62 protein-coding genes and 1 other RNA gene (2 of these 63 cut by a window edge) are annotated in these 57,671 nt (G+C 44.8%); 6 read left to right on the top strand and 57 right to left on the bottom strand.

Annotation, left to right across the window (positions count from 1 at the left end):
• The 7 genes from D891_RS0101800 to argB all read right to left on the bottom strand — a co-directional run.
• A protein-coding gene (locus tag D891_RS0101800) for an amino acid ABC transporter permease (protein ID WP_025209336.1) crosses the window boundary here: on the bottom strand, positions 1-762 show its 5' portion. 180 nt of this gene lie to the left of the window's left edge; 762 of the gene's 942 nt are visible here — the first part of the coding sequence; its start codon is at positions 760-762; its stop codon lies beyond the left edge, outside the window.
• Between the two features lie 2 nt (positions 763-764).
• On the bottom strand, positions 765-1,592 hold the full coding sequence (locus tag D891_RS0101795; RefSeq protein ID WP_025209335.1) for a transporter substrate-binding domain-containing protein: 828 nt from the start codon (positions 1,590-1,592) through the stop codon (positions 765-767).
• 12 nt (positions 1,593-1,604) lie between these two features.
• Complete coding sequence (locus tag D891_RS09900) at positions 1,605-1,760, bottom strand: hypothetical protein (RefSeq protein ID WP_198014766.1); 156 nt, start codon at positions 1,758-1,760, stop codon at positions 1,605-1,607.
• A 172-nt stretch (positions 1,761-1,932) separates the two neighbouring features.
• Positions 1,933-2,118: a ferredoxin gene (locus tag D891_RS0101785; RefSeq protein WP_025209334.1), complete on the bottom strand. Its 186-nt coding sequence runs from the start codon at positions 2,116-2,118 to the stop codon at positions 1,933-1,935.
• An 80-nt stretch (positions 2,119-2,198) separates the two neighbouring features.
• On the bottom strand, positions 2,199-2,558 hold the full coding sequence (locus D891_RS0101780; RefSeq protein WP_025209333.1) for a response regulator: 360 nt from the start codon (positions 2,556-2,558) through the stop codon (positions 2,199-2,201).
• Positions 2,548-3,840, bottom strand: a complete 1,293-nt coding sequence (locus tag D891_RS0101775; protein WP_156919049.1) for a sensor histidine kinase — start codon at positions 3,838-3,840, stop codon at positions 2,548-2,550. The genes D891_RS0101780 and D891_RS0101775 overlap by 11 nt, the downstream gene beginning before the upstream one ends.
• Positions 3,800-4,657 (bottom strand): acetylglutamate kinase, encoded by an 858-nt coding sequence (gene argB, locus D891_RS0101770; protein ID WP_025209331.1) that lies wholly within the window; start codon positions 4,655-4,657, stop codon positions 3,800-3,802. The genes D891_RS0101775 and argB overlap by 41 nt, the downstream gene beginning before the upstream one ends.
• Positions 4,658-4,767: 110 nt before the next feature.
• Here argB and D891_RS09380 point away from each other — a divergent pair, with 110 nt between their 5' ends.
• Both D891_RS09380 and D891_RS0101760 read left to right on the top strand, forming a co-directional pair.
• Positions 4,768-6,156 carry a GGDEF domain-containing protein gene (locus D891_RS09380; RefSeq protein WP_025209330.1) on the top strand — a complete coding sequence of 463 codons (1,389 nt, stop codon included), beginning with the start codon at positions 4,768-4,770 and terminating at the stop codon, positions 6,154-6,156.
• Positions 6,153-7,736, top strand: a complete 1,584-nt coding sequence (locus D891_RS0101760; protein ID WP_025209329.1) for an aspartate:alanine exchanger family transporter — start codon at positions 6,153-6,155, stop codon at positions 7,734-7,736. The genes D891_RS09380 and D891_RS0101760 overlap by 4 nt, the downstream gene beginning before the upstream one ends.
• Here the strand turns inward: D891_RS0101760 and D891_RS0101755 are convergent.
• From D891_RS0101755 to gmhA, 4 genes are read right to left on the bottom strand one after another with little or no spacing between them, the layout of a single operon-like run.
• Complete coding sequence (locus tag D891_RS0101755; RefSeq protein ID WP_025209328.1) at positions 7,729-8,925, bottom strand: MFS transporter; 1,197 nt, start codon at positions 8,923-8,925, stop codon at positions 7,729-7,731. The two genes, D891_RS0101760 and D891_RS0101755, sit on opposite strands and share 8 nt — an antisense overlap.
• A complete protein-coding gene (gene xerA, locus D891_RS0101750) occupies positions 8,918-9,748 on the bottom strand; it encodes a site-specific tyrosine recombinase/integron integrase (RefSeq protein WP_025209327.1) in 831 nt (276 codons plus the stop codon). Before xerA ends, D891_RS0101755 begins: the two co-directional genes overlap by 8 nt.
• Complete coding sequence (gene rfaE2 / locus D891_RS0101745; protein WP_025209326.1) at positions 9,729-10,220, bottom strand: D-glycero-beta-D-manno-heptose 1-phosphate adenylyltransferase; 492 nt, start codon at positions 10,218-10,220, stop codon at positions 9,729-9,731. Before rfaE2 ends, xerA begins: the two co-directional genes overlap by 20 nt.
• Complete coding sequence (gene gmhA / locus D891_RS0101740; protein WP_025209325.1) at positions 10,204-10,767, bottom strand: D-sedoheptulose 7-phosphate isomerase; 564 nt, start codon at positions 10,765-10,767, stop codon at positions 10,204-10,206. Before gmhA ends, rfaE2 begins: the two co-directional genes overlap by 17 nt.
• A 12-nt stretch (positions 10,768-10,779) precedes the next feature.
• Here gmhA and D891_RS0101735 point away from each other — a divergent pair, with 12 nt between their 5' ends.
• Genes D891_RS0101735 through prmC form a run of 4 tightly spaced genes read left to right on the top strand, consistent with a single transcriptional unit; the run spans position 10,780 to position 14,411 of the window.
• Positions 10,780-11,799, top strand: coding sequence for an amino acid--tRNA ligase-related protein (locus D891_RS0101735; RefSeq protein WP_025209324.1), 1,020 nt, complete (start codon positions 10,780-10,782; stop codon positions 11,797-11,799).
• On the top strand, positions 11,793-12,692 hold the full coding sequence (locus tag D891_RS0101730; protein WP_025209323.1) for a lysylphosphatidylglycerol synthase transmembrane domain-containing protein: 900 nt from the start codon (positions 11,793-11,795) through the stop codon (positions 12,690-12,692). The genes D891_RS0101735 and D891_RS0101730 overlap by 7 nt, the downstream gene beginning before the upstream one ends.
• A complete protein-coding gene (tilS, locus tag D891_RS0101725; protein WP_025209322.1) occupies positions 12,646-13,614 on the top strand; it encodes a tRNA lysidine(34) synthetase TilS in 969 nt (322 codons plus the stop codon). The genes D891_RS0101730 and tilS overlap by 47 nt, the downstream gene beginning before the upstream one ends.
• Positions 13,611-14,411 (top strand): peptide chain release factor N(5)-glutamine methyltransferase, encoded by an 801-nt coding sequence (gene prmC / locus D891_RS0101720; RefSeq protein WP_025209321.1) that lies wholly within the window; start codon positions 13,611-13,613, stop codon positions 14,409-14,411. The genes tilS and prmC overlap by 4 nt, the downstream gene beginning before the upstream one ends.
• Here prmC and D891_RS0101715 read toward each other — a convergent pair.
• The 46 genes from D891_RS0101715 to D891_RS0101500 form a co-directional block, all read right to left on the bottom strand.
• Entirely contained in the window at positions 14,401-15,189 is a 789-nt protein-coding gene (locus D891_RS0101715; protein ID WP_029951903.1) for a TIGR00282 family metallophosphoesterase, read from the bottom strand. The two genes, prmC and D891_RS0101715, sit on opposite strands and share 11 nt — an antisense overlap.
• The gene (gene rny, locus D891_RS0101710; protein ID WP_025209319.1) at positions 15,179-16,741 is read right to left on the bottom strand and encodes a ribonuclease Y; all 1,563 of its coding nucleotides are present in this window, start codon (positions 16,739-16,741) and stop codon (positions 15,179-15,181) included. Before rny ends, D891_RS0101715 begins: the two co-directional genes overlap by 11 nt.
• A 4-nt stretch (positions 16,742-16,745) precedes the next feature.
• On the bottom strand, positions 16,746-17,285 hold the full coding sequence (locus tag D891_RS09375; RefSeq protein WP_025209318.1) for a 5-formyltetrahydrofolate cyclo-ligase: 540 nt from the start codon (positions 17,283-17,285) through the stop codon (positions 16,746-16,748).
• Positions 17,286-17,310: 25 nt separating this feature from the next.
• A non-coding RNA gene (gene ssrS / locus D891_RS09685) (6S RNA) lies at positions 17,311-17,491 on the bottom strand.
• 7 nt (positions 17,492-17,498) lie between these two features.
• Positions 17,499-18,245: a hypothetical protein gene (locus D891_RS0101700; RefSeq protein WP_025209317.1), complete on the bottom strand. Its 747-nt coding sequence runs from the start codon at positions 18,243-18,245 to the stop codon at positions 17,499-17,501.
• Positions 18,238-19,365: a class II glutamine amidotransferase gene (locus D891_RS0101695; RefSeq protein ID WP_035556378.1), complete on the bottom strand. Its 1,128-nt coding sequence runs from the start codon at positions 19,363-19,365 to the stop codon at positions 18,238-18,240. The genes D891_RS0101700 and D891_RS0101695 overlap by 8 nt, the downstream gene beginning before the upstream one ends.
• A gap of 12 nt (positions 19,366-19,377) precedes the next feature.
• Entirely contained in the window at positions 19,378-20,637 is a 1,260-nt protein-coding gene (locus D891_RS0101690) for an NAD(P)/FAD-dependent oxidoreductase (protein WP_025209315.1), read from the bottom strand.
• Between the two features lie 11 nt (positions 20,638-20,648).
• On the bottom strand, positions 20,649-21,089 hold the full coding sequence (locus D891_RS0101685) for a 4Fe-4S dicluster domain-containing protein (protein ID WP_025209314.1): 441 nt from the start codon (positions 21,087-21,089) through the stop codon (positions 20,649-20,651).
• An 11-nt stretch (positions 21,090-21,100) separates the two neighbouring features.
• On the bottom strand, positions 21,101-22,606 hold the full coding sequence (locus tag D891_RS0101680; protein ID WP_025209313.1) for a glutamate synthase-related protein: 1,506 nt from the start codon (positions 22,604-22,606) through the stop codon (positions 21,101-21,103).
• Between the two features lie 116 nt (positions 22,607-22,722).
• Positions 22,723-23,178 (bottom strand): N-acetyltransferase, encoded by a 456-nt coding sequence (locus D891_RS0101675; RefSeq protein ID WP_025209312.1) that lies wholly within the window; start codon positions 23,176-23,178, stop codon positions 22,723-22,725.
• Entirely contained in the window at positions 23,165-24,448 is a 1,284-nt protein-coding gene (hisD, locus tag D891_RS0101670) for a histidinol dehydrogenase (RefSeq protein WP_025209311.1), read from the bottom strand. Before hisD ends, D891_RS0101675 begins: the two co-directional genes overlap by 14 nt.
• Entirely contained in the window at positions 24,445-25,650 is a 1,206-nt protein-coding gene (coaBC, locus tag D891_RS0101665; RefSeq protein ID WP_025209310.1) for a bifunctional phosphopantothenoylcysteine decarboxylase/phosphopantothenate--cysteine ligase CoaBC, read from the bottom strand. The genes hisD and coaBC overlap by 4 nt, the downstream gene beginning before the upstream one ends.
• A complete protein-coding gene (kdsB, locus tag D891_RS0101660) occupies positions 25,637-26,362 on the bottom strand; it encodes a 3-deoxy-manno-octulosonate cytidylyltransferase (RefSeq protein ID WP_025209309.1) in 726 nt (241 codons plus the stop codon). Before kdsB ends, coaBC begins: the two co-directional genes overlap by 14 nt.
• Positions 26,359-27,294 (bottom strand): D-glycero-beta-D-manno-heptose-7-phosphate kinase, encoded by a 936-nt coding sequence (gene rfaE1 / locus D891_RS09090; protein ID WP_035556374.1) that lies wholly within the window; start codon positions 27,292-27,294, stop codon positions 26,359-26,361. Before rfaE1 ends, kdsB begins: the two co-directional genes overlap by 4 nt.
• The gene (locus D891_RS09085; RefSeq protein WP_035556371.1) at positions 27,295-27,978 is read right to left on the bottom strand and encodes a flagellar brake protein; all 684 of its coding nucleotides are present in this window, start codon (positions 27,976-27,978) and stop codon (positions 27,295-27,297) included. It abuts the gene before it with no gap.
• On the bottom strand, positions 27,975-30,509 hold the full coding sequence (locus D891_RS0101650; protein ID WP_025209308.1) for a bifunctional uridylyltransferase/uridylyl-removing protein GlnD: 2,535 nt from the start codon (positions 30,507-30,509) through the stop codon (positions 27,975-27,977). The genes D891_RS09085 and D891_RS0101650 overlap by 4 nt, the downstream gene beginning before the upstream one ends.
• A 6-nt stretch (positions 30,510-30,515) precedes the next feature.
• Positions 30,516-30,854, bottom strand: coding sequence for a P-II family nitrogen regulator (locus tag D891_RS0101645; protein ID WP_025209307.1), 339 nt, complete (start codon positions 30,852-30,854; stop codon positions 30,516-30,518).
• A complete protein-coding gene (locus D891_RS0101640) occupies positions 30,855-31,262 on the bottom strand; it encodes a helix-turn-helix domain-containing protein (protein ID WP_025209306.1) in 408 nt (135 codons plus the stop codon).
• Positions 31,252-31,800, bottom strand: coding sequence for a PilZ domain-containing protein (locus tag D891_RS0101635; protein WP_025209305.1), 549 nt, complete (start codon positions 31,798-31,800; stop codon positions 31,252-31,254). The genes D891_RS0101640 and D891_RS0101635 overlap by 11 nt, the downstream gene beginning before the upstream one ends.
• On the bottom strand, positions 31,793-32,620 hold the full coding sequence (locus tag D891_RS0101630; protein WP_232227876.1) for a 4-hydroxybenzoate octaprenyltransferase: 828 nt from the start codon (positions 32,618-32,620) through the stop codon (positions 31,793-31,795). Before D891_RS0101630 ends, D891_RS0101635 begins: the two co-directional genes overlap by 8 nt.
• A gap of 13 nt (positions 32,621-32,633) precedes the next feature.
• Positions 32,634-33,152 carry a CDP-diacylglycerol--glycerol-3-phosphate 3-phosphatidyltransferase gene (gene pgsA / locus D891_RS0101625; protein ID WP_025209303.1) on the bottom strand — a complete coding sequence of 173 codons (519 nt, stop codon included), beginning with the start codon at positions 33,150-33,152 and terminating at the stop codon, positions 32,634-32,636.
• A complete protein-coding gene (locus D891_RS0101620; RefSeq protein ID WP_025209302.1) occupies positions 33,146-33,757 on the bottom strand; it encodes a lytic transglycosylase domain-containing protein in 612 nt (203 codons plus the stop codon). The genes pgsA and D891_RS0101620 overlap by 7 nt, the downstream gene beginning before the upstream one ends.
• Before the next feature lie 5 nt (positions 33,758-33,762).
• Positions 33,763-35,400: a tetratricopeptide repeat protein gene (locus D891_RS0101615; RefSeq protein WP_025209301.1), complete on the bottom strand. Its 1,638-nt coding sequence runs from the start codon at positions 35,398-35,400 to the stop codon at positions 33,763-33,765.
• Entirely contained in the window at positions 35,384-36,457 is a 1,074-nt protein-coding gene (gene ispG / locus D891_RS0101610; protein WP_029951899.1) for a flavodoxin-dependent (E)-4-hydroxy-3-methylbut-2-enyl-diphosphate synthase, read from the bottom strand. Before ispG ends, D891_RS0101615 begins: the two co-directional genes overlap by 17 nt.
• Complete coding sequence (gene rseP / locus D891_RS0101605) at positions 36,454-37,539, bottom strand: RIP metalloprotease RseP (protein WP_025209299.1); 1,086 nt, start codon at positions 37,537-37,539, stop codon at positions 36,454-36,456. Before rseP ends, ispG begins: the two co-directional genes overlap by 4 nt.
• Entirely contained in the window at positions 37,536-38,690 is a 1,155-nt protein-coding gene (dxr, locus tag D891_RS0101600) for a 1-deoxy-D-xylulose-5-phosphate reductoisomerase (RefSeq protein WP_025209298.1), read from the bottom strand. Before dxr ends, rseP begins: the two co-directional genes overlap by 4 nt.
• A complete protein-coding gene (locus tag D891_RS0101595) occupies positions 38,669-39,451 on the bottom strand; it encodes a phosphatidate cytidylyltransferase (RefSeq protein ID WP_025209297.1) in 783 nt (260 codons plus the stop codon). The genes dxr and D891_RS0101595 overlap by 22 nt, the downstream gene beginning before the upstream one ends.
• Complete coding sequence (locus D891_RS0101590) at positions 39,448-40,152, bottom strand: isoprenyl transferase (protein WP_025209296.1); 705 nt, start codon at positions 40,150-40,152, stop codon at positions 39,448-39,450. The genes D891_RS0101595 and D891_RS0101590 overlap by 4 nt, the downstream gene beginning before the upstream one ends.
• The gene (gene frr, locus D891_RS0101585) at positions 40,152-40,718 is read right to left on the bottom strand and encodes a ribosome recycling factor (RefSeq protein ID WP_025209295.1); all 567 of its coding nucleotides are present in this window, start codon (positions 40,716-40,718) and stop codon (positions 40,152-40,154) included. Before frr ends, D891_RS0101590 begins: the two co-directional genes overlap by 1 nt.
• An 11-nt stretch (positions 40,719-40,729) precedes the next feature.
• Positions 40,730-41,443, bottom strand: coding sequence for a UMP kinase (gene pyrH, locus D891_RS0101580; RefSeq protein WP_025209294.1), 714 nt, complete (start codon positions 41,441-41,443; stop codon positions 40,730-40,732).
• A gap of 3 nt (positions 41,444-41,446) precedes the next feature.
• Entirely contained in the window at positions 41,447-42,043 is a 597-nt protein-coding gene (gene tsf, locus D891_RS0101575; RefSeq protein WP_029951897.1) for a translation elongation factor Ts, read from the bottom strand.
• A complete protein-coding gene (gene rpsB / locus D891_RS0101570) occupies positions 42,043-42,816 on the bottom strand; it encodes a 30S ribosomal protein S2 (RefSeq protein ID WP_029951896.1) in 774 nt (257 codons plus the stop codon). The genes tsf and rpsB overlap by 1 nt, the downstream gene beginning before the upstream one ends.
• 118 nt (positions 42,817-42,934) lie before the next feature.
• A complete protein-coding gene (locus tag D891_RS0101565; RefSeq protein WP_025209291.1) occupies positions 42,935-44,932 on the bottom strand; it encodes an STT3 domain-containing protein in 1,998 nt (665 codons plus the stop codon).
• Positions 44,929-45,543, bottom strand: a complete 615-nt coding sequence (locus tag D891_RS0101560) for a fumarylacetoacetate hydrolase family protein (protein WP_025209290.1) — start codon at positions 45,541-45,543, stop codon at positions 44,929-44,931. Before D891_RS0101560 ends, D891_RS0101565 begins: the two co-directional genes overlap by 4 nt.
• Before the next feature lies 1 nt (position 45,544).
• Positions 45,545-46,372, bottom strand: coding sequence for an MBL fold metallo-hydrolase (locus tag D891_RS0101555; RefSeq protein ID WP_025209289.1), 828 nt, complete (start codon positions 46,370-46,372; stop codon positions 45,545-45,547).
• A complete protein-coding gene (gene hisA, locus D891_RS0101550; RefSeq protein WP_025209288.1) occupies positions 46,365-47,093 on the bottom strand; it encodes a 1-(5-phosphoribosyl)-5-[(5-phosphoribosylamino)methylideneamino]imidazole-4-carboxamide isomerase in 729 nt (242 codons plus the stop codon). Before hisA ends, D891_RS0101555 begins: the two co-directional genes overlap by 8 nt.
• Positions 47,090-47,710 (bottom strand): imidazole glycerol phosphate synthase subunit HisH, encoded by a 621-nt coding sequence (gene hisH, locus D891_RS0101545; RefSeq protein ID WP_029951894.1) that lies wholly within the window; start codon positions 47,708-47,710, stop codon positions 47,090-47,092. Before hisH ends, hisA begins: the two co-directional genes overlap by 4 nt.
• Positions 47,711-47,713: 3 nt before the next feature.
• Positions 47,714-48,460, bottom strand: coding sequence for a glutamate racemase (gene murI / locus D891_RS0101540; RefSeq protein WP_232227890.1), 747 nt, complete (start codon positions 48,458-48,460; stop codon positions 47,714-47,716).
• On the bottom strand, positions 48,453-49,091 hold the full coding sequence (locus D891_RS0101535; protein ID WP_025209285.1) for a histidine phosphatase family protein: 639 nt from the start codon (positions 49,089-49,091) through the stop codon (positions 48,453-48,455). The genes murI and D891_RS0101535 overlap by 8 nt, the downstream gene beginning before the upstream one ends.
• The gene (locus tag D891_RS0101530) at positions 49,075-50,169 is read right to left on the bottom strand and encodes an FtsW/RodA/SpoVE family cell cycle protein (protein WP_025209284.1); all 1,095 of its coding nucleotides are present in this window, start codon (positions 50,167-50,169) and stop codon (positions 49,075-49,077) included. The genes D891_RS0101535 and D891_RS0101530 overlap by 17 nt, the downstream gene beginning before the upstream one ends.
• Positions 50,147-51,454: a UDP-N-acetylmuramoyl-L-alanine--D-glutamate ligase gene (murD, locus tag D891_RS0101525; RefSeq protein WP_025209283.1), complete on the bottom strand. Its 1,308-nt coding sequence runs from the start codon at positions 51,452-51,454 to the stop codon at positions 50,147-50,149. The genes D891_RS0101530 and murD overlap by 23 nt, the downstream gene beginning before the upstream one ends.
• Before the next feature lie 2 nt (positions 51,455-51,456).
• Complete coding sequence (mraY, locus tag D891_RS0101520; RefSeq protein WP_025209282.1) at positions 51,457-52,548, bottom strand: phospho-N-acetylmuramoyl-pentapeptide-transferase; 1,092 nt, start codon at positions 52,546-52,548, stop codon at positions 51,457-51,459.
• Positions 52,549-53,838: a UDP-N-acetylmuramoyl-tripeptide--D-alanyl-D-alanine ligase gene (locus tag D891_RS0101515; RefSeq protein ID WP_025209281.1), complete on the bottom strand. Its 1,290-nt coding sequence runs from the start codon at positions 53,836-53,838 to the stop codon at positions 52,549-52,551.
• Positions 53,823-55,202, bottom strand: a complete 1,380-nt coding sequence (locus D891_RS0101510) for a UDP-N-acetylmuramoyl-L-alanyl-D-glutamate--2,6-diaminopimelate ligase (protein ID WP_156919048.1) — start codon at positions 55,200-55,202, stop codon at positions 53,823-53,825. Before D891_RS0101510 ends, D891_RS0101515 begins: the two co-directional genes overlap by 16 nt.
• Positions 55,203-55,329: 127 nt before the next feature.
• Positions 55,330-57,024, bottom strand: coding sequence for an AMP-binding protein (locus D891_RS0101505; RefSeq protein ID WP_025209279.1), 1,695 nt, complete (start codon positions 57,022-57,024; stop codon positions 55,330-55,332).
• A gap of 9 nt (positions 57,025-57,033) precedes the next feature.
• Positions 57,034-57,671, bottom strand: partial view of an acyl-CoA synthetase gene (locus tag D891_RS0101500; RefSeq protein WP_025209278.1) — the final stretch only. 1,042 nt of this gene lie beyond the right edge of the window; the window shows 638 of its 1,680 coding nt (coding positions 1,043-1,680); its start codon lies beyond the right edge, outside the window; the stop codon is at positions 57,034-57,036.

Genomic DNA, 57,671 nt, shown 5'->3' with positions numbered 1-57,671 from the left:
ATCCTTTATTAATGATATAAACTGACCGGCTAAAGCAGGCAAAACCCTCTTTATGGCCTGTGGCATAATGATGTATCTCATCACCTGATAGTAATTCATACCCAAGGCCACGGCTGCCTCTGTCTGTCCACGAGGAATGGATTGTATACCAGCCCTTATTATTTCGGCTATATAGGCACCCTCAAAAACAGCCAAGGCAAAGGCGCCGGCAAAAAACCTCGTCATACTGAATATCGTGCCTATAAAGAAATAGACTATAAATATCTGAACCAAAAGAGGCGTTCCCCTGACAAGCTCTATGTACAAAATTGAGAGGTTTCTAAGCAGGGGGTTGTCTGAAATCCTCATAAGACCCGCTATAAAACCTATAACCAAAGCCATAATAATGGAAGCAATGGAGACCTTTATGGTCATGTAAAGACCCATCAAAAGAGGGCCGGCCTTATAGCTTGAGTTATAGCCCACCTCATCTCCAACAGAGACAACAGCCCCTTTAGAGACCGTGGGATGGTCGGCTTTTATCTTGTAAACCTTGCCGTCTGTGGATTTTACAACAACGGCTCCAGACTCATACCCCTCAACAAAACCGTTAACAGGGGAGTCTATCTCCACCTGATCCTTATAAACAAGATAGGAGGGCACAGCCCTCCAATTCCATGAATAGTTCACCCTCAATGAGGCCTTGTAGATAGAAAAACCTATACCCACAACGACAAGCACAAAGACTATATTCCATATCAGGGTATTCTTTTTCTTTTTCATGCCTATTGAACCTTATCCTTCCAGGCTTTTACATCAACAAACCACTTCTTGTAAATCTTATCATAAGTGCCGTCGTGTTTGATCTGCCTTAAGAAGTTGTTTAGCCAGTTCAAAAAGTCTGGATCGCCCTTGTTTATTGCCCATCCCAGAGGCTCATATGTAAACGGCTTATCCAAAAAGATCAACTTACCCTTGCCCTTTGTGGAGTAAAAGATGCTGTTGTAAGGCTTATCGTAAACAAACGCATCGGCCCTTCCCTGTATAACCTGCATAACGGCCTCTTCCTCTGTCTGGAACTCCTGAATCTTGGCCTTAGGCATGAACTTCTTAGCGGCAAAATCGCCCGTTGTTCCCAACATAACGGTAATGGTGAACTTGGGGCTATTGAGGTCTTTATAGCTTTTCACTTTACCGGCCCACTTCTTATTCAAAAGTATCGTCTGGCCAACAACGATGTATGGATCGGCAAAGTTAACCTTAAGATTCCTCTTCTGCGTTATGGTCATACCGCTCATGATGATATCAAATTTGTTTGTCATAAGAGCCGGTATTATACCATCCCAATCGGTGTTGACTATCTTAAGCTTAACACCCATGGCCTTTGCCATAAGCTTTGCCAAATCAACATCAAAACCTATGATCTTACCTGTTTTGCTCCTCATCTCAAACGGCATATAGCCAGCGTTCAAACCGACCCTCAGAACACCCTTCTTTTGAATCTTGTAAAGCGTTGAATTGTGCCACAGGTTGATATCGGATGCCTTAGAGGTAAAAGACATCAACATGAAAACCGAGACCAAGAAAGCAACCAAACCAAAAAACCTTCTCATAGCAAACCTCCCTTAATAATATTTACCCTCATCCAGCAACTCACTGATAACCATCTGCGTTCCGCACCTGGGGCATTTGGGAATCTCCTCTTTGGGCATGTATATTATCATGGTATAACCACACTTCGGACACCTAACCTCAACGGCCTCAACCTTTTGCTCTTCCATCCCGCACCCCCTTGAATAATAAACAATAAATTTTATTATTGCAAACCAAAAGCTCCACTCCTGTTTAGCTTTATACTAAATTTCTATAAAAAAATAAATCAAAAATTGGAAAATTAAAAAGGAGGGGAAATAAAAAAAGGGGCGCACATAAGGCGCCCTCTTTAGTTCTTAATTACTCTTCAACCTTAATGGACTCTGTTGGGCAAGCCTCAGCAACCTCTTTGATCTCGTCCAAAGAAGCACCCTCAGCATTTACAACTACAGCCTTACCATCTTTCATCTGGAAAACATCTGGCAACTCATCAACACAAGCCTCACAACCAATGCAGCTTGCCTCATCAACCCAAACCTTAGCCATGGATACACCTCCTACAAAATTCCTTTCTCAAACTTTACCGTTGCTTTTCTATTAAATTTAAAGCTATATGTCAAGAAAATTCACCCCAAAAGTTGTGCCACCTTCTCCTTGAGTTCTGTCAAATCGGGCGATTTAACAATATAAGCATCGGCCACATAGGTGTAAAAATCATTCTTATAATGGGAGTATGCGGTGGACATGATAACAGGAGTATTGGGTGATTTTTCCTTGATCTTTGCCAGAACATCCAACCCACTCATACCGGGCATCGCTATGTCCAATATAACAAGATCCGGTTTTTCCTCATCAAAGCGCTCGAGGGCCTCATCGCCGCTTGCGCACGATATCACCTCATAACCCTCATCCTCAAATTCCTCCTCATACAGCAACCTTATGGCATCCTCATCGTCCACAACCATAATCTTCTTCTTATCGACCATCCTTTTTACCTCCTTTTAAGGGGAGCCGTATAACACACTCAAGCCCTCCCTCCACATTGCTAAAAAACAACTCACCGTCATGGTTATCAATTATACCCTTCACAATAGACAAACCCAGCCCCGTTCCGTAAGATTTTGTTGTAAAAAATGGCTTAAGCATGTTCTTAAGCGTCTCCTGATCCACACCGCCACTGTTGTCCTTTATCCTTATAACCACCCTGCCGTCTTCGATCTTTGCGGAGACATCTATTCTTATCCTTTTTTTGTCCTTTGCCGCCTCTATGGAGTTCTTAAACAGATTCAAAAACACCTGCTCAAGCTGGCTTTTATCTGCAAATACCCTGTCTATATTCTCATCTATGGAAACAGAGAAGGAGACATCATTGGCAAAGGCCGAAACCATTTCTATGGAGTTATCGATAACATCCTCAAGGTCAACAAAGCTGAAATCCCTGGGCTTGGTGATTTTGGAAAACTTGTTTATATCGAGCGTAAAATCGTAAAGCTTTTTAAGCTCCTTATCTATTATCTGGTAATATTTAACGGCCTTCTGATCGCCTTCAATCTTATCCTTTAGCTTGCCAAACAGGCCGATTATGCCAACCAGAGAATTCTTCATCTCATGGGCAATGGTCAGGGCTGTCTTGCCTATCTGACATATGGCCTCGCTCCGTTTTAGCTCCTCCTTCTGGGATTCTATAATACTTGTAAGGTTATCCACGCTCTTTTTCAGAAGGAGCCTGCCCAGGGCGCAACCAAAAGCACCGATGAAGCAATTGGCCTTGTCCATATCGCACCTATCGACAAGCATAAAGCCCACAACCTCACCCAACGAGATAAACGGTATGCTCAATATCTCCTCATTAAACCCAAACTCACTCAAAACCTCTCTAAGCTTGGTCGATGTTATATCGTTCTTCTTTATAAGCCTAACCCTGTTATCGACGAATATCTTAACGATATTACGCACCGTGTCGTTGCATTTAACCCCAAGAACCCTGAATTTTTTATTAAACTCACTGGCAAACAGCCTCTCCTCATCGAAATGGTCGTAATTGCCGTCTATAACCCTTAGTGTTTCACTCCTTAAGAGGCCAAGCTTTGGGTCAAAGCAGTTCTTTCTCTTGCTGAACTTAAAAAACAGAAGCCTCTCTGTTGGGCAAACCTCAAAGAAAAACGGTAATCCATGGAGGTATAGCTCCTTAAGGCTTCTGGATTTTTCCAGTATGGTCAAGAAATGCTCAAGACTCTCTGTTTTGTGCATATATCTGGCTTCCCACACCCTCTTGAGTGAATATCTCCTCCAATAAGGAGTGCAACCTTGTGCCGTTTATGATATGAACCTTACCAACACCCTTCTCTATAGCCTCTTTGGCTGACAAAAGCTTGGGTATCATGCCGCCTGTTATGGTTCCATCGTTTATCAGGTGTGTTATCTGATTGATCTCTATGGACGATATGAGCTTGCCATCCTTATCCAGCACACCGTCTGTGTCTGTCAGGTATATGAGCTTTTCAGCCCTTAGGCTTATTGCTATTGCGCTGGCCACACTATCGGCATTTATGTTGTACCTTTTGCCATCATCATCCACACCAATTGGGGATACAACCGGTATATAGCCGCTTTGGGATAGATGGGTCAATATGGTGGGGTTAACATGGTCAACATCGCCAACAAGCCCCAAATCCACATCCTTTAGAAGCTTCTTTTTGGCCTTTATAATCTGGGCATCGACACCGCTAATGCCCACTGCCTTGCCGCCGTTTTTGTTGATCTGCAGCACTATCTCCTTGTTTACCTTACCGGCCAAGACCATAACCACAACTTCCATGGTGCCCTCATCGGTGATCCTCAAGCCCTCATAAAACTTACTCTCCATATTGAGCTTCTTTAACACCTCACCGATTTCAGGGCCACCGCCGTGGACTATAATGGGGTTAATACCGACATACTTAAGCAGGGCCACATCCTTAGAGAAGCTATCCTTCAACGACGGGTCAATCATGGCACTGCCGCCGTATTTTATAACCACCGTCTTTGAGTAGAACCTCTTTATGTAAGGTAAAACCTCAACCAGACAATCGCCCTTATCAAACATACCCACCACCTGTTTAGTTGGAGTTTAGCACAATAACACAAAAAATCAAGATAACCGTTTGACTTTTAGGCATGGTTTATGCTATAGCATTACCGTTAAAAGGAGCTTTTATGAAAAAGAAAAATATCTTCTCAGGTAGCATAGTCAAGGAAAATGCCTTTTATATGATATTAATGGGCATATTGGTGGGGATTCTGTTTATACCCACCTCCATACACCTGCTCAAGCTGCCTGAGGATAAGATCTTTTCTGCACCGTTTCTTGTTGCCACAATCATATCCGGCATATTAGTGGGCATCATCTCATTCTTCATCGTAAAGCTGACAATACTGAAGAAACTGGAGGAGTTCAAAAGCAACATAGAGATCATAACAAACAACATCTTCAACTATCAGGTCGGCAAGGTTCAATCCATTTCAGAATGCACAGACTGCTATGTGAAGATCACATCCGAAGATATCATAGGCGAGCTGGCGATTAAATACAACGCCCTGATCAGGATCATCAGGGGACAGTTCTGGCAACATGAGCTGATAGAGAAGTTTTCCTCAATCCTAAACAAGATAACAGACAGATCCGAGCTAAACAACAAGACATCCAGATTCCTATCGGATGAGCTTGAGCTTTTAGGCTGTGAGATATACAGGCTAAACCCGGATGGTTCGCTTTCACTTGAATGCTCAAGAAATATACACACAAACCTGACGGCCAACCGACAAAACTCCCTTCTGGATATAATCGACAAGGGCAAGCCGGTAAGCACCAAAAAGGACGATGTAGAATTGGTGGAATTCGGCACAGGCAGCATAAAACCTGCCGAGGTAAGCTATTTCCCCATCAAATACTCAAAGCATGCGTGGCTGTTTGTCCTATACAGCAGCTATTATCTAACAAAGGAAAGAAGGGTGTTGATAGAGCGCATACTAAACGAATACAAGTTCGCCTATGAAAGTGCCGAGATGTATGAAAAAACCCAGCAGATGGCAGCATACGATGAACTAACAGGCCTATACAACAGGCGCTTCGGCATGATAAGGCTAAAAGAGGAATACAAAAGAGCCCTAAGAACGGAACAATGCCTGTGCATGATAATGTTTGATATAGACCACTTCAAAAAGATCAACGATACATACGGCCATCAAGCGGGGGATTACATTCTTTCAAGCTTCAGTAAGATATTAAAATCCAACTTCAGAACAGAAGATATAGTAATGAGATACGGCGGTGAGGAGTTTTTATGCGTCATGAGCAATTCAGAGAGCGAAAACGCCGCCAGAAAGGCCGATTATATAAGACAGGTGGTGGAGAAGACCCAGTTTAAATGGAGAGACATACCCATAAAGATAACCGTTTCTGCAGGCGTAAGCAGATTAAACATAAAAAACGGCCAGACCAAAAGCATAGAAGACCTTATAAAAGAGGCCGATGAGGCGCTCTATACGGCAAAGAGAAACGGAAGAAACAGGGTAATCACGGCCGATCCAAACTGTAAGATATGATCCACTCCGACATCTTTTACCTATTCCTCATCATAGCCCTTGGCTATCTGCTTGGAAATGTGAAGATCAAGGGTTTTTCTTTAGATATATCCGCTATCCTCATCATAGCCTTAATAGCCGGCCATTTTGGCATAAGCATACCCAACGAGTTCAAATTTTTCGGCCTTGCACTCTTCATATACGCCGTTGGCCTGCAGGCAGGGCCAGGTTTCTTTGAAACCATAAAGGAGCACGGTCTGAAGTTCAACGCCGTTGCCTTCCTCTTGCTCATTGGCATATTCTTAGCCTCGTTCGGTATCTCAATATACATGGGGCTGCCCAAGGATGTGGCCGAAGGTATATTTACAGGCGCTATATCAAGCGCACCGGCACTGGCAGCGGCACTGGAGATCAAAGGGTTGCCAAATATATCCATAGCATTCGGCGTTGTCTATCCGTTTGCCATTATTGCAACGGTGATATTTGTAAGGTTTTTGCCGTCCATCTTAAAGGTTGACATAAACGAGGAGAAAAGGAGCTTTGAGGAAAGACAAAAATGCCTCCACCCCGACATCATAACAAAGAACTTCAAAATCACCAACGAGAGCTTTAAAGCCAAAGCCATACACAAATCCCAGATAGAGAAACTCACAACAACCATAATAGAGAGGGTCGAATCGAAGTATCCAACAGACCCATCCGATGAGGATGCCATACTCCATTATGGCGACATCGTGCGGGCATCGGGCACAAAGGAACAGCTGGACAACCTAAAGATCATCTTAGGTGATGAGATTGAGGACACATACACATTCCACGACGATATGAAGGTTTACAGACTTCTTGTAACCAACAAAGACATAGTGGGCAAAAAGATCGGCGAGATCAAACAGCTAAAACCCTTACACGCCGTCATAACAAAAATCAGAAGGTCCGGCATAGACATACCCCCATACAAAAGCCTAACGCTCATGCTGGGAGACAAGCTCTATGTCGTTGCACCCAAAAAATACGAAAAAAGGCTTATCGGTTTAATAGGAAACGACCTATTGAGGTATCCTGCTGCAGACTTTTTGCCCATATCGTTTGGTATAGTCATAGGGATATTCATAGGGAGCATACCCTTTAGTATACCGTATCTGGGCATGGTTAAATTCAGCTTTGTAGGCGGCATACTCATAACAGCCCTAATTTTAGGAAGGCTGGGCAGAACAGGCAGAATAGTCTGGCAATTATCGCCCCATTCCAACTCCTTGTTGAAGGTGCTGGGGCAGTTGATATTCCTTGCAACCATAGGAACAAACTCCGGAAAATACCTGTTTGAGGCTATAAAGAATCACGGCTGGATCAGCATAGTAATAGGCCTTCTGTCTATCCTGATACCACTGTTTCTATCCACAATTATCATGAGAAGGCTTCTGAAGATGAACCTATTTGACATAATGGGTGTTATTTCAGGCGCTATGACATCCACTCCTTCACTAACCATGGCAAACAACATAACATCATCCGATTACCCCTCAATAGGCTATGCCGCCGTATATCCCTTTGCTATGGTGCTTTCTATAATACTTGCACAAATCGGCGCAAAGCTCATTTAAGCCTAAAAGAGACAATCAGGGCGATCAGAGATAAAACCGAGACAACGGCAAATAGTGTATTAAACGAAAAACCGTCGGCTATATATCCACCCAAGGCGGGCAAAAAATAGGATATGGCGTTGAATGTGCCCCTTATGCTGACATAGGTGGGTCTGTTATGTTTAGGTGCAATCTTAAGCAGATAGTTGGTATAGCCTATAAATGTGCCGTGTATGTATGCGCCCATGATAAAAAACACAATCAAAAACAAACCCGGCGTCTTAAAAAACAGGCTCAAGAACGGAACGAAAAATGCGAGTATGTTGGTGGCAATTATGATAAATCGAGGCCCCTTCCTGTCGGCAAAATAGCCCCAGAATAGATTTGATGCAATACTGCCTATCATCTGAATAGAAACAAAATAGCCAACCTTCGATGTGGGCATACCCAACTTAGTGGTTGTATAGATGGCAACAAAGGGCAGACACATGAATATGGAATGGCTTAGAAACTCAACCACCACAAGTTTTGTAAGTCTTGTGTCGTTTTTTAATATATCAACAGCCGTGCGTATAAAATCGCCAAACGACTTATTGGTTTTCTGTTTCTCAAACCCCTCATCCATAAGACCCAGACTCAGCGAGGTCAGACCAAATCCCAAGGCGGCAAGCACAAAGAGTATTCTATACCCCTGCGGATACCCGTATCCGTTTAATATCAACTTAACCAGATAGCCGCTCCCCACCGCAAGCACACCGCCCAAAAACTGCCTCATCGCCCAGAAACGCCCTAACAGCTCGGACGGTATGTTGTGGGAAATGATATCGTAAAACGGTATTGTGGCTATACCGCCTGCAAACGAAAACAAACTAATAAAAACAACAAACACAATCAGCTGGGCAAAGGGGTGGGATGGCAGAAGCACAAAGGACGAGGCTGCAATCATAACCCAGCTTAGAAACCTAACCCACAGGGATAAAACAAGATAAGGCTTCTTCCTCCTTCCCTGTAGCCAGAAGGCGCTTAACAGCTGAAAAAACACAGACCCGCCCCTGGAGATGGCAGCAACAAAGCCTATGATAGAGTTTGAGTTAATCAGGTATTTAAGGAATGTGGGTAATACGGTGGTATAATCGACAAAACCGTTTGAGGCGAAATAGAATACACCGTGGGCAACGCCCAAAAGATAGTTCTTTTTCTTCTTATCCATCGTCTCTTGCCAAAGGATGGGATGAATCGTATGCTTCGGCCAATTCCTTAAGGTTTAAGTGTGTGTAAATCTGTGTGGCCCTTATGGATGAATGGCCAAGAAACCTCTGCAGTATCCTTATATCCATACCGCTGTTAAGCAAATGGGTCGCCTTTGAATGCCTCAAGGTATGGGGTGATATATCCTTAAACACACTCGATAGAGCGTATCGCTTAATAAGCTTTCTTAGGTATCTATCCGAGAGGCGCTTACCGTATCTGTTCAAAAACAGCGGCCCGCCTGTCCTGTCTTTTATGTATTCCTTCAGATACCTCGCAGCCCTTTCTGTTATCGGCAGATAGACCTCCTTGCCCCCCTTTCTTTTTATGCGTATGCGCAAATTGTCAAGATCCACATCCTCAACATTGAGGTTTAACACCTCGGATGCCCTGAGGGAGCTTGAATATATCAGCTCAACCAACGCCCTATCCCTTTTATCCTTTATGCCTTCAAGCAGCGCTATGATTTCATCCACCTCCAAAAACTTAGGCAAGGGGCGGCTCTGTTTTGGCTTATCGATAACATCAAGAGGGTTTGTATCAACAACGCCCTTCTGTCTTAAGAAATCAAAAAACACGCTCAACGATGCAAGCTTCCTCGTTATGGTTGAAACAGAAAGCCCCTTCTTAAACAAAACAGACAGAAAGGCCTCAACGCCGTCTGTATCAAACCCGCTCGATAGCTTTAAAAACTCCTTAACATCGCCCAGGTATGCCTTTATGGTGTTTGGGGATGAATACCTGCTTTTAAGATAGGATTCAAACTCATCTATTACAGTAAGCATCGATTATCCTCTCAATGGTTCCTGTTGTTGAGCGCCCATCCAAAAATTCTATAAACTCCACCCTCCCGCCGTAAGATTTCACAACATCAGCCCCAACAACACCCTTATCCTTCCAATCAGCACCCTTTATCAAGATGTCGGGTCTTATTATCTTTATAAGTTCTAACGGCGTATCCTCATCAAATACAACAACAAAATCCACAGACCTTAACGACGCCAGCACAACCGCCCTATCATACTGGGGATTGATGGGTCGTTTATTGCCCTTTATCCTGCGCACGGATGCATCGGAGTTCAACCCCACTATCAATACATCCACAAGCCCCTTTGCCCTGTTCAGATAGCTGACATGGCCTGCATGGAGTATATCAAAACAACCGTTTGTAAAACCTATAACCCTGCCGTCCTGTCTTAATTTATTCGATATACGGGCTATAGTGTCAAAATCAACAATCCTATCCGAATAATCCATCCTCCACCATCCCACACAATACATGTATGACAAAGCCGTGCACCTCTTGTATTCTCGGTGTTGAATTGGAGCCAACCACAACGACATAATCACTCAACGGCAGTATCTTGCCACCATCCCTGCCTAAAAGGGCAACGGTTTTTATACCCATCCTTTTTGCCACCTCAAAGGCGTTCAATACATTGGCCGAATTACCCGATGTGCTAATACCGATCAAGACATCGCCCTTGCTTCCGATGGCCTCAACCTGCTTTGAGAAAACAAACCCAAAGTCGTAATCGTTGGCTATGCTCGTCAATACGGATGTATCCACGCTCAACGATACAGCCGGCAAGGGTTTCCTCTCCCTTAAAAACCTATTAACCAGCTCCGCCGCCATATGTTGAGCATCGGCAGCCGAACCGCCGTTGCCGCATATCATAACCTTGCCACCATCTTTTATGGAATCTATTATAACATCGCCTATTCTTTTTAAGAGTTCATAGTCCAGCCTATCAAGCAACCCCTTGAGTTCATCAACGGCTTGCAAAAAAGCCTCTTTTTTCATAACATACCCTCCGTGTTTGGTAGAATAGTAAAAAAAGACAAAAAATCAACAACACTCCTCATAAACAATCGAACCGTTAGCCTCCCCTTTGAAACAAAACACTCAGAGGGAGACATAATAGACGACAAAGACAACCTCTTGTTGAGATGCAAAAACAAAAGACCCCTTAAGAGTCTAAAGGAAAACCTCGCCTATTATACACAAAAATTCTCAATCCTAAAGGCCATAAGGGAATTTTTCTCAAACCGCGGCTTTATAGAGGTTCTAACACCTAAGCTAAAGGATGAGATAATACACGAAGCAAACATCAATTACATAGAAACACCGGCCGGTTTCCTTGCAAGCTCACCGGAGGTTGAGATAAAAAAACTTCTAAGCCTGGGATTCGACAAACTATTTGAGCTCTCCTTTGCATACAGGGACGACCACAAGGACAGATTACACAAAAAGGAGTTTATAATACTCGAATGGTATGAGGTTCTTGCAAAACCGAAACAGATAATCGAAAGGCTTATAGAGCTTATAAAACACCTAAACGGCTCAGATAAGCTCAAATACAGGGGGCTATCCATCGATTTAAATCGGATAGAATACATACCATACAAAGAGGCATTTGAACGATTTGCAGGCATCGACATAGAAAGAGAGGAAAAAGAAACACTAAAAAAGCGCTTCGGCATAGAGGGGAGCCTAAACAGGTGGGAGATAGCCGATGCGATATTCGGCTTAAGGATAGAAAAAAAGCTCGGAACCGAACACCCCGTTGTGATATACAACTTCCCAAAGGAAAGGGCCGCCCTGGCCAGGATAGAAAACGGTTATGCTAAAAGATTTGAGCTATACATAGCAGGCGTTGAGCTTGCCAACTGCTATGATGAGGAAAACGACCCAAATCGGATAAGAGAAAGATTCAACGATGTTGATGAGTATTTTATAGAAGCATTGGAATTTGGCATACCACCAACCTCAGGCATAGCCGTGGGCATAGACAGGCTCATTATGATCCTTCTAAACAGGGATAGCATATGGTAAAGCTCCTTATAAAGATCCTGATAAGTATAGGCCTTATATCCATCCTGCTTTATAAAATAGACATCCACGCATTTACAGCTATGCTAACCAGAATAGGGCCGATTCAGTTTTTAGGCCTTGCCCTCATCTATCTGACCTCGCAGATAATAAGCAGTATAAGGTGGCATATGATAATAAAAAGCTTAGGAGAAGATGTATCAACCAAAGACCTCTTTAAGTTATATCTTATGGGCATGTTTGCAAACCTATTTCTGCCAAGCATAATCGGCGGGGATGGGGTTAAGGCATACATGCTTTCAAAACAGATAGGCTGGCAAAAATCCATAAGCTCCATATTCTTAGAAAGATACAACGGCCTTCTGGCTCTGCTTGCCCTTTCGCTTGTAAGCCTTATTGCATTCTTTAAGCTGTTCAGCATAAAGATAGCCATAATAGTCATAGCAGCAAACATATTTGCGATAGTTGGCATATTCTTCTTAAGGTTCTTCAACCACCCAAAGCTAAAGAAGTTCTATCAAGATATTGCCCTATTCCACAAAAGCGATAAATTAATAACCGTGAGCGCTCTATCGGTTCTGGTTCAGGTGTCTGTCATACTGGTTTATATACTCACAGGAAAGTTGCTTGGCTTTAAGGTTAGCACTGCCTATTATTTTGCCTTTATACCCATTATAACACTTATAAGCTTTCTGCCTGTATCGTTCAATGGCATAGGCGTAAGGGAGTTTTCATTTGTCTATTTTTTTAAATTTGCCCATCTAAATTCCACACAGTCGGTAAGCCTAAGCGTTGCGGTATTCTTCGTTGTGGTATTTTGCAGCCTTTTGGGGGGTGTTTTTTACTTAGATGGACGAATACTTAAAGAGATTAGAAGCGTTCGCAAAAAAGCATAGCCTCCTATCGAAGGGGCTAAAAATAGGCGTTGCGGTATCGGGAGGGCCGGATTCTGTCTTTATGCTAACCCTCCTTAATGCACTATCGAAAGAATACCTGCTAAACCTAACCGTTCTGCACTTCAACCACAAACTAAGAGAGGAGGCAGACGAAGAGGAGGCCTTTGTTAAAGAGCTGGCTGATTCATTGGGATGCCCCTTTTTAAAGGGTGAATGCGATGTTATGGCCTTTTCAAGGCAAAACAGGCTATCCTTAGAGGATGGGGCACGAAGGAAGAGGTATGAGTTCTTCTGTAATGCAAGGTCAAGATTGAACTTAGATGTTATAGCAACGGGTCATACCAAAGACGATGTGGCAGAGACGCTGCTTATAAACCTATTCAGAGGGAGTTCAACAGACGGACTATCATCCCTAAAACCCAAGCGGGGATTTTTCATCCGTCCCATACTGGTCTTTGAAAAGCAGGAAATCGTCTCGTTTCTTAAAGAACGCAATATACCATACAAAACAGACAAATCAAACTCAGACACACACTTCAAAAGAAACATGATAAGGCTTAAGCTCATGCCTATACTAAAACAGATCAACCCCAACATAATTGACACGCTTTTTAGAAACTCCATGATAATGGCAGAGGAGAGTCTCTTCTTAAAAGAGATAGCCGAAAGGGAGTTTGTAAGATCAACAACAATCACATCCAACAGGGCCATCATAGACACAACCAATCTAAACACATCAAACGCCATACTAAAGAGGATCCTGAACATGGCCGTAAAGAGGCTTATAAACTCAGAGTACAATTTAAGCTTTCACAACACAGAGAGATTGCTTGAGGTTTTAACAAAAGGCAAAAGCTTAACACTAAGAAAACTCATCAAGGCATACAAGAAAGGCAACAGGCTGATTATAGAAAAGCTATGAATATAAAAGAGGCGCTCCAGAAGGCCATACAAACACTAAAAGACGCCGACATAGCAACATACCACATCGATGCCTTGCTCATACTGAAAGAGGCCATAAAAAAAGACGATGTATACATCCTAACAAACCCTGATAAGGAGTTAAAAAAGGAACAGATAGAGACAATAGAAGAACTGTTAAACAAAAGAAGGTGCAAATACCCCATGGCATACATCACCCATTCTAAGGAGTTCTATGGGCTTGAGTTCTATGTGGATGAGGGCGTATTGATTCCACGCCCGGAGACCGAGCTTGTCGTGGATGCCACCCTAAAGATAGCATCGGGCATAGAAAACCCCAGAATAGTCGATTTAGGCACAGGAAGCGGCTGTATAGCTATCACGCTTTCAAAACTCCTAAACCGATGCATAGTCGCATCGGATATATCCACAGAAGCTCTGAGGGTTGCAAGGCTCAACGCAAGAAGGCTAAAGGCCGATGTCTGTTTTGTAAATGCAGACGGTTTAGGCTTTATCAAGGATAGGGTGGACATAATAGCAACAAACCCGCCGTATGTATTGGAGGATGAATATAAAGGGCTCTCAGACGATGTTAAATTTGAACCCAAAATCGCCCTGATGCCATCCTCGGGTAATGCATTCATTCAGAATCTAATAGAAGATGCCAGAAGGATAACAGAATGGCTTGTGATGGAGATTGGGCCGCCTCAGATAAAACTCATAAAAGACAATCCATACACATACAAGATAATCAGGGATTTCTCAAACAAGGAAAGGGTTGCAATCCTTAGGTTTTAGGCTCATAGGGGATATTTATCCTTTTTATACTCAAAGCCCTTCCGCTTTCCTGGTCGATCTCAATAACGCAGCCGTTCAGCCTTAGATTGGTCTTACAAACCTTAAGCCTCCTCTTGATGCCGGTTAGAAACCTCTCAAGCGCCTCTTGATAGCCAAAACCCAAAACCCCATCATGACATCCCGTCATGCCAACATCGGTTATGTATGCAGTGCCCTTGGGTAAAATCCTCTCATCTGCGGTCTGAACATGGGTATGTGTGCCAAGAATCGCAGAGAACTTGCCGTCTAAATGCCACCCTAAGGCCTCCTTTTCACTTGTGGCCTCAGCGTGAAAATCGACGATCTTTACCTTAATATCAGCATACCTCTCGGCCAGCTCATCCAAAACAACAAAAGGATTATCGCACGGCTCCATAAAAACCCTGCCAATAGCGTTAACAACCATTATGCTTGTGCCGTTTATGTTCTTTATGACAAAACCCCTTCCCGGGGCAAATGCCGATAGATTCACCGGTCTTAAGAGTTTATCCATGTTGTCTATCTCTTTTAGGATCTCATCCTTATCCCAGCTGTGATTGCCCCCGCTCATAACATCCGCATACGGACTCAATTCGTCATAAATCTTCTTGGTAATACCAAAACCGTCAGCGGAGTTCTCCACATTCACTATAACAAAATCGGCCCCCACAGAGGACTTTACATCCTCTATGAGGGCCTTGAATGTTCTTCTTCCGGGCTTTCCTACTATGTCGCCTACAAACAAAACCCTAATTGGCATACTCTATAGACCTTTTTTCCCTTATAACGACTATCTTTACTTGGCCTGTGTATGTGATCTTCTCGGCTATGTTCTTTGCTATATCCCTTGCCAGCATAAAGCTCTTATCGTCGTCTATCATCGTGGGCTCAACGATAACCCTTAACTCCCTACCGGCCTGGATTGCGTATGCCTCCTTTACGCCGTCCTTGGATTTTGCAATCTCCTCAAGCTCCTCAAGCCTCTGGATATAGCTTTCAAGCCTCTCCCTCCTTGCTCCAGGCCTTGCAGCAGATAGGGTATCTGCTATAGCCACAAGCACACTCTCAGGGCAGTTGGGTTCGATCTCACCGTGGTGGGACATGATGGCGTTTATCACATACTCATTCTCGCCGTATTTCTTGGCCAGATCCGCACCAACCTTCGTATGGGAGCCCTCAACCTCCTGATCCACAGCCTTTCCTATATCGTGCAGCAGTCCTGCCCTCTTGGCGAGTTTAACATTCAGGCCCAATTCAGCCGCCATCAAACCGGCCAAGTATGCAACCTCAACGGAGTGGGCTAAGACATTCTGTGTATAGCTTGTTCTGTATTTCAAAAGACCCAGATACTTCATAAGCTCAGGATGCAAATCGCCAATATCCAGATCAAACACGACCTTCTTAGCCTCCTCTGCCGCCTCCTGGAACAACTCCTGTCTGACCTTCTCAACCGTTTCCTCTATTCTTGCAGGATGTATCCTTCCGTCGCTCACCAGCCTCTCAAGGGCTATTTTGGCTATCTCTCTCCTCAACGGGTTAAAGCTTGAGATAACAACCACCTCTGGCGTATCGTCGATTATTAGGTCTGTGCCTGTCTCCTTCTCAAAGGAGCGTATGTTCCTGCCTTCCCTTCCTATGATCCTGCCCTTCATCTCGTCGTTGGGGAGCGTAACGGTTGCAACGGTCCTTTCGGCTACATAGCTGCTTGCAATCTTTTCCATCGATGTTATGAGTATGTCTTGCGATAGCCGTTTGGCTTCGTTCCTTAAGTCTTCTTCGATCTTCTTTATCTTGGCAGCGGCTTCCCTTTTTGCCTCATCCTCGATGGATGATATGAGTTGCTCTTTGGCCTCCTCCGATGTCATACCACTAATCTCTTCAAGCTTCTTCTTCTGCTCCTCTATCATCTCATCGATCTTCTGCATCTTGTCTTCAAGCTCTTTCTCTATGGCGGATATGTCTTCCTGTTTCTTGTTTACAAACTCGATCTTCTCATCCAAATACGCCTGCCTCTTCTCAAGGTTGGTCTCCTTGGACTGAAGCCTCTTTTCCCACTTTTGAAGCTCCCTTCTGGTCTGCTTCTCCTCCTCTTCAAGCTCCTTTTTGGCCTTAATCATAAACTCCTGAGCCTCAATCTGAGCGGCCTTCAGGATATTCTCCTTCTCCTTCTCCGCATCCTTTATGATGTCTTCGGCCCTCTGCTTTGCATACTCCTTCTTCCTGACAACAAACTGATGGTATCCAAAGATACCGCCCAAAACACCCACGATAACAGACAAGCCTATTATCAATCCAATTTCCATCACTCCCATCTTCTCATCTCCTCAATCTGCACTGAATTTTTCTTCTCTCGGTAATCAGAACATCCACAGCTACATCGTGCGGATCCTCGTCTATCCTGTCTAAAACACAACAATCAAAACATACGCCCACCTTGAGCGCAACCGTTCGTTTTAAAAACCTGTCATAAAAGCCGCCGCCATATCCAATTCTATAACCCCTCTGATCAAATCCAACACCCGGAACGATTATGGCATCGATGGAGGATTTAGGCGCTATGCGTTTTTTAATGAAGGGCTCCTTTATGTTGCCAAAACCCTTCTTCAAAACCCCCCTAAAAAAACGCATATTGCCTTTATTGAACCTATCCACCTTGGGGAAGTATAGCTTTGAGGTATCAAACAATAGATTGGGGTTAGCCTCACTGCCGAAAGGACAATAAGAAGCAATAACAGAGCTCCCCTTTAGCAGTTTATAGACCTTTTTGCTGATTATGGCACTCTTGTGTATTCTATAGGATCTATTTAAAGCCCCTCTTTTTTTGAGGAGCTGATTTCTCAATTCGTTTTTATCCAAAGTTGTCCTCTTATGTTTATATAATAAAAACCCCGGGGACACCGTGTGTTGTCTTCTTCCTAGAACCTAACAACGATAGGTGGGAGCCTCGTGATTAGGGGCTTGCTTCCTCTTTTGAGGCATGCTCACCCCCAACCAGAGCCAGCCCCCCATTGTTAGGTGTTGGCTCTAAGGAAAAAAGCACATCACGAATGCCCCAGGGTCCTATTAATTTTAAGGCCCTGGAATGTAAAGATGCCCGTAAGGTCTTGTCGATTTCGGGACAACCTTTACAAATTCCTCATCCATAACTTTATTATAGTCAATTTTAAATAAATTGCAAAATTCTTTAACTTCCTCTTCGATTTTCTTTAGCTCCTCTTTATCCGGGCTGACAATCACAGCCTCCTTCCACAGAAGGTGCTCATCCACCCTTCCACGGATGAATATCTTGCCCCCGTGCATACCGGTGGCCAGATACATGCCTGTTATGGGCTTCTCCTCACTCCTTGTTAAACCCAACAAGATCAGTGTGCCACCGGCCATATACTCACCCATAAACGCACCGGCACAACCACCTATAACAACGGTGGGGTTCATCTCTTTATACGCCTTCATGTGTATACAGGCCCTATAGCCCACATCCTTTTCGATAAATATCTTGCCGCCCCTCATGCTGTATGCCACAACATCACCGGCATGACCGTAAACAACGATCTTGCCGCCGTTCATCGTATTACCAACACCGTCTTGAGTATCATCGTTAACAATGATGGTAGGCCCATTCATAAATGCACCAAGATCATTGCCCGGTACACCGTTTATGGTGATCTTTATATCCTTGTCGTTCAAGCCACAGCCTATGTAATACTGACCGCAGACATTGTGCAAAACTATATCCCTCTGATGCTCCCTTATGGCCTCTCTAATCCTCTCGTTTAAGTCCCTATAGTAAACATCCTTTGCATCTATCTCATACATATGTTCTCTCCTTATCACCGTAAACCTTCTCATACGCCTCATCGGTGAGCATGGCTATGATGGGCTCACCCGCCTTCGGCATATATATCTCATCCAAATCCTTGGCTATATAGCGTATAGCAGACTCCTCACTTGCCATATAGACATTAGAACCCTTCTTCGCAACCACCAGCGGTCTTAGTTTTATCCTATCGTTCAAACCGAACATACCGCCTTTAAAGCCCACTATTATGGAGAACGGTCCGTTGAGCATCGCACCGCCGTAAACCATCCTCAACGCCTTATAAAGCTCCCTATCCTTCTCCGCCATGAGTTCTATCTCATCCCATAATGGAGGAGCAAAGATCTTGCCCACCATATTTAGATGCAGACCGTGCTTTCTGACCAGCAAATCCAACAGATATACAACAACCTCTGTATCGGTCTTCTGTGTACACTTATACCCATACATCTCCAAATAACGCTTATTGGCTCCGTATGATGAGATCTCGCCGTTATGCACAACGCTCCAGCCCAACAACGAGAAGGGATGGGCTCCACCCCACCATCCGGGTGTATTGGTTGGAAACCTGTTGTGCGCCGTCCAGCAGAAGGCCTTATATTCATCCACCCTAAAGAAGTTTGCTATCTCATCGGGGTATCCAACGCCCTTAAAAACACCCATGTTCTTGCCCGAAGAGATGACAAAAGCCCCGTCTATCCTCTCGTTTATATACATAACCAATTTGAAGATAAACTCCTCGGCCTCCTCCAGTCTGAACTCCTCACTCTCTGCCTTTGTCGACTGCTCCCTCGGCCTGACAAAATAGACAAAGAACATCGGTCTTTTCTTCTTTATGGGCCTTGTGGGCATACCGCCGTGCTGCTCAATATGCACTTTTCTCTCTAAATACTCCTCCGTCTGCTTTCTGGCAAACTCATCATCGTACATCACATGGAGGGCGTAAAACTCCTTAAAATCTGGATAGATACCGTAAGCGGCAAAACCCGCTCCCAAGCCATTGCCTCTATCCCTCATAAGCGTAATGGCATCAACAATATCGACGCCAGACACCCTCTCGCCATCGGTGTTTATAAAACCCGCAATACCACAACCCGATATATCCTTAACAAGCTCCATCTTAACCACCCGTTATTTTATTTTTCTATCCAGCCTCAACACCCTGAAGGCCTTATCAAAATACTTCCATCCGAAATCGCTGTTTAGGAAGGTATCCTTGATCCAGGAGACATCAAATCTATTCTGAATCATCCAGTTAAACATACCGGCTTTTTCAATATTGCCCACAAGAATAGCGCCCTTTAGCCTGTTATCCCCGTCTATCAAGAATTTTCTATACTCACCGTCTCTTTTAATCTTTAACACCTCAAGCTCATCGGAATCAACAATGCCCATAGAGATAAAGCTAACCTTACCTATCGTAATGGAGTTGGTTGCAAAACCACCCTTGTATTTTACATCCATGCCGACCATATTGAGGCCTGCAACCCTACCCTGTCTTGCAGCCAGAGGCAGTATTGGTATAGGCCTCTTCTGAGACATTACCAAATCATAGGCCTGGGCAACATCACCCGCTGCAAATATATTCTCATCGCTTGTCTGCATAAAGTCGTTTACCACCACACCCCTATCAACATCCAATCCGGCATCCTTTGCCAAAGATGCATTGGGCGCAACACCAACGGCCACCACCACGCCGTCTGCCTCAATCTGTTTGCCGCTTTTTAACCTTACACCTTTAACCCTTTTATCACCGAATATCTCCTCAACAGAGTCATTTAACACAAGCCTAACGCCTAAGGCCTTTAGCTCTTTGTGGATGTAATCTGCCGCCGTATCGTCCAAAACGGGATAGAGAACCCTTCTCATTAGCTCAACAAGGGTTACAGATATACCCTTCTTGGCCAGCTTCTCAGCCGTCTTGGAACCGATTAAGCCACCGCCTATAACAACGCACTTCTTTATGTTTTTAAGATCCTTCCTCAGTTTATCTGCGGCCTTTATGTTGGTTAGCGTATGAACACCCTCAAGATCCAGCCCCTCCATCGGGGGTTTTACAGGATTTCCACCGCAGGCTATGAGCAACTTGTCGTATTCGACCTTCTGAGCGTTATCTAACTCCACCTGCTTGTTCTTTGGCAATATCCTTACCGCCCTTTTACCCAGAATCGTCTCAACCTTGTTCTTCTCATAGAAGTCCTGTCTTCTGTAATAGAAACGCTCCTCGGATCTGCTAACCTCACCTATAACGAGGTTGGGCAGAAGGGGATGGGAATAAGCCCTGTAATTCTCATCAGAGATGACAGTGATGGTGGATATCTTATCCTTCTCCCTTATCGCCTCAATGGCGTTAACAGATGCAACCGAATTACCGATTATAACAACCCTCATGATTTTCCCCTTTACAGTTCCTCAAAAGTTAAAGCCTCGTTTGGACAAGCCTCAACGCAGGCAGGTATTTCCCTTTCTGGACAGGCATCGCATTTTGTGGACAATCCCCAAACCTCTCTTCGGTTATCCCTCTTTATAACGCCGTAAGGACAGGCCATTATACACATCCAGCAACCGACGCAAGTATCCGGATTAACAACCACATACCCCCTCTCATCCCTGTGCATAGAACCGTTCTGACAGGCCTCTATACACGGGGCATCCTCGCAGTGCCTGCACATAACAGAAAGCGAGACGGGGTAATTAAACTCCACCGTACACCTTGCAATGGGTTTTTCCTCTTTCTTGAAGGCCTTTATAATATCCTTGGATTGTGAATGCTCAACGATACATGCAACCTCACACAGATGGCAGTAAACACAGTTATCCTCTTTTATCCTTACCACTCTCATTTAAGTTCTCCTTACTCTCCTGCTGGCAGCACGCCAAGTATTTCAAGCTCTTTCTCTGTCAAGCCCACGCCGCGCAGATTAAGCCTATTGCCCCTCAACGACTCTATGGAGTTTATACCCATAGCACCCATCGTTTCCTTTATCTCCAAAGCCCAAACCTCAAGGAGGTTTATAAGCCTCTTACTTGCTATGTCTGGATTAACCCTCTTGCCCAAGTGTGGATCCTGCGTCGATATACCCCAGGCACACCTTCCCGTATGACACTGCTGACACATGGTGCACCCTATAGCCACCAGGGCCGCCGTTCCTATGTAAACAGCATCAGCCCCAAGCGCTATGGCCTTAACCACATCCATGGAATTTCTTACGCCACCGCCTATAACAATAGAGACATCCTGTCTGATGCCTTCCTGTCTCAACCTCTCATCAACAACGGCCAGGGCAAGCTCGATAGGCAGACCCACATTATCCCTTATGACCTGTGGCGCTGCACCTGTTCCACCCTTGAATCCATCCAATACTATGATGTCTGCACCAGCCCTTGCTATACCGCTTGCAATAGCAGCGACATTGTGGACAGCTGCAATCTTAACGGCAACCGGCTTCTTGTATTCTGTGGCCTCTTTTAAAGCATAAATTAGCTGTCTTAAGTCCTCGATTGAGTAAACATCGTGATGGGGCGCAGGAGAAATGGCATCAGAGCCCTTGGGCATCATTCTGGTCTCGGATATGGTCTCAGAGACCTTCTCACCCGGCAGATGCCCACCGATACCGGGCTTTGCACCCTGTCCTATCTTAATCTCGATGGCACTTCCAACATCCAAATAATCCTTATGAACACCAAACCTGCCGGATGCCACCTGAACAATAATATTCCCCTTAAACTTATAGTGATCCTTATTCAGACCACCCTCTCCGGAGTTGTAATATGTTCCAACCTCTTTGGCTGCCCTCCCTAAAGCCTCTATAACATTATAACTCAAAGCCCCATAGCTCATGGCGGCAAACATTACAGGCACCTCCAATTCAAGTTGGGGCGCCAATCGGGTCTTCAATCCGCCATCTGAAACACTCAAAGCCTGGGGTTTCCTTCCAAGGAATGTCTTTAGCTCCATAGGCTCCCTTAACGGGTCAATGGAGGGGTTTGTAACCTGTGATGCATTCAGAAGCAGATGATCCCAATAGATGGGATACGGCTTATCATTACCCATGGAAACCACGGGCGTTCCACCAAACATAGCCCTTTTTTTCAGGCTATCTATATGCCCGCTCCAGTTGTGGTTATAGCGATAGGACGGCTCGGCACGCCTAACAACTATAGCCTCTGTGGGGCAGATGGCAACACACCTATTACACCCAACGCAGTTGGCATTCCAATTCCAAACCCTATCCTCCTCCTCGTCATAGAAGGTTGCATCAAACGAACACTGCTCAACGCACGCCTTACACCTTATACATCTATAATCATCCCTTTCTACGACGAAGGAAGGTGGCACATAGTCTTTTAGATTCTTCATCCATTTCACTTGTTTGCCTCCTTAAAAAACTTTGGACACAAATGATATAAAATTAGTCGTTTTTTGTCAATTTTGTCAAAGTATGTTAATAAAGGCAGTATTGAGTAAGATATTAACTATAGGGAAATTATGACCGCCTCCTCCTTACAAGAGGGGAATAGTGGGCAATTTACGCAATCCTCCCAGATCTTCTTAGAGGGGAGTTCTTTCTTGTCTATCTCAACAAAACCCAATCTCAAAAAGAACTCCTTTTTGAAAGTCAGGGCAAAGACATCCTTAACATTCAATCGCCTCGCCTCATCAAGGGATGCCTCAACCAAAGCAGCACCCAAACCCTTATTCTGATAGATCTCTTTAACCACTATGCTCCTGATCTCTGCCAAAAATGGATAGTAAAGCCTCAGGCTGCTTGCCGCAACAACATCTCCACCATCCTTGATACAGGTAAACTCCCTGATACGCTCGGCAATATCCTCCCTGCTCCTTTTTAGGACATCACCCCTTTTAGCAAAATACTCAACTAAGCTATAGATTCCATCCACATCCAAGAGCGTGGGTTTAACTATTTCCATCCATCCTCACATCGATGGCGTTTTTGTGGGCATATAGACCCTCAATCCTTGCAAAATCCGAGGCGCAGGAGGCAACCCTATCAAAACCCCTTTTTTGAAAATGGATTATGCTGCTCTTTTTCATGAAGGTATCGCAGGAGAGGGGTGAGAAAAACCTCGCCGTTGAACCCGTGGGCAAGGTGTGGTTCGGGCCTGCCACATAATCCCCGATGGGTTCTGTTGAATACTCGCCTATAAAAACAGCCCCGGCGTTTCTTATCTTGTTGAGAAAACCGTAATTATCCTTCAGGTGGAGCTCTAAATGTTCAGGCGCCACCACATCAACCAGCTCGGCAGCAATATCATCGCTTTCGCAATAGGCAAATATGGCGTTGCTTTTGGAAACCGTGGTTATGTTGCTTCTTGGATTGTCGTCTGCAAGCTCCTTAAACCTCTTCTCAACCTCAGCCGTTAAACCCTTCTCAAACCCGACAAAGAAGCAGGCGGCAAGTTCATCGTGTTCTGCCTGACTCAAAAGATCCCTTGCTATGTATTCTGTATTTGATGAGCCATCCGCCACAACCATAATCTCAGACGGCCCGGCAATACTGTCTATGCCCACATCACCAAACACGATCTTCTTTGCCGTGGCAACATATATATTCCCCGGGCCTGCTATAACATCAACCCCATCAACGGTCTGGGTAGAGTATGCAAATGCGGCAATGGCCTGTGCACCGCCAATCTTATACACCCTTCTAATACCGAACATCTTGGCAATAAAGGCAACATAAGGGTTTACATCGCCGCCAATAGACGGCGTTGCTATCTGTATATCGTCAACGCCGGCAACCACAGCGGGGATAATGGTCATAAGCGCCGTTGAAGGGTATGCAGCCTTACCCCCCGGAACATAAAGCCCGGCCCTCTTTATCGGCGTAATCCTTACACCCAATATAGCACCATCTTCCTCTATGAAGGCAGATTTCGGTTTAAAGGCCTCATGGAATCTATATATTCTATCTGCTGCACACTCTATTACCCTTTTGTGCTCCTTTGGTATGGTATCGGAAAGCTTATCTATCTCAGCAGGCGAAACACCTATGCCTTCAACCTCAGGATCAAACCCATCAAAACGCCTGGTGTATTCAAAGAGGGCCTCATCGCCCCTCTTTTTAACATCGCTCACAATACCCTTGACAACATCCTCATACGCCTCAAGATTTAGAACCCTCTTTCTTACAATATCCCTGAATCCCTCTATGTCCTTTTGGGTTTTAACCTCTATCAAATCAGCCTCCTTAAGATCTCATAGGCTATCTGCTGTTTCGGTGATTTTTGAAGGTGCTCTATCGCCCCATCGGGATAGATAATGGCGACCTCGTTCTCCTCACTGCCAAAGGCTATATCGCTTCTTGAGACATCGTTGGCCACGATAAACTCAAGCCCCTTCTTCTCTATCTTCTTTTTGGCATTATTTATTAAATCATCGGTCTCTGCCGCAAAACCCACCACCCTTATGTGTTTATTCAGGCTATCGGCAAACCTCTTAACCTCAACCGTCAGATCGGGGTTCTCCTTAAGCCTCAACACCATTTCACCGCTGCCGTCCTTTTTTATCTTTCTATTTGTAAATTCAGAAGGCTTAAAATCCGCAATAGCAGCAGCCATTATGAGTATAATCTCATTCTTCGATCGAGAGATTTCATGCCTTAAGGCATTTAGCATATCCTCGGCCGTCTCCACATCTATCCTTTTAACGCCATACGGTGTCCTAAGATGGGTATTGCCGCTTATAAGAACAACCTCAGCCCCCATATACCTTGCCACCTTTGCTAAAGCAAACCCCATCTTGCCGCTGGATTTGTTGGTTATATACCTAACAGGGTCTATTGGCTCCCGCGTCGGGCCCGCTGTTACTATGATGGTTTTATCCTCAAAATGCTTAAAATACATTGTTGATTCAATAACATCGGCTATATCCTCACAGAAGGCTATATGTCCCACACCCTTTGTGTTGCATGCCAGATCGCCCTCTATGGGCTCAACAACCAGAAAGCCGTTCTCCCTTAGAATGTCGAGGTTTCTCTGTGTTATGGGATTTAGATACATCGATGAATTCATGGCAGGGGCTATAACCTTTGACGCATTGGTTGCAAGCCCGACAAGGCTAACCGGATCATCGGCAATCCCGTTGGCCAATTTAGCTACAATATTGGCCGTGGCAGGCACAACGGCAAAGATGTCGGCCCATTTAGATAAAGCAACATGGGTGATATTGGTGGATTCAAAATCCAGCTCCTCCATCACATCCACATACACATCGCTTCCGGTCAACGCCTTATAGACCACAGGCGATATGAGCCTGCTTGCCTCTTTTGTCATTGCAACCCTTATGTTGAACCCCCTCTTTTTGAGAATACTCAAGACCTCCAATGATTTGTATATGGCTATGCTGGCCGAAACCCCTAAAACAACATTAGCGCCGTTCATTATCCCTAAGATACTCCTCCACCCTTAATAAATCCTCTTTTGTATCGACACCTATGAGGAATTTATCCGTAAAACCCACCCTTATCTTTATGCCGTTCTGGAGAGCCCTGAGCTGCTCTAACCCCTCAGCAGCCTCCAGTGTTGACTCCTTAAGTGAAGCCATCTTCATAAGAAGCTGCTTAGGATAGGCGTATATGCCTATATGCTTAAGATAGCCATCAAATTCCCTTCTGTTAAACGGAATCCTCGAACGGGAAAAATATAGCGCATAGCCGTCGTTATCCACAACAACCTTAACCACATTCTCATCGTCAACCTCATCCATCCTGCAGCGGCCTGCAAGCGTGGCTATGGCATCCTTAGAAGACAAAACCACATTGATTAAGGTATCTATCGTCAAAGGGTCAATCAGCGGCTCATCCGCCTGCATATTCACTATATAATCAAAATCCCTATCCTTGCAGAATGCAGCAACCCTATCGGTTCCGCTTTTGAAATCACCCTCAACAAAATAGACATTACCGCCAAAGGAGCGAACAACATCGTAAACCCTCTCATCGTCGGTCAAAACAGCCAAAAAATCGGCCTTCTTTGAACCGCTTACCCCCTCATAAACCCACTGTATCATGGGTTTACCTAAAATAGGGGCTATAACCTTACCCTCAAACCTGCTTGAATTGAACCTTGCAGGGATCAGAACAGCAACACTCATAGGTTCTCTTTTAACTCCTCAAGGCTAACCGTTGCTGTGCCCATCTTACCCACAACTATACCCGCTGCTGCATTGGATAGCCTAACCGCATCCCTTATATCAAAACCACTCGAGACAGCCGCCGTCAGCACGGCTATAACCGTATCACCCGCACCCGTAACATCGTAAACATCCCTTGCCTGAGAGGGCTGGTGTATAATCAGGCCATCCCTATCAAATAGGCTCATGCCGTTTTCACCCTGGGTTATGAGCAGATACCTGCACCGTGTCTTTTTTATTATTTTCTTGGCGGCAAGCTCTATGCCGTTAACAAAAGCATCTATCTCAACACCGCTGATCTCGCAGGCCTCCTTTAGGTTGGGGGTTATTACATCAACCCCTTTATAGGCATCTGCATTCTTTATCTTTGGATCGACGGCAATAAATACGCCCAGACCCTTAAGTGCATCAATCAAGTGTTTGCTAACCACGCCCTTGCCGTAATCCGAAACAATAACGGCGTTTACACCCGACTCCTTAACCTTTGAGGCTATTTGGAGCGCATACTTCTTGTCAATCTGAAGGATCTTTTCCCTATCAAACCTGACTATCTGCTGGGATTGTGCTATAACACGGGTCTTTAAGGTGGTGGGCCTATCGGGTAAGACCATAATACCACCAACATCCAGGCCGCTCTCTTTAATCATATTCACAAGCCTTTTGCCGCATGAATCGTTGCCCACAACACCAAACAGATACACATCACAACCCAGGCTCTTTAAATTCAACGCCACATTGGAGGCACCCCCCAAAAAATAGCTCTCCCTTTCAACCCTAACGATGGGGACAGGCGCCTCGGGTGAGATCCTCTCAACCCTTCCCATCACATACTTATCGCAGATCAAATCCCCAACAACAGCAACCCTGGCGCTTCTCAGTCTATCTAAATCCACTTATTCAAGCCCCTTCATCTTTCTTGCCATCTCAACCTGCTTGGATATGCAGAACTTTATGATCTTATCCTCCTGATCCTTGCTTAAATCGGTAAACCTTAAACCGTAATGGTTTATGCCCTTCTCACCGGTTATAGCCTTCCTTACAACCTCAGCCTCGACCTCTTCCAATTTATACTCACCCAGGCTGAATTCCAAAAGCACCCTATCCCTGACCTCCAACTCCACCTCGGTGGAGAGCTTTACACCGCCTGCGCTTATATCCAGGATGGTGCCCTCGGCCTGGACTATCTTACCCTTCTTAAACAGGTAAAATTTAGCCTCCAAAAGGACAGGAACCCTGAAATTCTCCCTCAATTCGATCTTAACCAGCATCTGGGGCTTGTCGATCTTGTATATAACCCTATTACCCTCTTTTATTATATCGATCAGGCGGGATGTAAAGCCGATCCTATAGCCCCTTCTATCGACAAAGCTTATCTCTATCTTGTCGTTTATCCTGGCAACGGCCTTAATGCCCTTTTCGTTTGTGGGCATGGCTATGTATATACCGCTGTCGTCTATGTCGTATATATAGCTTGAGTATGTGCCCTCAAAGTTGCCTTCCTCAAGATAGACAACGATCTTCTGACCTATAGGGACAACTTTATTTATATCTCCTACCTTTATGGGCTCCCTTCTCAAGCCAACACCTCATATAGCTTACTCTTTATAAGCTCTAATATCTTTGGCGAATAGATCTTCTTAAAATCCTCACCAATCACATAGAATGTATCGACGGCCATATTACCCTTTGTATCCAAAATAAACATACCCACCTGTAGCCTAAATTCGGCGAACACCTTGGTTATGTAATAAACCAGACCCACCCTATCCGGGGCGTATACCCGTATTACAGTATATAAATCGCTAACACTATTATCAACCTTAACATCCACCTGCTGAAGCGTTAACTCCAATTTGGCCCTCTCAAGCCTGCTTAGAAATCTGTTCTTCTTCGACTCCATGCACCTATCCAGATCAAATTCCCCATCAAGCACACTCCTTAGCATGGACTGAATAGCATCGGCATCCACACCGCCGTCATTGGCCTTAACACTCAAAACATCAACTATCATGTTGTCGCTGAGATTGTAAGACTTGGCGGTTATTATGCTTATATCCTGACAGGCCAGAACACCGCTGATTTTATTGAAGAAACCAAAGATGTTTTTATAATAAACAACTACCTTAACCGTCTCGGTCTTCTCATCCACATAGGCAAACACATTCCTGCTTGTATCCTTGATGTCCTTTATGTATTTAACCATCGTTGCATCGTCTATGTCATTGAAGATATTATCTGGGAATGTATCGATAAGTTCATGATAACACCTGCCCAATATGGCCTTTATCTTCTCACGGGAGGCCTTAGCATTGATCTTTAGATACTCATCGTAATCCCTGTTTTCAAATGTATATGTGGCCTTCAGATACAATGTCTCGATTAGGCTCTCCTTCCAGCCTGTCCAGACATTGTCGTTGACAGCCTTCATATCTGCATAGGTCAGAAGCATAAGGAGGTTAAGCTTTTCCTTGCTATCCACCACCCTTAAGAAATCCTCAACGGTTTTTGGGTCGTCCACATCCAGGGTGGAGATGATGCGGTTAATTAGAAGGTGGTTTCTAACCAAAAACTCAAGCTTCTTCTTCAAATCATCCCCCAAATGGAGCCTCTTTGCTATCTCGCCTGCAAGCTTTTCCCCCACTATCTCGTGGTGCTTCTTCTCTATCTTGCCTATATCGTGCAAAAGCGCAGCAAGCCTCAAAACAAACCTATCGTGGGGCTTTAGATTCTTCCATATATAGGCCAATCTCATAACAAAGGTCTTTGGCACATCGTAATGATACAGCCTTTCTAAATTAACCAATGTCTGTATAGAGTGCTCATCAACCGTGTATTTGTGATAGAGGCTATTCTCCGTCAGGCAGCAAACATTACCAAATTCCGGTATATACCTATCAAGCAGGGCTATCTCGTGCATCTGTCTAATAGTATAGGAGATGTCGGTTTCAAGAGAGAGCAACTGCCTAAAGATGAAGGCCACAGAATACGAATCCCTCTGCCTTGCTGCATCCGATACAAAGCCCTTTGCAAGCCTTAAGCTCTTCGCTGTTAAGGGTTTTGAATAGAGGGCAGAATAGTAAAACGCCTCAAATACACCCAAAACGCTATCGCATCGGTTAACATCTATCCTATCGTTTATCCTGATCCTATCGTCTAAAAATACATAGGTGTGCGAAACCTTCTTAAAGAAACCCTCAAGGCTATAGTCAACAACCCTGTTTAGGTTCTGTGCGTTGTAGTAATAACGCCTCATCAATCTATCTTCGGCCAAAAACCTCTGGCTATCAGAAAAACCCATACTCAAGGCCATCTTCCGCCTTAAATCCAAGAATAACACATCGTTCTTCTTGCCTGCATCAAAATGCAGGGCATTCCTCAACTGCCATAAGAAATACAAAGACTCCCTCAACTTTGCATAGCTGTCTGCATCCAAAAGCCCCTTCTTTTGCATCTCTATGGCGTTTTTTATGCCAAACAACACCTTGGCTATCCAGATAAGCACATGGTAATCCCTTAAAGAGCCAACTCCTTCCTTTACATTGGGCTCAAGCACATAAACAGTATTACCGTATCGTGAATGCATCCTGTTAAGATAGTCCATCTTAGCCTGTATGAAGCCGTCGACATCGTCTTTTAAGATCCTGTTCTTTAAAACATCCTGGTATCTCTCATATATCGAACGATTACCCCACAAGAACCTGCTATCGGCAAGCGATGTCTTTATCGTATCATCGTCTTTTGAAAACTCAACACACTCATCTATGCTCCTAACAGCAACGCTGCAGTCATAATCGACCCCATAAAGGAAATCATACACCCCCCTAACGCCCTCATCCACATCGGTCATATTAGAAGGTACAACCATTATATCTATATCGGAATGGGGGTTTAGCTGTCTCCTGCCATAGCCGCCAACTGCCACCACGCAGATTTCATCCTTAGGAAAAACAGCATCAAAAACCCTACCAAGCTTACCATCGATCCAATCGGTATGGGATTTGACGATATATCTGACTTTCCTTCTTATAGAGTTGAGTTGCTTAAGCTGCTCAAATAGCTCCTTCTTCTCATCAAGGCTTTGACTGATAAGCTTATCAATCGCACTCATCAAGGGTTAAATGGCGTCTTTGCCTCTTTCTGATGTCCTTATCCTTATGGCGTCCTCTATAGGTATTATGAATATCTTTCCATCACCGATCTTGCCCGTTTTGGCCGTTTCTATGATCTTCTCCACAACGCTGTCAACCATCTCATCCTCAACCACAACCTCTATCTTCACCTTGGGCAAGAAATCGACCACATACTCAGCGCCACGGTAAATCTCGGTATGCCCCTTTTGCCTGCCGTATCCCTTAACCTCACTAACGGTCAAACCCTTTATACCAAGCTCCATTAAACCCTCTTTAACCGCATCCAGCTTAAACGGTTTAATGATCGCCTCAATCTTTTTCATCTATTCAACCCCCTCATAGAGTTTTATAATCAATTCCACCTCACCCTTGCTCATGTTCAGCTGTTTTGCTATCTCATCCACACTCTTACCCTCTTGCTTTAGGCTTATAACCCTAAGCTTGACATCATCCTGGTATGTCTTGTTCTTGATGGTGCTGAGCAGTTCGGTCAAAAGCGTATTCTTCTTCCTGATGTCATCAAGTATACTATTGAGCCTATCCTGATGGTCCGTTATCCTCAAGTTGGCTATATTTATCAACTCCTTCTGCTTCTCCACCAAATTCTTCAGGCTCTCAATCAGCCTTAAAAGCCCCTCCCTCTCCTTCTTCTCATAATACCGACTCAAAAGAATATAGCCCACAAGGCCTAAGTCAAATATGGCCTGCAAAATCCAGAATTCACTGTTCATTGAGTTTGCTCTTTGCCAGTTTTCTTTCAAAATAAACCATATAGTGTATAATCAACTCCCTATCGGCCGCTGTAATGTGTTCAATATCCATACCCACACAGCCATCACCCCCAACCCTAACTATCCTGCCTAAAAGCTTTATGGCATAGTGGGAGGCTATAGGCAGAAACACCCTTCCATATATCACATCGCCCTCAAGACAATCCCCGCATTTAAACGACAAGCCATAGGATGATAGATCGCATGTTTCGGATCTCTCAAAGCCCTTAAATGTATCAGCTGGATTATCACCCCTTAGAAGCTCTATTATGTAATTGAGCTTTGCGTCCATCTCCTTCATAATCAAGACAAAGGCCTTGTTCAGGTCGCCAAATCTGGAATCCATATTGTATAGGGAGGCAAAGAAGCTGAAGGAATCCTCAGGCTCTATCCTGTTGTAAATCTCCTCCTTAACAGATTCGACCTCATCCTCTTTCAGTTTTTTATAGTATATGACAACCCTGTTTTTTATGCGCCTGTCCCTTCTTTTGTTATCCACAGCAATATCTCCCCAAAACAAAAGCAAATAGCAACACTAAGCTAATATAGCTGTTGATATTAAAAAAAGCAATGTTTATCTTTTTTGGGTCATTCGGGTCAACCAGCAGATGCTCAACCACAAGCAAACCAAGCACAACAATTGCGCCTGCATAGGCAATCCACGACAACCCAAACTCAGCTATGCTAAGGATCAAAAAAACAAAACCTATGCCGTGAAAGAGCTTCGCTGCAAACAAGGCCCCTTTTGTGCCGAACCTCACGGGTATGGAATGAAGGCCGTGCTCTCTATCGAAACGCTCATCCTGCAGGGCATACAGCACATCGAAACCGGCAATCCAGAACATAACGAATATAGCCAAGAACCAGATAGGCTCTGTTAGCTCCCCTGCTGCTGCAACATAACCACCCAAGGGCGCTATGGCGTCCGTTGCACCCAAATAGAGATGACACAACAAGCTAAAGCGCTTCGTGTATGAGTATGTTATCACAAAAAACAGCGCAATAGGCGATAGCCTAAAGGCCAGATCGTTTATGAAATAGGTGGAAACCTCAAAGATAACAATGGATATGGCCGTAAAGATATAGGCCTGCGATAGCTTTATCTTACCGGCTGGAATCTCCCTATTTTTGGTCCTCTCATTCAAAGCATCGTATTTTCTGTCTATAATGCGGTTTAGAGCCATAGCCGCACTCCTTGCAGAGGCCATGGCTATGCTAACAAGCAGAAACACCTTAAAAGAAAAGCCACTCTTAAAACCCATAACCATGCCTATATAGGCAAAGGGCAGGGCGAATATGGTATGCTCAAACTTTATCATAGACAAAAACTTCTTAAGCGAAGACATCCCTATCCTTAAAATACTCCCTGTAATATACATATCCGGATATAAGCGTCATTACAACGGCCAAAAACAGCATATACACGCCTATCTCTCTATAACCCAGAATAAGCAAACCCAGTGCAACAAACTGGCTTGTTGTTTTAAGCTTGCCCCACACATTGGCCGATATAACCACGCTCTCGCTTGCAGCAACAACCCTTAAACCGGTAACGGCAAACTCCCTGAAAACAATTACTATCACCATCCAGTACGGAATGTCCATGATTCTTATCAAGGCAATCAATATGCCAACAACCAACACCTTATCGGCCAAGGGATCCAGTATCTTTCCTATCTTCGTAATGGCCTTGCTTTTCCTTGCAATATGCCCATCCAAGACATCGCTTAAAACACCTATAACAAAGAACACAAACGCCCAGATGCGATAGCCCCTTTCAAGAAAAAGCACCACTATTATCAAATCAAACACCCTGAATATCGACAGAATATTGGGCAGATGCCTTACCATAAGCCAGCCTTTAGATTCGTAAAAACGCCGTTCTTGTAAACGATCCTTCTAAAGCTTCTATGGGTATATCTGTGTTTTACAGCCAACCTATACCCACCCTTATAGACCCTTAAAAACTTCTCCACATAACGCCTTGTTTCTGCATAGGGCGGTATGCCCTTATACCTATCAACCGCGGTCTCACCGGCGTTATAGGCCGCTGCCACAAGCCTGACATCATGGTATTTCTCTATCAAATGCTTAAGGAATAGAACCCCTCCTTTGATGTTCTGTTCAACATCGTATGGATCCTCAACACCGTAAAACTTAGCTGTCTTATCCATCAACTGCATAACACCCTTTGCGCTCTTGCTTGATGTGGCCATAGGGTTGTAATCAGACTCAATCTTCGCTATGGCCTTAACCAGGGCCGAGTCAACCCCGTAACGCTTAGCCGCATCCTCTATTAATTGCAAAACCTTTGACTTTGAATAGCCGCTTTTGAACGCCGCTCTGAAGAACACGCCTCGTGTGATGTTTGTATACACCACCTTGCCGCTTTTATCCTTCAAGGCCACCAAACCGCCCAGACATTCACCGCCTAAAAGAAAGAAAACAGAGGCCAAAACGGCTATCTTAATTCTTCCAATAGCTTGTTTACCTCCTTATCGTTAGGCGATATATCCCTGGCTTTCTTGAGCGTCTCAACGGCTTTATCTTTCTCTTTCTGCTTTATGTAAACCCGGGCCAGATGCTTAAGGCTTATCAGCAAGGATTCCCTATCATGACCAAACAACTCAATGGCCCTTTTTAGAAATTCCTCTGCTTTTTTGTATTCACCAAGCTTGTAATACCCCCATCCGAGGCTATCCAGGTAATACGGGTTGTCTTTATCTATCTCTAAGGCCTTCTCAACCAGTTTAACCCCCCTGGCCGCATCAATATCCTCATCGATATAGAGATACCCCAAATAGTTCAAAACCCTCGCATCCTTGGGGTTTAGTCTCAAAGAGCTCTTCAGATCCTCTATGGCCTTATCCCTCTTCTTTAGGCAATCGTAATATATATCACCCCGATAGAAGTAAAGCTTCGCCCTTTTTGATTGATCTTTAAACCTATCCAGTGCAACAGACAAAAGCCCCAAAGCCTCTTTGCACATCTTATGTCGAACCAGGGCAGATGAGGCATACAGGTAATAATCCAGCTTATCGTATGAGTCGATGAGCGTCTTTAGTTTATCCCAATCCTTTTGCTTAACAAGACAGTCTATCTTAACATAAACAACCTCATCAAAAAACGCCACCTTCGGATTTATCTTATCAAGATACCCAAAGGCCCTGGTGCAGTTATCCCTATAGGCTATCCCGCAAAACAGCTTCAATCTATCCGACTCATGAACCAGATCGGAAAAATCATCGCAATAACCCCTAACCCTGTCAAACATGCCGGCTCTGATGCCGACAAACATCAACTTCTCTAAATAGTCCACCCTCTTTGACAATCCAAAGGCCTTCTCAAAACCCTCAAACGACTTTTTATAATCCCCCATCAGGTAATAATCGTTTCCCATGAAATACCAGATGAAGTGGGTTTTGGGAAGCTTATCGTAAATCCCAACAGCCCCTTTATAGTTATGTTCCTTCTCATAAATACTCGCCAGCGAAAAGGCTATCCTCAAATTATTGGGCGCAAGGCCATAGGCCTTCTTTAGGGCATCCCTTGCACACTCCATCTTCTTAAGTTTCAAACAAACCTCACCCAAATAATACAAAGCCGCAGGATCGTTGGGCTTTAGCTTCAAATACTCCTTAAGCTTTGGATAGGCCTTTTCATACTCGCCGTTCTTTATATACATAAAAGCCATACCCTTTAATGTTCTGGGCTGATTCTCAAACCGTTTCTGTATGACCGCCATCAACTCCTCAGCCTTCTTCTTATCCCTTAAGATGGTGTAAACATCGAAGAGCTTGTAATAAAACTCCTTGTCGTTTTTGTAAATGGATATGGCCTTCCTTAACACCCTGGCGGCCTTGTAATAATCGCCACGGTATATCAGCACATCGGAAAGCTCGTTGAAGAAATCCCTCGACTTAACAAGGGGAAATACAGCCCACATATGTTTTGATGCATTCTTAAAATCGCCTTTAAAAAACGCCAGATACCCTGCCGTGTAGTGATAGACAACCCTCTGACTCAAACCTGCACAGGCCGACTGATAGAAACCAAAAACGACAAGGACAACCAAAACAAACCTATTTATCCTTCGCATACTCCCTCACAAACGCCTCAAACTCATCAACAAGCCTATCCTCTTTAACCTTTTTCACAATCTTTCCCTCTTTTATAATCAGGCCAAAATGCCTTCCTCCGGCTATGGCTATGTCCGCCTCCTTTGCCTCACCAAGGGCATTAACCACACACCCCATAACGGCAACCTTTATGGGCTTGTCTATATCAGATAGCCTCCTTTTTAACTCATCCACCAAGGAGAGCAGGTCTATCTCGATCCTCCCGCATGTGGGACATGATACAAAATCTATCGAGCGCTTCTTTCTTAAATGCAGTGCATTCAACAACTCATAGCAAACATCTATCTCATTCTCGGGCGGTTCAGTCAATGATATCCTTATTGTATCACCGATCCCCTGCCTGAGTAAAACAGCTAAAGCCGAGGTTGACTTAACAATCCCCTCCCTTGAGCTTCCAGCCTCCGTCACGCCCAAATGCAGGGGATAGTCTATAAGCTGTGATATCTTTTCATTGCAGATAATCGTCGATAGGGGATCTGATGATTTTATGGAAACCTTCATATTGACAAAGCCTGCATCCTCTATCCTTCTAACCCACCTATGGGCGCTTTCAACCAAAGCATCATCCGTAGGTCCGTTGTATTTATCCAAAAGGTCCTTCTCCAGTGAACCGCTGTTTACACCGACCCTTATGGGGATGCCGTATTCTCCAGCAGCCCTCAAGATCTCCTTAACCTTATCAAAGGAGCCTATATTGCCCGGATTTATCCTCAAACCATCCACACCGCTTTCAACAGCCATAAGCGCCAATCTATAGTTGAAATGTATGTCGGCAATTACAGGGATCGGACTCTTCTGTTTTATCTGTTTTAAGGCCACAGCCGCATCCTCATCGACAACGGCGCACCTGACAACCTCACACCCCCTCATATAGAGCCTTTCTATCTGTTTTAGCGTGGCCTCTATATCACGGGTGTCTGTATTGGTCATGGATTGAACAACAACAGGCGCACCACCGCCTATCTTAACACCGCCCACATCTATCTGTTTGGTCTTTTTTCTCTTTATCAAGCTCATTTCTTCTGCTCTATCTGGTGCTTAACAAACTTCACAACGCCGTATCTTTTAAAATCGTTGGCAAAGGCGAACAACATCAAGGCCAGCAGCAGCGCTATACCTATCTTCTGGAAGTTCTCCTGCGCCTTCTCGCTGACCGGTTTACCCCTTATGGCCTCGATGGCATAGAACATCAAATGCCCACCATCCAATACAGGTATGGGCAAAAGATTCAAGATGCCTAAGTTTATGCTTATTATTGCAATAAACCACAGAAACGCCCCAAGGCCTGCAGACGCAGCCTTTCCAGCAAAATCCACTATCATAATGGGGCCACCAATCTCAGAGGTCGGTATAACCCTCTCTATCAACTTAACCAGCCCGACGATTATGAGTTTTGTCATGTATATGGTCTCCTCAACCCCTTTCTGAATACTCTCAATCGGGCCGTATCTTAGCTTAACCGTATCGCCCAAAGGCGCAATACCCAGCCTCCCCTGCAAAACCTCCTTACCAAAGGTATCCTTAACCCTTTCTGCCTTAGGCGTTGCCTCAATACTGATCAGCTTACCGTCCCTTTTTACAGTCAACTTAATGGTTTCAGCAGGATGCATCCTTATGAGCCTTGCCATCTGTTTCCATGTCTTAACGGGCTTATCGTTTATGGCGACAATAACATCACCTTTTTTGAGGCCTGCTATCTGGGCCGGTGAGTCCTTCATCACCTTTCCCACAGACGGCGCAAGCGTTGTTATGCCTATATTGTATGCCAGGGCTATAAAAACCACAGCCGAAATTATATTAAAAAACGGACCGGCAAATACTATCAACACCCTCTTCCACAAGGGCTGAGCCACAAACGAATCGGGCTGATTGGCATCATCATCCCTTAAGCTCTCACCCTTCAGCTTCACATAACCACCAAGCAAAATCAAGGAGAAGGCATATTCAGTCTGTTTGGGCTTAAACCTAAACAGAATAGGCCCAAAGCCCACAGAAAACCTCTCAACGCCTACACCCAAAAGCCTTGCCACGATAAAGTGGCCAAATTCGTGTATTATGACCATCAAAACAAGGCCAACAACGCCCCATAGCCAGCTCATTTACTTCCTCCAAAATCACTTCTAATCAACCTTAAAACCTCTTGCTTCAACCTCTCCGACTCCCTATCGATCTCAAATATATCCTCAGGCAATCTATCCCTAAATTTATACAACGAAACCTCCAAAATCTCAAATATATCCTTAAAGGCGATGTTGCCCCTCAAAAACTCATCCACGGCAACCTCATCGGCTGCATTGAGCACCATCCCCAAATTCTTATCCTCATCCTTCAACGCCTCATAGGCAAAATTAAGCGTTTTAAACCTCTCAAAATCCGGCTTCTCAAATGTCAACGATCCTACACTGCCCAAATCCATCCTAAACGGCAGGTTAAGCCTTTTGGGCTTGGTCAATGCATAGGCAATGGGTATTCTCATATCGTGGTCTGCTATCTGGGCTATAATGGAGCCGTCAATAAACTCAACGGCAGAATGGATTATGCTCTGCCTGTGCACAACAACATCTATCCTATCGGCCGACACATCGAACAACCATCTGGCCTCTATTATCTCAAACCCCTTGTTCATCATAGTGGCCGAATCGATAGTGATCTTCTTGCCCATATCCCAATTAGGATGGGAGAGTGCATCCTCAGGCTTGATTCCATCAAAGCCCTCCCTATCCCAGAACGGGCCGCCGCTTGCTGTAAGTATAATCTTAGACACGCTCTTTTTATCCCTGCCCTCCAAGCATTGATAGATGGCCGAATGCTCTGAATCTATCGGCACAATCTCCATCCCATTCTCAAAGGCCAACCTACTCAATACCCTCCCTGCAACAACCAGGCTCTCCTTATTGGCTAAAGCAAGCTTCTTTCTGGCCTTCAACGCAGAATAGCTTGGAAGAAGGCCCGATACACCCACAAGCGCATTAACCACCACATCGGCCTCATTTAGACCCGCAAGTTCGACAAGCCCCTCCTTACCCCTTAAGAAGCGAATATCCGGATAGAGCAGCTTAAGCCCATCCAGATCAACACCCTCACCGACACAAACATACAGGGGCCTAAACTCATCAATCTGCCTTTTTAGAAGCTCAACATTCCTGTTACAGCTAAGCCCTATAACCCTAAACCCTGAACTGTTTCTGATTATATCAAGCGTATTCTGGCCTATGGAGCCCGTTGAGCCTAAAACAACAAGGTTTTGCATTGAATCACCAGATAAGAAAAGAATGCGGCAAAGGCAAAGCTATCAAGCCTATCCAATATACCACCGTGGCCCGGTATCAGGTTTGATGAATCCTTCCTTGAGAAAAATCGCTTTACAACCGATTCGGCCAAATCGCCAAGAATGCCCGTTATATTCGATACAACGGATATAAGCAGGGCATCATACAAGTCAACACTGAAGGCAAAACCAAACAGAAGACCAGCCAAAATACCACCTACCACACCGCAGAGGGCACCCTCCACGGTCTTTTTAGGGCTTATAGTGGGTGCAAGCTTATTCCTGCCAAGGCTTCTGCCACAAAAGTATGCAACGCTATCGCCCGCCCAGATGGAGACAAACAGCAAAAGCAGAAGCCATCTGCCGTTATCAAATCCCATGAGTTTCTCACCAAACGAATACAGCATCACATAGAGGATGCCCGAGAAGTAAAAATAATCGTTAAATACCTCGCCCTCCTTCAGAGAGCCAAAGCTTATAACCATGCTGATAACAAAAACAGAAAACAGGGCATATACAAAAAACCCGCTATAGAACAAAAAAACAAGGCTCAAGATGGCAGATAGCAAAAGATAGGCGCCCTTTTTCAGGCCAAAGGATTTACCATCAAGAGAGAGCCATTCAAAAAACGCCAAAACCTCAACGGCAAACAGACTCAATCTAACATAAAAAAGATCGGCCTTTAATACCAGATAGACAACTAACGGTATGAGTATAGAAGCAGAAACAATCCGCTTTATCACAGCCCGCCAAATCTTCTTTTGCGCCTTTTGAATTCCTCAATAGCAGCCCTTAAGTCATCCCTTGTAAACTCAGGCCAATACTTATCGACAAATACAAACTCGGCATAGGAGATCTGCCACAACAAAAAGTTGCTTACCCTCTTTTCCCCACCGGTCCTGATAAGCAGGTCAACATCGGGTATGTCGTGCGCATAAAGGTATCTGGCAAACAGACCCTCATCTATCTGATTCGGGTCTATATCGCCCCTTTTGACTTCTTCTGCTATTTGTCTTGCAGCCCTTACTATCTCGTATCGTCCGCCGTAATTCAGTGCAAGGTTAACCCTTAAACCGGTGTTGTTTTGCGTTGCTTCTATCAATCCTTCTATATTCTCCCTTATCTGCTCATCAAAGGAGTCTATCTCGCCTATAACACCAAACCTTACATTCTTCTTTAAAAACAGATCCCTTTTTTTTACAAGCTGCTTTTTAAGCAGAACCATCAAAAACCGTATCTCGCTTTTTGGTCGTTTCCAGTTCTCTGTGGAAAATGTATACAGCGTCAGATACCTAACACCCTCATCTATGGCCGCCTCAACTATCCTATCCACCACATTCGAACCGATATAGTGGCCGTATGTTCTATTCTTGCCCTGCTGTTTTGCCCACCTGCCGTTGCCATCCATAATGATGGCAACATGGTAAGGAAAGTTCTCCCCCATCACAGATTGAGTATCTCTTTCTCTTTGCTGCCCATCAACTCATCGAGCTTCTTGGAGTTCTCATCAAGTATCTTCTTAACCTCTTTTTCGGCCCTCTTGGATTCATCCTCCGATATAATCTTATCTTTCTCCATATCCTTTATGGTCTTTAACGCCTTCTTCCTTGCGTTCCTTAGGGCAACCTTGTAATTCTCACTCTCCTGCTTCAGAAGCTTTACCACCTTCTTCCTGTCCTCTTCGGTCATAGGTGGTATGCTTATCTTTACCGTTTTGCCATCATTCTGCGGCGTGAATCCCAAATTGGCCTTCAAAATAGCCTTCTCGATCTCCTTTATAATCGATGTATCCCACGGCTGTATAACGACGGTTGTGGCATCCGGCGTTGATATAGTCGCAAGCTGCTTCAGTTGCATCTGCTGCCCATAGCTTTCCACCTTTATATTCTCAAATACGGCAACATGCGCCCTTCCGGTCTTAACCGTCGTCAGATACTTTTTATACGAGCTAATGGTCTTTTTCATCTCATCCTTCATCTGACCTATAACCTTATCTAAACTCTCCTCCATACATCACCTCCCTATTTGACCAGGGTGCCCAAGTTCTCACCCAACACTATCCTCTTTAAGGCACCGTATTGTTTGATGCTAAACACTATGATGGGCATCTGGTTTTCCATGCACATAGAAATAGCCGTTGAATCCATAACCCTTAGGTTTCTATCCAGCACCTCTATGTATGTGATGGTCTTGATCCTTTTTGCATCGGCATAAACCATGGGGTCTTTATCGTAAACACCGTCCACCTTGGTTGCCTTCAATATGACATCCGCACCCATTTCCATAGCCCTTAAAGATGCAGCCGTATCCGTTGTAAAATAGGGGTTACCCGTGCCAGCCACAAATATTATAACCCTTCCCTTTTCAAGGTGTCTTAAGGCCCTCCTTCTTATGTAAGGCTCTGCAATCTCCCTCATCTCTATGGCACTTACAACACGGGTCTGAACACCCATTTTCTCCAAAGCATCCTGAAGCGCCAATCCGTTGATAACGGTCGCCAGCATGCCCATATAATCGGCGCTGGCCCTATCCATGCCCATGGCTGCACCTTTAACGCCTCTGAAAATATTGCCACCGCCTATAACGGTGCACACATCAACACCCAACTCCTTTACTTCCTTTATCTGCCTGGCTATCTCCTTTATGGTGTCCTCGCAGATTCCATAGGAAAGGGAGCCCATAAGGGCCTCCCCGCTTAGCTTCAACAGTATTCTTTTAAAAACAGGCTTTTCCATTGCTTACTCACCTATCTTAAAGCGTGCAAACCTTCTTACGACTATATTCTCACCCATCTTGGCTATAGCATTCTGCACAAGGTCTTTAATCTTCATGCTGTCATCCTTGATGAAGGGCTGCTCAAGCAGACACACCTGCTCATAGAACTTCTCTATCTTACCCTCAACGATCTTATCCAAAATATTCTCAGGTTTGCCCTCCTGCCTCAGCTGCTCCTTCATGATCTCCTTCTCTTTGTTGATAACATCCTCAGGCACATCCTCCCTTTTTACATACTCAGGGGCAGCAGCGGCTATATGCATGGCTATATCCTTGCACAACCTGTTGAAATCGTCCGTATTGGCAACAAAATCGGTCTCGCAGTTAACCTCAACCAGAACGCCTATCTTTCCGCCTGCGTGTATATAGCTTGCAACCTTACCCTCATTGGCCTCTCTTCCTGCCTTCTTTGCCGCCTGGGCCAGACCCATCTCTCTGAGCTTATCTATAGCCTTCTCTATATCGCCGTCTGTCTCCTGAAGCGCCTTCTTGCAGGCCATCATGCCCGCACCCGTTCTCTCCCTTAACTCCTTAACCATCGCAGCTGTTATGTTAGCCATTACTCCTCTTCCTCCTCTTCTGCCTGTAATTTCTCTTCCCTGCCTTCCTCAAAGGCCTCCTCTTCCTGTTTCAGTTCAAGCTCCTTCTCATACCTCGCCTGTCCGTTCTTGATGGCCTCAGCAAGCCTGCTTGCAACAAGCTTTATAGACCTTATAGCATCATCGTTTCCGGGAATCACATAGTCAATCGGGTCTGGATCGCAGTTTGTATCCACCAAAGCAACAATGGGTATACCTAACTTGTTGGCCTCCTTAACGGCCAACTCCTCCCTCTTAACATCGATGATGAGCAATGCATCGGGCAGGTTGGCCATCTGCCTTATACCCTCTAAGTATTTCTGAAGCTTCTCCTTCCTTTTTCTTAAGATCTTCTGCTCCTTTTTGGTGTATGCCTCTATCTCTCCGCTTTCCTCCATCTCCTCCAATCTCTGCAGCTTCTCTATGCTCTTTTGAATCGTGGCAAAGTTGGTAAGCAGACCACCGAGCCACTTCTCGTTAACATACGGCATACCGCAGGATTGGGCCGCCTCTTTGATCTCCTCCTTGCCCTGCTTCTTGGTGCAGACAAACAGAACCGTCTTGCCTTGAGCAGCCAAATCCTCCAAAAACTCATAGGCCCTGTCGAAATAGACAATGGTCTTTTGAAGGTCGATGATGTGGATATCCTTCCTTGCGGCGAAGATAAACGGCTTCATCTTCGGATTCCAGCGCTTGGTCTGATGACCAAAATGGACGCCGGCCTCTAAAAGCTCCTTCATCGTAACATAAGACATACCTCAAACCTCCTAAAGGATTTTACCACCATCCCCTCACCCCTTTGCAGGGGATCCTTTTTACAGGGAATGTGCGTGGTTGTGAATTTATATACAAAAGCCAGAACTTTTACAAGCCCTATTTAACCCTAAAAACCCTAACCGTCGGAAATCTATTGTAAACCTCCTCAAATAGCCCCTTATCGTAATCACCCAATATGTACATGCGGTTAAAGTTGCTCATAAACACCCTATCGTCGCAGATAAGAGCAAACCTAAAGGTGAGACGACCGTTGTCCTGTTTTGTCAGACAAATCTCCACATTCACGCCCTTATCGTGTATCTCCTTTATACTCTGAACATTGCCGTTTACAACATAAACAAGCCTCTTTATGGGCAGTTTATTTGAAACAAACCCCTTTTTTGTATCTATAAAGCCCTTGTTGCACCTAAAGATGCCACCCTTAAAATCAAAACACACAAACACAGAATAGCCATCAGGAAAAGACTTCTCCTTATCAAAATCCCAGCTTCCCAGATAGCTTATTGCATAGTATTTGCCTATCATATCCTCGCTGAACAAAACATAGTTGTTGTTGTCCTTCAAGGGTTTTTCAAACCCAAACGCCATCCTGACAGCCTTACCCGCAGAGATGTTGTCCTTGGTTATATTGTCCATTATGGGTTTAACGCCGTAATGATCCATAAACGATATTATGTTATGCATAAGCGTTTGATTGTCGCTGATGAGCGCTTTGGCCACCAGGTATGTCCTTGCCCCACCGTGGACGCCTCCGTCGTGGTATGTCGCAAAACCGCTTATATCCTCAATGGCGTATCCGTAATCCCACCAGGAGAAAATCACAGCCTTACCCAACCTGCCCTTTAGATCTATGAAGCTATCGACAATGGGTGCTGCTATGGAGGGTTTGGGCACAAACCTATATGCACTAAACCTGCCAAGGGCTATAATCAAAACAACCACAACCAAACAGGCAACAGCATTCCTTAAAATACTGCTAAACCTGTCGTTTTTCAGCCTGCCCAGAATAAAATCAAACAGAAAACCGACACCGATGCCAACAAACGGCGCCAGAAACATAACGGTTCTGTTGGACGACCTAAAGGCCAAAAGCCCCAACAGAAACGCAGGCAAAACGGCAACGCCATAGAGCCTTGCAAAAACAAGACCAAACAGCGACAGTATAAGCCCTATAGTGTCTATAATCGGCACAGAGAGTATATACCCCAACACCCTTGCTGCAGGCACATGCTCAGTCTCTGTGATTGTTTTCATTATATTGGGAAAGCTGCCACCCGATGTGGTGGTTATCTTTCCATAATTGCTAAAGAACCCTATGATACTGTCAAAGCCTGAAAAGAACCATACAGGGTTGGCAAACAGGATAAACAGAGCAGAAGCAACGGCTATCTCTTTTATCTTTACCCTTCTAACCAAAAGCACAAACAACAGTATGGCAAAATAGACAAGGTCAATGCCCACATGTCCATACCACCATCCAAACAGGAGGAAATTCAAGCCAAGCAGCGATGCATACACATACCTATTCCTTCCATCCTTCGCATACCCGGTCCTTATGACAAGATAAGAGCCAAGAAACATAAAAAACAACTGAAGGAGGTCTGTATCCACCCTGCCCATGGCCGTTCTTATGGCATACATCCACGAGAAAGCCCCCACAAAGCCGCCAACAAGGCCCGCTATGGGCATTTCAGCCTCATAAAACAAAAGCGCAAACGGTATAATAAAAAGGCTTGCCAGTATCGGAACAAGCATCAAGCCACTTAAGTATATAGACATACCGGTTATCTTTGAAAGCCAGGCTATCAAAAAGCTTATCATGGGAACCGGTCTGGGTTTTGTTGTAAATTCAGGATACGCCATTAAGGTGTCATTATCGGAGTTATAGTAAGTGCCGTTTTTGTATTCCTTTGCATACCTCAACCAGTAATAGGCATCAAGTGTGGTCATGGCAGGGTAATTCCTAACAAAATAGACATCGGGCATGGTCTTCCACACGCTGAATTGATGATACCTGAAATAGAACGAGGCCGAAAAGACAAGCACAACAAAAATTAGGAACAGCTTAAAATTAAAATAGCCTACCCGCTTCATTTTACGACCCACTCTTTTTCAATTACCACCTTACCATTTAGAAGTATTCTGCCTAAAAACCTATCACCTTCTTTAAATTCGCCAACACCCTTGGGTGTGCCTGTCATCAATATATCGTAATCACAGAAGCTAAAGTATTTTTTTGCCTCATTTAGTATCTCATACGGCTTGTTTATCATCAAAGAGACATCGCCCTTCTGCTTTAGGTCTCCATTTATGTACAACTCTATACCCAGCCCATCTATATCGGCCCTATCTATAGCCACAAAATCGCTAAAAACAGCCGCATTATCGAATGCCTTGGCCTTCTCCCACGGCAGCTCCTTCTCCTTTAAAACACTCTGCATATCCCTTATCGTCAGATCTATACCAAAACCCACACCAACAAAATCACCATCCTTAACAAGCAGGCTTATCTCACCCTCATAATGGCACCTTCCAAACTTAGGCAAAAACAGCTCGGTCGATACAGAGCTATTGGGCTTTATAAACAGCGTTATATTACCCGGCTGCTCGTTGTTTAACTCCTTTATGTGTTCAACATAGTTCCTTGCTATACACACAACCTTACTCGGACAGATAAAATTGCCCTCAAACAACACACCCCTCATATCAATCCTCCACAACCGTTATAACACCCACATTGTTAAACACCACCCTATCGCCAAACTCACAGTACATCCTCGATGTCATCAAAAGGCCGGTGCAGTGGGAAGGCCCCATAATCCTCAAATCCATCTCTCTTAAGGCTTCTATGGTTTTTTTTCTTTGAAGTTCATCGGCAGGGCCCAAATGTGTGCCGCCCAAAAAACCAGAAACACATCTATCAAAGGTATCTTCAGCCTGCCTCATGATGTTTATTATGCCCCTATGGGCACACCCAAACAGCACAAACAACCCGCTGTTAAGCTCAATAAACACGCTTAAGTCATCATCAACATTATCCTTGACAAGCTCTCCATCCCTTTCATAGACAAAGTTCTTATCCACACTTTCAAAATCATTCACCATATTTACAAAACCGCTTGTCCACACGCCCTTTACAACCTCTATGGGTTCTTCAGACAAAACAAACCTCGCCCCTCTGGATTCAAAAAACTCCCTATCCTCTATGCCTATATACCTCAAATTGCCATCATCGCTGAGCTTTGAGTATCTCTTTCTGAATATCTCAGGATGGGCATAAACAACGGGCTTTGCATAATCAAGCAGATATTTAAGCCCACCCCCGTGGTCATAATGTCCATGAGACAAGATAACCTTATCAATCCTCGACAGATCCACGCCCAAAAGCTTCGCATTATGGATTAAAGCATCGGTCTGTCCAGTATCAAACAAAACAAGCTCGCCATCCTTTTCTATCAACATGCTCAATCCGTGCTCAGCCCTGAATCTGGCCTTAATAGCCGTATTCTCAACAAGCGTTGTTATCTTAAGCATGGCACAACTCCATAGCCTCTTCTAAAGATAGGGTTTTTTCATACATCGCCTTACCCACTATAACACCGATAACGCCGAACTGCTCAAGCCTTTTCACCCTCTTTATATCGTCTATATCCCTAACACCACCAGAAACTATTATGTCTAAGTCGGTTCTTACGGCAATCTCCCTGTAAAACTCCTCATTCACCCCGCTTAGTGTGCCATCCCTGCTTATATCGGTTATTATAGCCTCCTTTATGCCCTTATCCCTCATCTTAAGCAAAAACGATATGTATTCTATCTTGCTATCCTCCTGCCAGCCCAATATCCTGACAAAACCGTTATCGACATCAACGCCGGCAATGATCCTATCCCTAAAAAGTTCAACAACCCTATCAAACTCCTCTGGATTCTTAACAGGCATGGTTCCTATAACAACCCTGGCTGCCCCTGATGAGAAGACCCTCTCCACATCCTCAAGGCTCCTCATACCGCCGCCAACCTCAACCATGGCCTTACTCTTTTGAACCATCTCCTCTATGAGCTTTAGGTTGTTCTTATCTCCACCGCTAAAGGCCGCATCTAAATCAACCAGATGTATGCGCTTGATGTTTAAGCTATTGAAATACTCCACCAACTCTATCGGGTTTTCATGGTAAATCTTAACATTATCCCTTCTGCCCCGCACAAGCCTGACCGCTTTGCCATCCATAAGGTCTATTGCAGGAATTACTATCATGGCTTACCCTCACAAATATCACAAAAGTTTTTCAACACCCTAAGCCCCAAAGATTGGCTCTTTTCTGGATGGAACTGCACCCCCCACACATTACCCACATTTACGGCTACAGTAAAATCCACACCGTAATTACACCTTGCAATCGCCGAACCATCCAAGGCCACACCGTAATAGGAGTGCACAAAATAGAAGAAGCTGTTATCGTTTATACCCTCAAGGAGCCTGTTCTGTTTTTCTATTTTTACCGTATTCCAACCCATATGGGGCACCTTCAGGCCTTTGCCCTCAAACCTAACAACCCTGCCCTTAATAAAACCAAAACCCTTATGCAGACCAAACTCCTCGCTCTCCTCAAACAAAAGCTGCAAACCGACGCAGATGCCAAGAAAGGGCTTTCCATCCTCAACCACCCTATAGATTACATCAACAAGCCCATACCCTTTAAGCTTGTCCATGCAATCGCCAAAGGCGCCAACGCCCGGCAATATAACACCATCGCTTGACAGGATTTCATCCCTGTTGTTGGTCAGCTTTGCCTCATAGCCAACAAACTCAACCGCCTTAGAGACACTCCTGACATTGCCACTATCGTAATCGATTACCGCTATATAACCCATAGGCTACCCCAAATCAACAAGCTTAACGCCGTTAAACTGCTTACCTAAAAACATACTGCCCAATCTGGCAAACTTCTCCTCAGAATCGGTCGTATAGCAAATTAGTCTGCCGCTTCCCTTAAACAGCCCCTCAAGCCCTCTAACTTTAAGCTCCTCAACCAAGGCCTCACCGCTATCTATAAGCCTTACACCATCCCCCATAATATCCCGTATGACACCCCTAAGCAGTGGATAGTGCGTGCAACCCAAAATCAGCGCCTCGCAGTTCAAATCACCCAAATACCTCCTGGCTACTGCATAGGTGATCTCATCATCAAGCCAGCCCTCCTCAACCAGCGGCACAAACAAAGGACAGGGCCTCTGAACAACCCCGCAAGAGGCGCTATACTTAGCTATCTTTTTTGGATAGGCATTGCTCTGTATTGTTGAGGTTGTGCCTATAACGCACACCTTTTTAAACCCAGCTGCAAGTCTGGCGGCCGGTTCAATAACGCCAAATACGGGCAGGTTAAACCTCTCCCTTAGAGCATCTATGGCAACACTGCTTGCCGTATTGCACGCAACAACAATAGCATCAACACCAAATTTAGATAAAAATTCCGCATTCTGAAGCGAATATTTAAGAACCGTATCCTTGGACTTTGTCCCATAGGGAAGCCTGGCCGTATCGCCTAAATACACTATATCTGAATTAAACGCTCCAAGGAGCTGCTTAACAACGCTCAAGCCTCCTACGCCGGAATCAAACACCCCTATCAAAACACACCTTCCCGTTTATAAGCTTTACCAGCATAAAATCGCCATCGCTTTCAAAGTGGTTTATGCAGGCATAGTCCTGTGATATATTCAAAACAGAGCTGCCCTTAAGGGACAAAAACTCCATTATAAAGACCCTGTTCACCCCTCCGTGCGCCACTATCAACACATTACCATCCAACGAAGAAAGCCTTTCTGAGATAAAATCCTTAACCCTCTTGTGCACATCTTCAAAACTCTCACCGTTTTTGGGTCTGTAAAAGAACGGATCATCCAAAAAAGCTCTTGCCTCCTCTGGAAACCTATACTCAATCTCCTCCCAGCTTAAAGACTCAAATATACCAAAGGAGCGCTCCTTAAGCCTCTCATCCACAATCACACGGGTCTTTTCAAACCCATCGGCCACCACCCTGCACCGCTTAAGGGGCGATGTATAAACATACCGTATGTTCTTATCCTCAAAAAACCTGACAAGCTCCTCAGCCTGCTTATAACCCCTTTCAGAAAGATCCACATCTATATGCCCGTTAAATACATTCCTATAATAATTCTCAACCTCTGGATGCCTGACAATATAAATATCATAGATCTCACTCTTAAACAAATACTTAAGCTTCTTCTCCATTGGGACACCTTCTATAAACACTCAAAACCATACCAATCAAGGCACCATCAACAAGAAGCGATGTTCCCCCATAGCTCAAAAGAGGCATGGTAATACCCTTTGGCGGCATGATATGGTAAACGCTAAATAGGTTAATAATGGCCTCCAAAGACAACAAAACGCCCACGCCGAAGCTTAAGGCCTTGCCAAATGTATCCTTGCACCTAACCGACACCTCAAACACAAACAACAGCAGAAAAGATAGAAGCACGATAACGGCCAGAACGCCCAAGAACCCGAAATCCTCACCGATACCCGCCATAATAAAATCGTTATAGGAATCCGGCACAAAGAGGCTTTTGTATATACCCTTAGCAGGCCCTGCACCCAAAAGCCCGCCGCTGCCTAAGGCAACCAGGGCGTGCTCCACCTGATAGTTGACCTTGCCTGTGATAAAGAAGTTTATAACCCTCTGAACCTTGTTGGGGTTTGTATAGATCACAGCCGCAGCGACAACGGCAGCAGGCATAACAAGCATTACGATATGCTTGGGCTTATAACCAAACACATATATCATAATCAAAAACACCAATATTAAGAGTGCAGCACTCCCGACATCCGGCTCAACAGCAATAAGCAGAAAGAAGATACCAACAACAGCTGCCACAGGCATCACGCCCCTTGTGATGTCATCCTTAAACTGCTGCTTCCTGCTGATAAAATCGGCTATATATATCAACAAAGCCAGTTGGGCAAACCCGCTGGGCTCAAACATAAATCTGCCTATCTTGAGCCATCGGGTCGCCCCTCTGACATTCACACCGTCTATGTGTAAAAACACAAGCAAAAACAGGGCAAAAACAACCAAAATCAGCGATATTTTCTTCAAGAACCTATAGTTGAGAACAGAAAAAAACCAGGCAACCGCTATGGATAAAGAAGCAAAGACCGCCTGCCTTTTAAGAAAGAAGTTGGGGTCTGAAAACCTCTTAAACGCAAAATAGTAAGAGGACGACCACACCTCAACTATGCCTATAGCAAGCAAAAGAAAGTATGGCAAAATAATAAAAGATGGCCTAAACCAGGGGGACTTCTTCATACTCCTTCTTAAACTTCTTTACCTCCTCCTTGAAAGCCTCTCCACGCTCCTCAAAGTTCTTATAAGGCCCGCAACTTGAACCACCCGGGCTAAACAACACCACATCACCCTTTGCTGCCACCTCAAAGGCGGCCCTAACGGCACCCCAGATATTCAAAGCAGGCAGCGGTATGGGTAAAAACTTCTCAAGCTCTGTCAATATGAGCTTTCTATCATCACCGTAAACAACAATAGCCTTAACCCTCTTTTCAAACAGCGGCAACAGCTTAGAGTAAGGCTCACCCTTGTGCTTTCCCCCCAATATCAAAACGATACCCACATCTTCATCAAACGAATTTATAGCCGCCTCAACGGCATCCAAGTTCGTGGCCTTAGAATCGTTGTAAAACTTAACCCCTTCAATCTCATCGACAAACTCTATCCTGTGGTCTAAATTACTCATCGCTCCAACCACCTCCTTTATTATTTTCCCCTGAACACCGCACAAAAGGCCAATAACCGATGCGAATGCAACATTCTCAAAGACCTTAGAACCAAATAGTCCTGTTTTATCTATCTTAAGCCTATCAGGCCTATTTACAACAACGCCGTCTCTGTTATAAAAACAATCGGCATCCCTGCTTTTCGATGAAACCAAAAACAACTCAGCCTTACCATCAAAGCTATACCCATCGCTATCGTTCTTTATGAAGAAATCCCTATTCGTCTGGTTTTTGTATATCTTCTTTTTGGCCTCTATGTAATTATCCATACTCCCATGCCAGCCCAGATGGTCAAAGGCTATATTTAAAATAGCCGCTATGTGGGGCCTAAAACCGTCTATAAACTCAAGCTGATAGCTGCTTGCTTCAACCACATAGTAATCCGCATCAAAAAAAACGGCCTCACTCAGAGGCAGACCGTAATTACCACATGCTAAGGCCTTTCTGCTCGACCCTTTCAGAATCCTCTCCACCAGGGCAACGGTGGTCGATTTACCGTTTGTGCCTGTTATTGCAATTATTTCGCCTTTCGCATACCTATAGCCAAGCTCAAGTTCGCTTATAATCCTTATCCGTCTCTCTATGCAGTGCTTAACAAACGGATGGTACGGCTTTATACCCGGGCTTAGGACAACCTCATCAAATTCAATATCAAAGAACCTATCCGCCCTATCCTTACCAAACAAACCATCGCCATTAAGCTCAACCCTATCGTCAAACACATAGACATCAAAGCCTCTATCCTTAAGCAGCCTGTATGCAGCCTGCCCGCTTTTTCCAAAACCAACCACACCGACCAGCATACTCACCTCAACTTAAGCGCCGTCAAGCTCAACAAGGCCAGCACCAACGATATTATCCAGAACCTGACGATAACCTTCGATTCAGGCCACCCCTTTAGCTCGAAGTGGTGATGGATCGGGGCCATGCGGAATATGCGCTCGCCGGTGGTCTTATAGCTTGCAACCTGTATAATCACCGATACGGTCTCCAAAACAAATATACCACCGGCTATGGCAAGGACAACCTCCTCCTTAATAGCCACAGCCACTATCCCCAAAAAACCGCCCAAAGCCAAGGAGCCCGTATCGCCCATAAACACCTCGGCCGGATAGCAGTTATACCACAAAAATCCCAACAGAGAACCGGACAGGGCGGCAAGCAACACGCTAATCTCGCCAGCACCCACAACATACGGAAGGTGCAGATAGCGGGAGAATATGGCATTACCCGTGGCATAGGCAAAAACCGTCAAGGAGAATATCGTGGTTAAAGAAGGACCGGTGGCCAACCCATCAAGGCCATCTGTCAGATTTACAGCGTTTGAGCTGCCCACTATAACAAAAACGGCTATAATCAGATAGAAATAGCCAAGATCAAAGACACCCTGTTTAATAAACGGCAAATAGAGACAACCTGCACAACCCGTCAATATGTTCTCAATCCTAAAGATCAACAAAGATACAACAACCCCCACAACTGTTTGTAAAAAGAACTTTGTCCTGGCCTTAAGTCCGTTGTTCTTGCCCCTCTTTATCTTCAGCAAATCATCCAAAAAGCCTATAAGCATAAACAGAAAACTCCCAAGCAACACTACCCATACAAGCGGTGAATCAAACCGTATCCACATCAGGGCCGATGCAAAGAAACCGCCCCATATGATAAGCCCGCCCACCGTGGGGGTGCCGCTTTTCTGTTTATGCGTCTGAGGCTCATACCCCTTAAAACTATCCTCAAATTGCATACTCTTAAGCTTAGGGATTAGAATCCTGCCCAACCACAAAGACAAACCAAGCGATGTAAGTGAAGCCATGATCATCCTGAATGTTATGTAATGAAAAACATTAAACGGGGAAAACAAACCAATTAACTTTTGATAGAAGATATAGTAAAGCATCTATTGACTCCCTCTTAGCTGTTCAAATATATCCTCAAGCCTCATGCCTCGTGAGGCCTTAAGCAAAATCACATCGTATTCAGAAAGCCTATCCCTTAGAAACTCAACGGCTTCGACCTTGGTTTTTAAGTAATGTTTCCTTCCCAAGAAGCCCTCAAAGATGAAAAAGGCATCCCTGCCAACAGCCAACAATTCCACACCCTTGTTGTTCAAATACCTTCCAACCTCCCTGTGGAATTCTTCAGACATATCCCCAAGCTCAAACATATCACCCAATATGGCCAACTTCCTTCCGCTTAATTTAGATAACTCATCAATCGCATGTTTCATGGAGTTTACATTGGCGTTATAGCAGTCAAGAATAAACAGCCTATCCTTAAGGACCTCACGCCTCATCCTGTATCCTACAGGCTCAAATGAAGCCAGTTTATTTTTAAAGCACTCCCCATCCTCAAAACCGCCAAAGACTTCAGCAGCGCTATAGGCGGCAAGAACCGTATAGGGGTTTAAGCCAAACGGCTTTTCAAAAATCGTATCTTTTACCTGTATCCTCTCATTACCTTTGGCCCTAAACGCACAATCGTGCAAGAAACAAAAACCGAATGAGTTATCCCTGTTTTCAAAGGCCTCTTTGAGCATTACATCATCGGCATTGTAAACCAGCTTAGCACCATCGCCTATGATCTTGGATTTCTCCTCAAAGATGACCTCTATGTTTTTGAAGTTTCCTATGTGCGTCGGTGCAACATTCAAAAACAGCACATTATCCGGCTTAAAGAAGGCCGCTATCCCCTCCATCTCACCCGGCCTGTTTATGCCCACCTCAACAACACAGAAATCCTCATCCTCAACCCTTAAAAGCGTCTTGCACACACCTATGGCGTTGTTTTCATTCTCAAAGCTTCTGCAAACCGAATACCTGCAGGATAGAAAATCCGCCACAAGCTCCTTGGTTGTTGTCTTACCCACAGAGCCAACAACGGCAATCGAAACCGCTTTTGATTTTTTTAGCTTAAACGCCGCAAGTCTCTTCAAGGCCTCAAGGGCATCATCGACAACCATGTGGGGGCAGTTTATTCTCTTCTCCACTATGGCAAATGTCTTTGCCTTTCTGACAGCATCGCAAGCAAAGTCAACCCCATCGAACCGCCCCCCCCTTATGCCGACAAAAGCCTCACCCCCTTTTATGGTGCGTGAATCGATGGAAAAGCCCCTTACGGTGCAGTTTTTATCTATCGAAACTTCCCTGGGTTTTAAAAGCTCAATCAGCTCGCCTATTCCAAATTCCAAAGCTTCTTCACCGTCTCTCTATCGTCAAAGTGGATTGTCTTATCCCTCAAAATCTGGTAATCCTCATGCCCCTTGCCCAGAATGGCCACTATATCGCCTTTTTCAGCCATATCCAGGGCCTTCTTTATGGCTTCAAACCTGTCAGGCTCAACTATAACCTTCTTCTTGTCCTTTATGCCCTTCAATATATCCTCAATTATGGCTATAGGCTCCTCGCTCCTTGGGTTGTCGCTTGTAATCACAACAACATCGCTTAACTCTTCTGCCACAGACCCCATCTTGGGCCTCTTTGTTTTATCCCTATCGCCACCTGCACCAAAGACCGTTATGATTCTGTTCTTCTTTATCTTATTCAGGGTCAACAAAACATTCCTCATTGCATCATCCGTATGGGCATAATCGACAACGGCATAGGCACCGTCTTTTTTGAAAAACTCAAGCCTGCCCGGTGCGCCCTTGCTTTTTGCTATACCCTCCTCAATCCTGTCAAAATCCACCCCGAAGAAGAAGGCAACACCAACAGAGGCCATTATGTTATAGAGGTTATAATCACCTATCAACGGCGATGTTATATTGAGAATTCTGCCTGCCGCATTGAGCTTGGCCTTTATGCCATCAAGCGAATACTCATAAACTATAGGCCTTATGAAAGCAAATTCAGAAAAACCATAGCTGATTGTGGCAGCATCTATAAGCGTTCTGCCATAATCATCATCGGCGTTTACAACCTTGGGCTTCAACCTTTCAAAGAAAGAAAGCTTTGTTTTTGCATAATTCTCAAAACTGCCGTAAAAATCCAGGTGATCTTGCGATATGTTGGTAAACACCTTCAAAGCAAAATCGACACCCTCGATCCTGTTAAAGCTCAAGGCATGAGAGGAAACCTCAACAAAGCAATACTCTGTATCGGCCAAAACCATCCTGTTTAGTATCCTGTGCAGATCCAACGACTCAGGCGTTGTGTTGTTTAGCTTAAACCTCTCCTCCTTCAGCGTCCATCCGGTTGTTCCTATAATCTCGCTATTCTCAAAGATGCTCCTTAGAAGGTATGTTGTGGTTGTCTTGCCGTTTGTGCCTGTAATACCCACAACCTTGAGTCTTTTGGACGGACGATTAAAGAACCTATCGGCTGCAAGCCCCATACATCTTCTTACATCATCAACCCTTATACACCGCTCATCACCAAAGGACTCCTCGCTTACAACCAATACCCTTTTGAATCTATCCAGAATGTCCGGCACAAACCTGTTTGCATTTACATTTGCACCCTTTATGGCAAAAAAGACAAAACCCTCACCAACCTGGCGGGAATCATAAACCATATCAATCGGCCTGAATGCCTCTATCCTATCCAAACACTCCATAGCTAAAACCCTAAAAATCTTATTGACCACAAAGGCCGCTTCTAAAATCCTACATTTTTAATCTTTTGTCAAGGCAATAAAAAAAGCCGGCCTAAGCCGGCTTGATAAGTCTTGCGTTTATTTTAGATTATGCCGTTTTTATCTTTGCTATATCCTCAAGGCCGAGCTCTTTTATGGAGATCTCCCTCATCTCCACCTTCCTGATCTTGCCCGTAACGGTCATGGGGAATGAGTCGGTAAACTTGATGTATCTTGGAATCTTGTAATGGGCTATCCTGCCCTTGCAATACTCCTTAATCTCCTCTTCTGTTGCCGTCTCACCCTCTTTAAGCCTGATCCAGGCGCAAACCTCCTCGCCGTATTTCCTGTCAGGCACACCGATAACCTGGACATCGGCGATCTTTGGATGGGTATAGAGAAACTCCTCTATCTCCCTCGGATAGATGTTCTGACCACCCCTGATGATCATATCCTTTATTCTGCCTGTAATCTTAAAATAGCCATCCTCATCCATTGTTGCCAGATCCCCCGTATGCAGCCATCCATCCTCATCTATCGCCTCTTTTGTTGCCTCAGGGTTGTTGTAATAATACTTCATGACATTATAACCCCTGGCGCACAGCTCACCCTGCTCGCCAACCGGCAATATCCTGCCGGTTTCTGGGTCTATTATCTTAACCTCTATAAACGGTAGCGGTCTTCCAACCGTCTCCGTCCTATGCTCAAGCGTATCATCGGCCAATGTCTGGGTTATAACGGGACTTGCCTCGGTCTGGCCGTATGCTATCTCGACCTGCTCCATATGCATCTCTTTGTTTACCCTCTTCATAACCTCAACAGGGCAAGGCGAACCGGCCATGATGCCTGTTCTTAGGCTGGTTAGGTCAAACTCCTTAAAGCGTGGATGCTCAAGCTCGGCAATAAACATCGTTGGAACCCCGTGCAGTGCGGTGCACTTCTCCTTCTCAACGGCCTCAAGTGTGGCCTCGGCGTTGAAATACTCACTCGGCAGAACTATCGTTGCACCGTGGGTAACGCATGTCAAATTGCTCATAACCATACCAAAGCAGTGATAGAACGGCACGGGCACGCACAGCCTATCCTTATCGGTAAACTTCATCGCCTCTCCGACAAAGAAGCCGTTGTTGATTATGTTGAAGTGGCTCAATGTGGCAGCCTTAGGAAATCCGGTCGTGCCTGAGGTGTATTGGATGTTTATGGCATCATCAAAATCGAGTATCCTCTGCCTATCCCTAAGCTCGCTATCGTCCACCTTCGATGCCATCGCAAGAACATCCTTCCACTTAAACATGCCTGTATGTTTGGTATCGCTTATGCATATAACATTCCTAAGATGGGGCAGCTTGTTTGAATGGATCTGTCCGGGTATGGCACCCCTTGCAAACGGGGCAACCTCATAAAACATGTGTATATAATCAGAGGTTTTGAAGTTCTCTATTAATATCAGCGTATTAACCTCGGACTGCTTAAGCGCATACTCAAGCTCGTTTGTCCTGTATGCTGGGTTTATCGTAACCAAAACGGCGCCTATCTTGGCCGTGGCAAACTGCGTTAACACCCACTCCACATTATTTGTTGACCATATGGCCACCTTATCGCCCTTTTTGATGCCCAAGGCTAAAAGCCCCTTTGCAAGCCTGTCAACCTCCTGCTTAAACTCCCTGTATGTCATCCTTACGCCTTGATGGAGGCTAACGATACAGTCGTTGTTTGCATACTTTTCTGCATTCTCATCCAGCATATCGCCTATGGTCTTGGCGATGAATTTGGTCGTTGAACCCTCAAACGCATAACTTAACATGGCACCCTCCTAAACAAACGAACCGTTTGTGCCTTTTTTGCCCAATTTCTTCTCTATCTCCATTCTCCTCAAAACCGCCCTCTTGATCTTACCGCTTATGGTCTTGGGCAATTCCTTAACAAACTCTATCTCCCTCGGGTATTTGTAAGGTGCTGTCTTGCTCTTGACAAAATCCTGAATATCCTTGATTAGCTCCTCTGAGGGTTCATAACCCTTTGCAAGTATGATAAACGCCTTAACAATCGTACCCCTTATGGGATCCGGGCTTCCAACAACGGCGCTTTCTGCTACAGCCGGATGCTCCTGAAGGGCGCTTTCAACCTCAAACGGTCCAATCCTGTATCCCGAAGACTTAATAACATCGTCGGCCCTTCCATAGAACCAGAAATAACCATCCGCATCCATATAGGCCCTATCGCCCGTGTAATAGAAATCACCCCTGAAGGCCTCAGCCGTTGCGGCCTCGTCCTTGTAATACTCCTTAGCTATGCCTATCGGGTGGTTGGGTTTTATCTTAACGGCTATATGGCCGGGCTCACCAACAGGCATATCGTTTCCATCATCATCAACAATCCTCACATCATAACCCGGCACGGGCTTACCCATAGAACCATACTTTATCGGCATGCACGGATAATTGGCCACAA

Source organism: Hippea sp. KM1 (assembly GCF_000526195.1).
Classification (GTDB): Bacteria; Campylobacterota_A; Desulfurellia; order Desulfurellales; family Hippeaceae; genus Hippea.
The sequence above is the reverse complement of the archived record's forward strand: the minus strand, read 5'-3'. Positions and strand labels throughout refer to the sequence as shown.

Coding starts and splice junctions, on each gene's coding strand:
- D891_RS0101795 (WP_025209335.1), bottom strand. CDS start 1,592: ATGAGAAGGTTTTTTGGTTTGGTTGCTTTCTTGGTCTCGGTTTTCATG.
- D891_RS09900 (WP_198014766.1), bottom strand. CDS start 1,760: ATGGAAGAGCAAAAGGTTGAGGCCGTTGAGGTTAGGTGTCCGAAGTGT.
- D891_RS0101785 (WP_025209334.1), bottom strand. CDS start 2,118: ATGGCTAAGGTTTGGGTTGATGAGGCAAGCTGCATTGGTTGTGAGGCT.
- D891_RS0101780 (WP_025209333.1), bottom strand. CDS start 2,558: ATGGTCGATAAGAAGAAGATTATGGTTGTGGACGATGAGGATGCCATA.
- argB (WP_025209331.1), bottom strand. CDS start 4,657: ATGTTTGATAAGGGCGATTGTCTGGTTGAGGTTTTACCTTACATAAAG.
- D891_RS09380 (WP_025209330.1), top strand. CDS start 4,768: ATGAAAAAGAAAAATATCTTCTCAGGTAGCATAGTCAAGGAAAATGCC.
- D891_RS0101760 (WP_025209329.1), top strand. CDS start 6,153: ATGATCCACTCCGACATCTTTTACCTATTCCTCATCATAGCCCTTGGC.
- D891_RS0101755 (WP_025209328.1), bottom strand. CDS start 8,925: ATGGATAAGAAGAAAAAGAACTATCTTTTGGGCGTTGCCCACGGTGTA.
- xerA (WP_025209327.1), bottom strand. CDS start 9,748: ATGCTTACTGTAATAGATGAGTTTGAATCCTATCTTAAAAGCAGGTAT.
- rfaE2 (WP_025209326.1), bottom strand. CDS start 10,220: ATGGATTATTCGGATAGGATTGTTGATTTTGACACTATAGCCCGTATA.
- gmhA (WP_025209325.1), bottom strand. CDS start 10,767: ATGAAAAAAGAGGCTTTTTTGCAAGCCGTTGATGAACTCAAGGGGTTG.
- D891_RS0101730 (WP_025209323.1), top strand. CDS start 11,793: ATGGTAAAGCTCCTTATAAAGATCCTGATAAGTATAGGCCTTATATCC.
- tilS (WP_025209322.1), top strand. CDS start 12,646: ATGGACGAATACTTAAAGAGATTAGAAGCGTTCGCAAAAAAGCATAGC.
- prmC (WP_025209321.1), top strand. CDS start 13,611: ATGAATATAAAAGAGGCGCTCCAGAAGGCCATACAAACACTAAAAGAC.
- D891_RS0101715 (WP_029951903.1), bottom strand. CDS start 15,189: ATGCCAATTAGGGTTTTGTTTGTAGGCGACATAGTAGGAAAGCCCGGA.
- rny (WP_025209319.1), bottom strand. CDS start 16,741: ATGGGAGTGATGGAAATTGGATTGATAATAGGCTTGTCTGTTATCGTG.
- D891_RS0101700 (WP_025209317.1), bottom strand. CDS start 18,245: ATGTATGAGATAGATGCAAAGGATGTTTACTATAGGGACTTAAACGAG.
- D891_RS0101695 (WP_035556378.1), bottom strand. CDS start 19,365: ATGGAGCTTGTTAAGGATATATCGGGTTGTGGTATTGCGGGTTTTATA.
- D891_RS0101690 (WP_025209315.1), bottom strand. CDS start 20,637: ATGAGGGTTGTTATAATCGGTAATTCGGTTGCATCTGTTAACGCCATT.
- D891_RS0101685 (WP_025209314.1), bottom strand. CDS start 21,089: ATGAGAGTGGTAAGGATAAAAGAGGATAACTGTGTTTACTGCCATCTG.
- D891_RS0101680 (WP_025209313.1), bottom strand. CDS start 22,606: ATGAAGAATCTAAAAGACTATGTGCCACCTTCCTTCGTCGTAGAAAGG.
- D891_RS0101675 (WP_025209312.1), bottom strand. CDS start 23,178: ATGGAAATAGTTAAACCCACGCTCTTGGATGTGGATGGAATCTATAGC.
- coaBC (WP_025209310.1), bottom strand. CDS start 25,650: ATGAACGGCGCTAATGTTGTTTTAGGGGTTTCGGCCAGCATAGCCATA.
- kdsB (WP_025209309.1), bottom strand. CDS start 26,362: ATGAGTGTTGCTGTTCTGATCCCTGCAAGGTTCAATTCAAGCAGGTTT.
- D891_RS0101650 (WP_025209308.1), bottom strand. CDS start 30,509: ATGAGTGCGATTGATAAGCTTATCAGTCAAAGCCTTGATGAGAAGAAG.
- D891_RS0101645 (WP_025209307.1), bottom strand. CDS start 30,854: ATGAAAAAGATTGAGGCGATCATTAAACCGTTTAAGCTGGATGCGGTT.
- D891_RS0101640 (WP_025209306.1), bottom strand. CDS start 31,262: ATGAACAGTGAATTCTGGATTTTGCAGGCCATATTTGACTTAGGCCTT.
- D891_RS0101630 (WP_232227876.1), bottom strand. CDS start 32,620: ATGATAAAGTTTGAGCATACCATATTCGCCCTGCCCTTTGCCTATATA.
- pgsA (WP_025209303.1), bottom strand. CDS start 33,152: ATGGTAAGGCATCTGCCCAATATTCTGTCGATATTCAGGGTGTTTGAT.
- D891_RS0101615 (WP_025209301.1), bottom strand. CDS start 35,400: ATGCGAAGGATAAATAGGTTTGTTTTGGTTGTCCTTGTCGTTTTTGGT.
- ispG (WP_029951899.1), bottom strand. CDS start 36,457: ATGAGCTTGATAAAGAGAAAAAAGACCAAACAGATAGATGTGGGCGGT.
- rseP (WP_025209299.1), bottom strand. CDS start 37,539: ATGAGCTGGCTATGGGGCGTTGTTGGCCTTGTTTTGATGGTCATAATA.
- dxr (WP_025209298.1), bottom strand. CDS start 38,690: ATGCAAAACCTTGTTGTTTTAGGCTCAACGGGCTCCATAGGCCAGAAT.
- D891_RS0101590 (WP_025209296.1), bottom strand. CDS start 40,152: ATGGGGGAGAACTTTCCTTACCATGTTGCCATCATTATGGATGGCAAC.
- frr (WP_025209295.1), bottom strand. CDS start 40,718: ATGGAGGAGAGTTTAGATAAGGTTATAGGTCAGATGAAGGATGAGATG.
- pyrH (WP_025209294.1), bottom strand. CDS start 41,443: ATGGAAAAGCCTGTTTTTAAAAGAATACTGTTGAAGCTAAGCGGGGAG.
- tsf (WP_029951897.1), bottom strand. CDS start 42,043: ATGGCTAACATAACAGCTGCGATGGTTAAGGAGTTAAGGGAGAGAACG.
- rpsB (WP_029951896.1), bottom strand. CDS start 42,816: ATGTCTTATGTTACGATGAAGGAGCTTTTAGAGGCCGGCGTCCATTTT.
- D891_RS0101565 (WP_025209291.1), bottom strand. CDS start 44,932: ATGAAGCGGGTAGGCTATTTTAATTTTAAGCTGTTCCTAATTTTTGTT.
- D891_RS0101560 (WP_025209290.1), bottom strand. CDS start 45,543: ATGAGGGGTGTGTTGTTTGAGGGCAATTTTATCTGTCCGAGTAAGGTT.
- D891_RS0101555 (WP_025209289.1), bottom strand. CDS start 46,372: ATGCTTAAGATAACAACGCTTGTTGAGAATACGGCTATTAAGGCCAGA.
- hisA (WP_025209288.1), bottom strand. CDS start 47,093: ATGATAGTAATTCCTGCAATAGACCTTATGGATGGCAAAGCGGTCAGG.
- hisH (WP_029951894.1), bottom strand. CDS start 47,710: ATGGGTTATATAGCGGTAATCGATTACGATAGTGGCAATGTCAGGAGT.
- D891_RS0101535 (WP_025209285.1), bottom strand. CDS start 49,091: ATGGAGAAGAAGCTTAAGTATTTGTTTAAGAGTGAGATCTATGATATT.
- D891_RS0101530 (WP_025209284.1), bottom strand. CDS start 50,169: ATGAAGAAGTCCCCCTGGTTTAGGCCATCTTTTATTATTTTGCCATAC.
- murD (WP_025209283.1), bottom strand. CDS start 51,454: ATGCTGGTCGGTGTGGTTGGTTTTGGAAAAAGCGGGCAGGCTGCATAC.
- mraY (WP_025209282.1), bottom strand. CDS start 52,548: ATGCTTTACTATATCTTCTATCAAAAGTTAATTGGTTTGTTTTCCCCG.
- D891_RS0101510 (WP_156919048.1), bottom strand. CDS start 55,202: ATGGAGTGTTTGGATAGGATAGAGGCATTCAGGCCGATTGATATGGTT.
- D891_RS0101505 (WP_025209279.1), bottom strand. CDS start 57,024: ATGTTAAGTTATGCGTTTGAGGGTTCAACGACCAAATTCATCGCCAAG.